Source organism: Mycolicibacterium sp. P4_G11 (assembly GCF_056555145.1).
This window is the reverse complement of sequence record NZ_JBFUJW010000002.1, coordinates 342,088-399,758: the sequence shown is the minus strand read 5'-3', so window position 1 is coordinate 399,758 and position 57,671 is coordinate 342,088. Positions and strand designations below refer to the sequence as shown.

Here is a 57,671-nt window from a genome sequence, read left to right as displayed (position 1 = left end):
GCACCAACTGGGCGCGGACATCATCTTCGCCTTCGACGAGCTGACCACCCTGGTGAATACCCGTGCCTACCAAGAACGTTCGGTGGAACGCACCCACCGGTGGGCGGTGCGTTGCCTGGCCGAACACCGTCGCTTGAGCATCGAACGCGCGGGCAAACCGGCTCAGGCGCTGTTCGGCGTGGTGCAGGGGGCGCAGTACGAGGACCTGCGCCGGCAGGCCACCAAGGGGCTCGTCGGGATTGTCGACGAGGACGGGCATGGCTTCGACGGCTACGGCATCGGTGGCGCCCTGGAGAAGCAGAATCTGGCGACGATCGTCGGCTGGGTCACCGACGAACTGCCCGACGACAAGCCCCGGCATCTGCTCGGCATCAGTGAGCCCGACGATCTGTTCGCCGCCATCGAGGCCGGTGCCGACACCTTCGACTGCGTGTCGCCGTCGCGGGTTGCCCGAAACGCCGCGATGTACTCGGCGACCGGCCGCTTCAACGTCACCAACGCCCGGTTCAAACGCGACTTCAATCCCATTGACGCCGAATGTGATTGCTATACCTGCGCCAACTACACCCGCGCGTATCTGCACCATCTGTTCAAGGCCAAGGAGATTCTGGCGTCCACGCTGGGCACGATCCACAACGAGCGGTTCATCATCCGGCTCATCGACCAGATTCGCGCCGCGATCGGTGCGGGGGAATTCGACGAGCTGCGGGACCACGTGCTGGGCCGCTATTACGGCACCAAATAGCGAGCCACCTGCACCGACGCGGACTCGTGGACAATGGCGGGATGACTGGTGCACCCGGAGTGATCGACCCGCAAACACTGCTCCTCGGGTTGATGGATCCGGGCAATCGGGCGGACCCGTACCCGCTGTACGAACGATTCCTGGACTGCGGCCCGCTGGCGATGCCCGACGCGAATCTCGTGGTGTTTCCGGGCTTCGCCGACTGCGACGAGGTGCTGCGGCACCCGGCTTCGGCCAACGACCGGTTGAAGTCGACGGTGTCGCAGAAGCAGATCGCCGCCGGCCAGCGGCAGGCCCGGCCGTTCGGCGAACCGGGCTTCCTGTTCCTCGATCCGCCGGATCACACCCGGCTGCGCGGGCTGGCGCAGAAGGCGTTCGCGCCGAAGGTGATCAAGGCACTCGAGGCCGACATCGTGACGATGGTGGACGGGCTGCTCGAGGGCGCGACGGGCACGATCGATGTGGTGGCCGACTTGGCTTATCCGCTGCCGGTCGCGGTGATATGCCGGCTGCTCGGGGTACCGATGGCGGACGAGCCACTGTTCAGCCGGGCGTCGGCGCTACTGGCGGGCGGGCTGGACCCCTTCGTTGCGGTGAACGACGAGACGGCCGACGACACCGCCGACCTGATGGAGGCCGGTCTCTGGCTGCGTGGGTATCTGCGCGACCTCATCGAGGAACGGCGTAGCTCGCCCGGGGAGGACCTGATCTCGGCGCTGATCGCCGCCGAAGAGGACGGCGACCAGCTGACCTCCGAAGAGATCGTGGCGACCTGCAATCTGCTGCTGATCGCCGGGCACGAGACGACGGTGAACCTGATCGCCAACGCGGCGCTGGCCATGCTGCGGCACCCGCAGCACTGGGCGGCGTTGGCGGCGGATTCCTCGCGGGCGTCGGCGATCGTCGAGGAGACGCTGCGTTTCGATCCTCCGGTGCAGCTGACCAGCCGCGTCGCCGTCGAGGACATTCAGATCGGCGACGTCGAGGTGCCGAAGGGCGACATCATGATGCTGCTGCTGGCTGCCGCGCAACGCGATCCGCGCATGTACGACCGGCCCGGCGAATTCGACCCGGACCGCGGGGTGATCAAGCATCTCGCCTTCGGTAAAGGTCCGCACTTCTGTCTCGGTGCGCCGTTGGCCCGGCTGGAGGCGACTGTCGCGCTGTCGGCGCTGGCGGCCCGATTCCCGCACGCGCAGTTGGCGGGTGAGCCCGTCTACAAGCCCAACCTGACCCTGCGGGGCCTGGCCACGCTGCCGGTCTCCGTCTGATCCCGGCTACCCTCGCGCGTATGCCTTCAGTTCTCGTCACCGGTGCCGGACGTGGCATCGGGCTGGCCATCACCCAGCACCTCGCCGCGACCGGATGGGACGTCATCGCCGGGGTGCGCTCCAAGTCGGACGCCGCCGCTGTCGTGGCGCTGGCCCCGCAGCGGATCTCGGCCGTGATCCTCGACGTCACTTCCGACGATGACGTCGAAGCACTGGCGGCGGCCCTGCCGGACCGGCTGGACGCGGTGGTGAACAACGCGGGCATCGTGGTCGCCGGTCCTGTGGAGACGCTGACGCCCGCGGACTGGCGGAAACAGTTGGACGTCAACGTGGTTGGTCAGTTCGCCGTGACCGCGGCGGTGCTGCCCAAATTGCGGGAGTCCCGCGGCCGGGTGGTGTTCATCTCCAGTGTCAACGGCCAGCTGTCGTCGCCGATGCTGGGTGCCTACGCAGCGTCGAAGTTCGCGTTGGAGGCGGGCGCCGAAGCACTGCGAATCGAACTGCGGCCCTGGGACGTTCCTGTGGTGGTCGTGGAACCCGCGCAGACCGATACGGACATGTGGCGCAAGGCCGACGACATGGTCGTCGAGTTGGAGGCAGCGACCTCGCCCGCGCACCGCGCCCTGTACAGCGGGCACATCGCCGGCATGAAGAAGATGGTGCCGCTGTCGCAGAAGATGGCGGTCGACCCGGCGAAAGTCGTTGCGGTGGTGGAGGAAGCGCTCACCGCTCGGCGGCCCAAGGCGCGGTACATCGTCGGATTGGGACCCAAGCTTCAGGCGGCGCTGATGACGAATATCCCCGCATCAGTGCGAGGGTTCCTGCTGGCCAAGGTCTTCGGAGTGCCGCGGCGGGTTTAGGCGCCTGGCTGTGCCGAGCTCCGAGCTTTTTGCCCGGCAAATTTTGGGGTCCAAAATTGTCGTACCCTTCTGCTTTGATGGTGTCATGTCCACCGCTGCAACGGCTTTCGATGTTGAGGCATCGCCGTGTGAGCGTATCGATGCGTTCTTCGATGAGATCGGTGAGCTGACCGGGCAGCGCAACGCGATCGACGCGCGGCTGGTGGAGATTGCGGCCGAGATCGACCGTGATGGGTTGTGGGGCGCCACCGGAGCCCGGTCGCTCACGTCACTGGTGGCGTGGAAAACGGGTGTGTCGCCGCGTAATGCGGAGGTCCTGGTGGCGGTCGCGCACCGCATCGAGGAGTTCCCGCGGTGCGCTGAGGCGATGCGCGAGGGTCGGTTGTCGTTGGATCAGGTCGGGGTGGTCGCCGAACACGCGGCGGACGGTTCTGATGAGCACTATGCCCAGTTCGCCGAAAGTGCCACCGTCACCCAGCTGCGTAAGGCCGTGAAGCTCGAGCCGCGCCCGGAGCCCGAGTCGGAGTCGAAGCCCGAACCCGAGCGGTCGATCAAGAAGACCACCCACGATGACGGGTCGACGACGTACACGATCCGGTTGCCGAAGCTGGAAGCGGCGAAGTTCGATGCCGCGCTGGCCTCGCACCAGGATGCGTTGGTCGCGGACTGGAAACGCGACCACGCGGACGCCGGGGAAGCCGACGGGGCAGTGTCGGAGGCGGCGCCGCCGTTCCCGAACCAGGTGGACGGGTTCATGAGCCTGGTCGAAGCCGGCTGGGACACCGACGTCGCACGCCGGCCGCACGGGCAGCACACCACCGTCGTGGTGCATGTGGACCTCGAACAGCGCTCGGCCGCTCTGCATGTGGGGTCGGTGCTCACCGACGAGGAACGTCGACTGTTGTTGTGCGATGCGACATGCGAGGTGTGGCTCGAGAAGCACGGGCAGCCGATCGGCGCCGGACGCAGCACCCGCACCATCAGCCGCCGGCTGCGCCGGGCCTTGGAGCATCGCGACCGCTGCTGTGTGGTTCCCGGCTGCGGAGCCACCCGCGGCTTGCATGCCCACCACGTCATTCATTGGGAGGACGGCGGCGTCACCGAAATGCACAACCTGGTGCTGGTGTGTCCCTACCATCACCGGTTGCACCACCGAGGTGGCATCACCATCACCGGGCCCGCCGACCGACTCGTCGTCAGCGACGCAGCCGGACGGCCCTTGAGCAACCGATCACTGGCCCGGCCACCCACCACACCGCCGCCCGATGTGCCGCCGTGCCCAGGCCCCACCGGGGAACGCGCCCAATGGTGGTGGTACCAACCATTCGAACCACCACCAACACCGTCAACCAACTAGGGCTGGAAAATCCACGCGTCGCGCGGTAGTTGGCTTGGATCGAACTCGGCCAGCATGCCGTCGAGAGTCGTCGCGGTGTAGCCCAGCGACGCCGCGATCTGTGCCAACGCGGATTCCGCGCCGATTTCCGAAACCGTCACCGCGCCATCGCGTTTGGCCAGCCTCTTACCGTCGGCGTTGAGTACCAAAGGGACGTGCGCGTAGACGGGCTGCGAATACCCCAGCAGCGCAGCCAGATACGCCTGCCGCGGGGACGATGGCAGCAGATCGTCGCCGCGTACCACCTGGTCGATGCCCTGGGCGGCGTCGTCGACCACGACGGCCAGGTTGTAGGCCGGTACGTTGTCGCCGCGGCGCAGCACGAAATCGTCGACCACGCCGGTGTACGAGCCGTGCAGCAGATCGGTGACGGTGTATTCGTCTGTGTCCGAACGCAATCGGATGGCCGGTGGTCGGCCTGCGGCGCGGCGCTGGGCGCGTTCGTCGTCGCTGAGATCGCGGCAGGTGCCCGGGTACGCGCCTTCGGGGGCATGCGGTGCCCGCGGCGCCTGCAGGATGTCCTTTCGGCTGCAGAAACATTCGAAGGTCAAGCCGCGTTCCGTCAGCTCGTCGACGACGGCGAGGTAGCGGGCCTCGTGCGAGGCCTGGTACTCGGGGAGCTCGTCCCACGTCAGTCCGACGGCCGCTAGATCGTCCAGTTGCCGCTGTGCCACCTCGGGGAACGTGCGGTCATCCAGGTCCTCCACCCGGACCAGGAACCGCCGACCCGTCGATCGCGCGAACAACCACGCCAACACCGCAGTGCGCACGTTGCCGATGTGCAGATCGGCGGACGGGCTGGGCGCGAAGCGGCCGGCGGAGGAATGGGGCACGACCGCAATGTAACGCGCCGCGCGATGAGATTGCTCGCCCGCGCTGGTCTACGTGAGTATGGAGACCGTGGACTTACCCGTGCAGCCACCGATAGACCCCATGCTGGCCAAGGCCGCCGTGAAAGTGCCGGACGAGGCCGGGCTGTGGTCCTACGAACCCAAATGGGACGGGTTCCGCGCCCTGGTGTTCCGTGACGGCGACGAGGTGGTGCTGCAATCGCGCAACGGAAAAGAGCTGGGCCGGTACTTCCCTGAGCTGCTGGCGGCGCTGCGGGACGAGATCGCGCCGCGCTGCGTGCTCGACGGCGAAGTGGTGGTGCCGCGGGAGATCAACGGCCGCATCCGGCTCGATTGGGAATCGTTGAGCCAGCGCATCCATCCCGCGGCCAGCCGGGTGCAGATGCTGGCCGAACAGACGCCCGCCCACTTCATCGGATTCGACGCGCTGGCTGACGGTGACCGCAGTCTGCTGGCCGAGCCGTTCCGCGTCCGCCGGGCCGCGTTGCAGGATCTGGTGAGTGAGAAGCAGTGGTGCCATGTCACGCGGACGACCGAGGATCCTGAGCAGGGCGCACATTGGCTGACCACATTCGAGGGGGCCGGGCTCGACGGTGTGATCGCCAAACGCCTCGACGGTGCTTACCTGCCGGGCAAGCGGGAGATGGTCAAGGTCAAGCACGCCCGCGATGCAGACTGTGTGGCGATCGGCTATCGCATTCACAAGAGTGGCGAGGGCATCGGGTCGATCCTGCTGGGCCTCTACAGCGACGGAAACCTCCATATGGTCGGTGGCGCAGCATCATTCAGCGTCAAAGACCGCATCGCGCTGCTGGCCGAGCTGGAGCCGCTGGCCACCGGTGACGCGCAGGACGGCGAGCCGAGCCGCTGGAATTCGGCCGCCGACAAGACCTGGATTCCGATCCGCCCAGAGAAGGTGTGCGAGGTGGCGTACGACCAGATGGAGGGAAACACCGTGCATGGCAGACGATTCCGGCACACGGTGAAGTTCCGGCGCTGGCGCCCGGACCGGGACCCGGAGAGTTGTACCTTCGACCAGCTCGACGTGCCGCTGAACTACGACCTGTACGACGTCCTGGAGAAGAACTGATGGCAAGCGCCGCAGAAGAACTCGATGTCGACGGCGTCGCCGTCCGGTTGACCAGCCCCGACAAGGTGTACTTCCCGCAGTTGGGCAGCAAGGGCACCAAGCGCACGATGGTTGACTACTACCTGGCCGTCGCCGACCGGATGGTGACGTTGCTGCGGGACCGGCCCACCCACTTGCAACGCTTCCCGGACGGCATCGAGGGTGAAGAGATCTACCAAAAGCGGGTTCCGGTAAAGCATCCCGAGTATCTCGAGACCTGCACGGTGACCTTCCCGTCAGGCCGCACCGCTGACGCGCTGAAGGTGACGCACCCGTCGGCCATCATCTGGGCCGCGCAGATGGGCACCATCACGCTGCATCCGTGGCAGGTGCGCTGTCCGGACGTCGAGCATCCCGACGAGCTGCGGATCGACCTCGATCCGCAGCCGGGCACCGGATTCAAGGAGGCGAGGGAGATCGCAACCGGTGTGCTCAAACCGATCCTCGACGAACTCGGCCTGGCCGGTTATCCCAAGACTTCAGGCGGTCGAGGCGTCCACGTCTTCGTCCGGATCAAGCCGGACTGGGACTTCATCGCGGTGCGCCGGGCCGGTATCGCGCTGGCCCGTGAAGTGGAGCGGCGCGCGCCCGACGCGGTGACGACGTCATGGTGGAAGGAAGAGCGCGGCGAGCGGCTGTTCATCGACTACAACCAGAACGCCCGGGACCGGACCTTCGCCTCGGCGTACTCGGTGCGCAAGACTCCGATCGCCACGGTATCGACGCCACTGTCCTGGGCCGAGCTCGCCGACGCCGATCCCGACGACTACACCATGGCCACCGTGCCGAGTCTGCTTGCGCAGCGCGATGATCCGTGGGCCGGCATCGACGACGTCGCGCACTCCCTGGGGCCGCTGCTCCAGATGGTGCAGGCCGACGAGGACCGGGGACTGGGTGATCTGCCGTACCCGCCGAACTACCCCAAGATGCCGGGGGAGCCGAAGCGGGTGCAGCCGAGTAAGGACCGGGACCTACGGTGAGCAGGTGTGCGCCGCGCCCTGCGGGCTGGGCAGTGCCTGCAGATCGTCGGTGCCGCAGCCGAGTGCCGTTGTCGAGATCAGAAACGCCAGCACAGCGAGGTAACGGAGTGGCTTTCCGCGCAGCGAGCGGGTATTCACCTGGTGTCCTGATGAGTCGCTGACGCAGACTGAAATATTTTGCTGTCGTCGCACGATGACACCTCCTCAGCGTGAATATCACCTAGTAACTGGCAACCTACCGGCCAGTGCCTTTTGGTAGCCAGAAATGACCGAATAAGTTCGCTGAGATCGTACATCGACGCATATTGACGATCGTGCGGGCTCGGGGGCGATCCACTGGGTAGATTGCTGCCCATGACTGGAAGCTGGGGCACCGTGTTGACCGGGCTCGTTCCGCTCGGACTGGTGGTGGCGCTGTCGCCCATCACCGTCATCCCGGCGGTGTTGGTCCTGCAGGCCCCGCGGCCCCGGCCGACGGGACTGGCGTTCCTCGCCGGCTGGACGGTCGGCTTGGCGGCGGTGATCGCGGTGTGCGTCCAGGCCTCGCACATGCTCAGCGACGTGCACAAGTCGCCACCGAGTTGGGCGTCATGGTTGCGAGTCGTGCTGGGTGCCGGGCTCATCGTCTTCGGCGTCTATCGCTGGTTCACGCGCGGCAACAGTTCCGATTCGCCGGGCTGGATGAAGAAGGTCGCGACCGTCACCCCGGCGCGGGCGGCGGCGATGGGTGTGGCGCTGGTGGTGGTGCGCCCGGATGTCGTATTGATCTGTGTGCCAGCCGGATTGGCGATCGGCACTGCAGGGCTGGGCCTCGAGGGTGACTGGTTGGCGGCGGCCTTCTTCGTGATCGTCGCCGCATCGACAGTGGCGATTCCGACCCTGGCCTACGCGATTGCCGGTGCTCGGCTCGACGACACGATGCGACGGCTCAAAGACTGGATGGAGAAGAACAACGCCGCGTTGATGGCCGTGATCATGGTCGTCATCGGCGCGATGGTGCTCCACAATGGTGCGCGTGCGCTCGGGTGGCTCTAGCCAGACAGGCACAACGTTCGGCTTGGTGCTGTCCGAGGTGATCGTGCTGCCGCGCGGGAGCATTCCGCGGACGGCCAGCGGCAAGCGGCAGCGCGCCCGGGTCAAGCAGCAGTACCTGGCCGGAGAGCTCCGCTAGGTACGCCATCGGACGGATGTCCAGGTCAGCAACCTGGACATCCGTACGACAGTGTCAAGAAAGACTTTTGAGGGCTGGTGCGAAGCGTTCCGCACCAGCCCACTGAGCGTTGCAGCTCAGTTAGACCGCGGTGACTCCGGTCGCAGCCGGGCCCTTGCTGCCCTGGCCGACCTCGAACTCGACCCGCTGGCCCTCATCGAGGGTGCGGAAACCGTTGCTCTTGATCTCCGAGTAATGGACGAACAGATCCTTGGACCCGTCGTCGGGAGTGATGAAGCCGAAGCCCTTCTCACTGTTGAACCATTTCACAGTTCCCTGTGGCATATACCAACTTCTCTCATGTAGAGCGGATGTTAGGAAGAAACATCCGCTCGGCATCGTAGCTCAGTGGGCTACCTCTCTGCACCCTGAACAGCGCATATCGCTGACCAAGTGTGAACTGGTTCGTCGGTGGGTATGGGGTACGCAGGAGTGCGCCGGCCTCCGCTGCATGCCGGCCCCGGCCCGGAAGTGACGGACATGCGACTGGTAGCGGCCGTGCTCGCCGCCGTTTGCGTCCTCGCTGGGGCGTCCTGTGCGCCCGCGCACCGCGTTGACCTGGGCCGGGACGCGGGCTACCTGATCGCTGCGATCTCCGGCGAACCCGACCAGCTCGACCCCCACAAGACCAGCGCGTACTTCTCCTTCGAGGTCCTCGAGAACGTCTTCGACACCCTGGTGGAACCGGACGCCGAGCTGATCATGCGGCCCGCTCTGGCGCAGTCGTGGATCACCTCGCCTGATCAGTTGTCGTGGACGTTCCGTTTGCGGCCCGGCGTGACGTTCCACGACGGCAGCCCGCTCACCGCGTCGGATGTCGTCTACTCGTACCGCCGGATCATCGACGGCAAGCTGGCCAACGCCGACAAGCTCAGCGCGGTCACCGACGTCACCGCGACGGATGACCACACGGTCCGGATCGTCGTGGCCCACCCGACACCGAACCTGCTGACCAATCTCGGCGGTTTCAAGGGCGTGGCCATCGTGCAGCGCCGCAACGTGGAGGACGGGCAGATCGCGAGCCACCCGATCGGCACCGGACCATTCGCCTTCGCCGGCCAGCGCAGCGGCGATGCGATCACGTTGCGCGCAAATCCGCGCTACTGGGCCGGCGCCCCGCGAATTCCGGGCGTGACGTTCCGCTTCATCAGCGAGCCGTCCACGGCGCTGGCGGCGCTGCAGGCCGGCGAGATCGACTGGACCGATGCGGTGCCCCCGCAGCGGGTCGCTCAGCTGCGGGGCGACGATTCGATCCACCTCGCGGTGACGCCGAGCAACGACTACTGGTACCTGGCGCTCAACGAGGCCCGGCCGCAATGGCAGGACGTGCGCGTGCGGCAGGCCGTCGCGTACGCCATCGACCGGGCGTCGATCGTGCAGGCCACCAGTTACGGTGCGGCGCAGGCCAATCAGCTGGCGATTCCGCGGGGCAACCCGTGGTACACGCCCTACGACCGGTATCGCTACGACATCGACCACGCCAAACAACTGCTGGCGCAGGCCGGCTCGGCGCCGACGGCCATGGACCTGCTGGTCACCAGTGAGTACCCGCAGACCGTGACCGCCGCCCAGGTGATCGCCGACAACCTTGCGCCGCTGGGTATCCGGGTCACCATCCGCACCGTGGACTTCGGCACGTGGCTCGACGAACAACACACCGGGCACTTCGACATGTTGATGATGGGCTGGCTCGGCAACATCGACCCCGACGATTTCTACTACGCGCAGCACCACACCGGCGGTGCCAGTAACGCCCAGAAATTCTCCGACCCGCGCGTCGACGCGCTGCTGGACGCCGGCCGCACCGAGGCCGACCAGCGCGCGCGGCACCAGGATTACGCGCAGGCCGCCACGCTCATCGCGGACCAGGTCAGTTACCTCTACCTGTACAACCCGGCGGTGGTGCAGGCGTGGTCACCGAAGCTCACCGGGTACGAGGCCAGGCGTGACAAGGCAATTCGGTTCCGGGACGCGGTGCTCGGCGGTGGCCGGCCATGATCATCCTGCGGTTCCTGGCCCGTCGGCTCGTCTACTCGCTGGTGGTTCTGGTGGGTGTGCTGATCGTGGTGTTCGCCCTGGCGCATCTGGTTCCCGGCGACCCGGTGCGGATTGCTCTGGGGACGAGGTACACGCCCGAGGCGTATGACGCGCTGCGCCACGCGAGCGGTCTGGACCGGCCGCTACCCGCCCAGTTCGTCAGCTACCTCGGGCACGCCGCGACGGGGAATCTCGGCGTCAGCTTCCGCAGCGGCGACCCGGTGGCTCAGGTGCTGTCCGAGCGGTTGCCGGCCACCGTGTCGCTGGCCGTCGTCGGCATCGCGGTGGCGCTGGTGATCGCGCTGCCCGCCGGTATCTACGCCGCCACGCGCGAGGGGCGGCTCAGCGATGTGATCGTCCGGGTCATCAGCCAATTCGGGGTGTCCATCCCGGACTTCTGGCTGGGCATCCTGCTCATCTCGCTGTTCTCCACGACCTTGGGCTGGCTGCCGACGTCGGGCTACCGGCCGCTGTTCGACGACCCTGCCGGCTGGTTGCGCCACGTGATCTTGCCGGGCCTGACCGTGGGTCTGGTGGCCGCTGCGATCATGACCCGCTACGTCCGCTCCGCGGTGCTGGAGGTGTCCGCGATGGGCTATGTCCGGACGGCGCGCTCGAAAGGCCTGCCGCCGCGGGTGGTCACGCTGCGGCACGTCGTGCGCAATGCCTTGGTGCCGATCCTCACCATCACCGGTATCCAGCTGGCGACGATCCTCGGCGGTGTCATCGTCGTCGAGGTGGTGTTCGCCTGGCCGGGGTTGGGCCGGTTGGTCTACCTCTCGGTGGCCGCGCGCGACTATCCCGTGATCCAGGGCGCGGTGCTGCTGATCGCGGTCCTGTTCCTGACGGTCAACCTGGTGGTGGATGCGCTGTACGCCCTTGTCGATCCGCGGATTCGGCTCTCATGAGACTGCCCGCCAATCCCGTCACGGTGCTCAGCGCCGCTGTCGTGGTCGCCGCCGTGGCCATCGCGCTGGGCGCCAACTGGCTGGTGCCGTACGGCATCAACGACGTCGACGTTCCGCACGCGCTGCGGCCACCGAGCGGCGCGCACTGGTTCGGCACGGACGAACTGGGGCGCGATGTGTTGTCCCGGGTCCTGACGGGGCTGCAGGCGTCGATGACGGTCGCGGTGGTCAGCGTGGCATGTGCGGCCGTGGTCGGCACCGCGTTGGGCGTCGCCGCCGGGTACCGCGGTGGGTGGCCCGACACCGTGGTGATGCGGGTCGTCGACGTGATGTTCGCGTTCCCGGTGCTGCTGCTGGCCATGGCGATCGTCGCGGTGCTCGGGCCGGGCCTGGCCACGACGATCGCCGCGATCAGCGTCGTCTACGTGCCGATCTTCGCGCGGGTGGCGCGGGCCAGCACGCTGGCGGTACGGGAGGAGCCGTACGTGGCGGTGTCGAGGACCATGGGCACCGGCACGGGCTACATCCTGGCCCGGCATGTGCTGCCGAACATCACCGGCCCTCTCGTCGTCCAGACCTCGCTGTCGCTGGCGTTCGCCATCTTGTCCGAAGCCGCGTTGTCCTTCCTGGGGCTGGGCATCCAGCCGCCGCAGCCGTCACTGGGCCGCATGATCTTCGATTCGCAGGGCTTCGTCACGCTGGCGTGGTGGATGGCGGTGTTCCCCGGGGCGGCCATCGTCGTCATCGTGCTGGCCTGCAACCTGCTCGGAGACGGGCTGCGCGACGTGCTCGATCCCAAGCAGCGCACCATGATCGAAGCGCGGCGGCGGTCATGAGTGTGCTGTCGGTCGACAACTTGTCCGTGCGGATCGGGCGTCGTGAGATCGTGCGCGGGGTCTCGCTGGGAGTCGAGCCCGAGCAGACTCTCGGCATCGTCGGCGAATCGGGTTCCGGGAAGTCGACGACGGTGCTGGCCGCCACCGGACTGCTCGACGCGCCGGGTGCGGTCGTCGCCGGCTCGAGTGTCCTTGCCGGACAACAGGAACTCGTCGGCGCTTCGGCGCGGACGTTGCGTCGCGTGCACGGCGGACGGATCGGTTTCGTCTTCCAGGATCCGGGCACCTCGCTGAATCCGCTGCTGACCGTCGAACGGCAGATCACCGAATCGCTCGAGACGCATCGGCAGCTGACCCGTCGCCGGGCCCGCGTGCGCGCGCTGGAACTGCTGGAAGCCGTGGGCCTACCCGACGTCCAGCACCGGTTACGCAACTATCCGCATCAACTCTCCGGAGGTCAGCGCCAGCGGGTGATGATCGCGATCGCCCTGGCCTGCGACCCGGAGCTGCTGATCGCCGACGAGCCGACGACAGCCCTGGACGTCACGACCCAGGCGCAGATCATCGCCCTGGTGCGGGACCTGCAGCGCGAGTTCGGTACCGCTGTGGTGTGGATCAGTCACGACCTCGGGGTGATCGGCGAAGTCGCGGACACCGTCACCGTGCTGCGCGGTGGCGAGGCTGTCGAACAGGCGCCGGTCGACTCGATCTTCGACGCGCCGCGGCAGTCCTATACCTGCGAATTACTCGATGCCAGACCGGTTTTGGGGCACCCCATCCGCACCGTACCGGACACCGCGACGCTGCTCGACGTCTCCGATCTGGACGTCAAGTTCTCCGTGAGCACGCCGACCGGCCCGATGGTGATCCACGCGGTCAAGGACGTGTCGTTCCAGATTCGGCGGGGGACGACGCTGGGTCTGGTGGGGGAGTCGGGTTCGGGGAAGTCGACCGTGGCAGCGGCGCTGACCGGTCTGCTCAAACCCGAAGGCGGCCGAGCGCTGCTGGACGGCACCGACGTGTTGACGGTCAAACGCCGGGACCGCAAGGCCGTACGCCGCCGCATCGGCCTGGTCTTCCAGGACTCGTTCTCGTCGCTGAATCCCCTTATCCCGGTGGGTGTTTCGATCGCCGAGCCGTTGGCGGGACCGGCCAAGGGGCGGCAGGTGCGGGTGCGTGAGCTGCTGGACTCCGTCGAGCTGCCGGCCGACTACGCGGCGCGGTATCCGCACGAGCTGTCCGGCGGCGAGCGTCAGCGCGTCAACATCGCCCGGGCGCTGGCCGCGGCGCCCGAGTTGTTGATCCTCGACGAAGCCACGGCGTCGCTCGATGTGTCGGTGCAGGCCAAGGTGCTGGATCTGCTGACCAGGCTGCAGCACGAACGTGGCCTGACCTACCTGTTCATCGGTCACGACCTGGCGGTGATCGAGCGGATGAGCCATGACGTCCTGGTGCTGCGCGGGGGTGAATCGGTCGAATATCGCGCTGCCGCAGAGCTGTTCGCGCATCCGGAACACGACTACACCCGCACGTTGCTCGCTGCCGTGCCACCGGCTCGTCCGACGCGCGGGGGTGCCTGCCCGGCGCCGTGACGGGCGGGGCACGATGGCCTGATGCGTGCGGTGATCTTCGAGCAATTCGGCGGGCCGGTGGACGTCCGGACCGTCGCGGACCCGGCGCCGTCGCCCGGTGGCGTGGTGGTGCAGGTGCATGCGACCGGGTTGTGCCGCAGCGACTGGCATGCCTGGGCCGGGCACGATGACGGCGTCGCACTCCCGCACGTACCCGGACATGAACTGGTCGGGGAAGTGGTCGCGGTGGGCGCCGACGTCCGGCGCTGGCACGTCGGTGATCGGGTCACCACGCCGTTCGTGTGTGGCTGCGGCCGCTGCGAATGGTGCGACGGTGGTCAGGCGCAGGTGTGCCCTGACCAGACCCAGCCGGGTTTCACCCATTGGGGCTCATTCGGCGAATACGTGGCCCTGCACGCGGCGGACACGAATCTCGTTGCCGTGTCGGAAGATATCGACGACGCCGCGGCAGCGGCGCTGGGGTGCCGGTTCGCCACCGCGTACCGCGCACTGCGGGCCCGTGCCGACGTCCGGCCCGGAGAGTGGGTCACGGTGATCGGCGTCGGCGGTGTGGGGCTGAGTGCCGTCCAGGTGGCAGCCGCCGCCGGCGCCAACGTCATCGCCGTCGACCGCACGCCAGCCGCGCTGGAACTGGCACGCAGTCTGGGCGCCACCGAAACCGTGCTCGCCAACGGCGCCGACGTGGCCACGGCGGTGCACGACATCACCGGTGGCGGCAGCCACGTCGCGGTCGACGCGGTGGGCACCGTGGGGACGTGTGCCGACGCGATACACAGCCTGCGCAGGCAGGGGCGCCACGTCCAGGTGGGCCTGCTACCCAACGTCGACGGGCATCCGCAGGTGCCCATGGACCGCGTAATCGCCTGGGAATTGGACGTTTTGGGCTCACACGGCATGGCGAGCGCCGACTACCCCGAGATGCTGCACCTGGTTGCCGCGGGCACGCTGCGCCCGCAGACCCTGGTCGAGCGGGTGGTGGGGCTGGCCGAAGGCGCGCGCCTGCTGCCTGAGTTCGGTGCCGCGAGCCCCGTCGGAGTCACGCTGATCGACCCGCGCCTGCCCTGACGGTCAGGGGACCGGCACGCCTTCCCGGAGGAAGTAGACGCCCGCGATGGTGCCGTCGGGGTGAATCTTGACCCGGAACTGGCCGGGCATGCGATCCATCTGCAGCGGGATGTTCACCACGGTGAGGTCGCCGCGGGGTGTGTCCTCGGGACCGCCGTGGGACTGGTATGCCCCGAACGTGCGCTGGTAGCTGTCCCACACCTGTTGTAATGCCTTGACCGACAGCTTCTTTTGCAGCTCCGGGTCGAACCGGGCGCTGACCGCGGCGTAGTTGCCGGCCGCGATGTCGTCGATGGTCGTCATCGCCACCTGATCGGGGGCGTCCGCCGCCGTGGCGGCCGGCGCCGCGCCGACTGCGACGCCGGCGCCGATTCCGAGCGCCGTGATCGCAGCTGCCAGTGTGTTCCGACCCTGATGCTTGGACTGTTCTCCCCGCCACATGAGGGCCAGCCTATGCGCTCGCATCCGTTTCGCCATTGACGAGACCCCGGGTACCGCCTACTTTTGACTACATACGTTGTCAATGATGACCAGGAGTTGAGCCCGATGTCCCTGCCGATCCCGGCACGCCATCCCGACCGGCCGCAACCGGTACCCGCGGCGATCAGTTCGTTCGCCACCATGCTGGCCATCGGGAAACCCGATTCGGCGGGGTGGCAGCGGCTGGGTGAGCGTCTCAACGCCGGCGACGAGCCCATGGATTCATTGGTCGCCTGGATGTCGGAGACGGGGACGAAGCAGCTGCGGCCGTTGTTCGACCGCGCCCTTGCCGACGGTATCGCCAGCGTGCCGGAGGCGCCGGAGCCGTTGCGTCAGTTCTTCGAATCGATCGAGGCCACGCCCGATTGGGTTGACCACGAAGCACTGCGGATCGGGCAGCGGGCGCTGCGTCGTGGCGGCGCCGACGGCATGTACATCGCGCGGGATGTGGCACTGCTGGGCGGCTACCAGTTCTCCGGGTTCAACCAGACCCTGCTGCGGACCGGAGCCCTGGAGAAGGGCTCCAACCAGCGGTTCGCCGAGACCATGCAATGGGCGCTCGACGTGATCGCTGCCGGTGGGCTGGACAAGTTCGGTTCGGGGTACCGGTCCACGATCCGTGTCCGGTTCGTCCATGCCATGGTGCGCCGGCACGTGCAGGCGCTGCCGGATTGGCGCGCCGAGCAGTGGGGACTGCCGGTCAATCAGACCGACATGGCGGCCACGCTGGTCGGTGCGCTGATCGCGCCGACCCTCGGTGGCCTGGCCATGGGCATCGTGGCCACGCCCGCCGAGTTGAGCAGCATCGCTCACCTCACCCGGTACGTGGGCTGGCTGATGGGTGTGCAGGACGAATGGCTGCCGCGGTCCTTCCGCGACAGCGTGCGCATCCTCTATCACACGTCCACGGCGCTGGCGGTCTCCGACGAGACCACCAAACAACTGTCGGTACCGATGGCGCGCGACCCGCTGAGCTGGCATTACCGCGGTGCGGCAGGCCTTCGCCGGCGGCTGGCCTGGGCGCAGCACCTGTCGGTGACGACGGCCTTCCTGGGGCCCCGGGTGATGCGCACGCTGGGGCTGCCGGCCTACATGCCGCCGTGGTATCCGTTGCTCCGCATCCCCGTCAACGGCGTCCGCAGCATCGCGGCGCTGGTCCTGCCGGGCGGTTCGGACCGCGCTGCCGACCGTGGATCGCGTGAGCAGAAAGCGCTGCTGCACACCATGACCGGCGAGGACCACGCCAGCATCGGGGCGTCCGCGTCCCACCTGCGCGGGGTGGCTTGAGCGCTACGTCAGCGGCGCGACGGTGGCGACGTAGGCCGGCTCGACAGGAGCCGGGTCGCGCCAGGCATGGCTGCCGGACATCAACGTAACGGTGAACGCTTCCAGGACGCCGACCACGACGACGGGCCACATCGCTCCGGCCAGCACGCTGGTGAGGGCTTGGTGGTCCGGCCGTTCGTCGTTGCTGAATCGGCGGCCGAGGAGATAGGTCGCCAGTGTCACAACAGCCCAAATCGCTGTGTACGCCTCCACGTAGAGGTGGACCACTTGGCTACTCCCTTTGACCGGGTAACCGCCGCGTGAACAGCTGTGACCGAAGGCTCATTCCGTCTCTGATGTCGCCAATCTAACCCTCGATGCGGCCCCCGCCAAGGGCTTCACTGGCCACCGGAACGCCATTACGGGACGCCGCGGAGCAGTGGCAAATTGTCATACGGGTAAGTACCCGGTTAACACCTGTAGCCAGCTACTTTGACGAGCTAGTCGAAATTGTTGCCAGAAAATTGCGTGTCAGGACGTCAGCGTGGTCTTGGCGGTGTGCTGCTGGCCCGCGCGGTCGATCCAGAACAGTTCGACGACGTCACCCGCGTAGTGCCGGTCCAGCACGCTGGTGAGCGCGCCGGCCGAGCTGACGGTGACGGCGTCGATGCTCACCAGCACGTCGCCCGGAACCATCCCGGCGATTTGCGCGGGCCCGCCGCTGATCACGTCGCGGATCAGCACGCCGGGCAGCTGCGAGTGCTCATCGGTGCCGCCCACCCCGACACCGAGCAGCGTCGGCTGCCCGATGTGAATGTTGTTCGACGCCGTACCCGCCCGGATCTGCGCGGCTGTCGCCAGCGCCTCGTTGATCGGGATCGCGAAGCCCTCGCCGCCCGGGCCCATGCGGAAGTTCAGCGTCGCCGCGACCGTCATCCCGACCACCCGGCCGTCGGTGGAGACCAAGGGGCCGCCCGAATCACCGGCCCGGACCGGGGCCGCGAACTGGATCAGGCCCGTCACCTGCTCAGAACTGCCTGTGAGCTCATCTCTCGCGGTGATGGTGCGGTTCAGCCCGATGATGTGGCCGGCTTCGTGAGTCAGTGAGCTGCCGCTGCCGTCGGCGTTACCCAGCGCCACGACCTCGTCGCCGACAGCCAACGTCGACGAGTCGCCCAGCGAGGCCACCGGCAGGTCGGCTGCGCCGCGCAACTGCAGCACGGCGATGTCGCGGTGCCGGTCGTAGCCGACCAGATCCGCGCGGAACGGTCGCCCGCCGACGGTCGCGGTCACCTTGTCGGCACCCTGCACGACGTGGAAATTCGTCAGCAGCGCGCCGTTGGAATCCAGCACGAAGCCGGTCCCGGCGCCGATGGCGTGCTGGTAGTTGATGACGGTGTCGACGCGTGCGGTCGCGGGTTCGACGGTGTCGGCCGCGGACGGGTCAGCGTGGGAGAGCGGGGCAAGGCTGATGGTGGCCATGGCAACAGCTGCCGCGGTGACCGCGGTGCCGAACCGACCGCAGAAGCGGAACCCGCCCATGTGCTGTCCTCCGGACTGCGAGGTGATGGCCCTGAAGGTAGGCCCTTAGGCTCCGCGCCCGAACAAGCCGGAACCCTTGCCGGAGCGACGGTTGCGCAGCTTACCGGCGGGGGCGTCATCAGTCGCCTTTTCGTCAGCCTCGTCCTCGTTGGTGTCGGCGGTCTCTTCGCCGGACGTCTTGGCGGCTTCATCGGACTCGGCTTCGTCGGCGTTACCGGCGTCGTCGCTCTCTGCTGCCTCGGCCGCGTCTTCGTCGGCCTCGGCGGTGGTCTCTTCGCCGGCCTCGTCGTCCTTGCCGCGGCCGCGGCGCGTGCCCTCTTTGACCTTCAGCGGCGCCGGGGGCGGCGGCGGCAGTTCGGCGACAAACGCCAGGTAGAACGCCAGGGCGGCGAGCAGGGCCAGGCCGGCCGCGCCGCCGTAGATACCGAACAGCCAGGTGCCGGCCTGATCCAGGGTCAGCCAGATCTCGCTGATGGCAGCGCCGATGATCAGGACGCCGGCCACGATGTGCAGGACGATCGACCAGGTGCGCAAGGACTGCGCCAACTCGGGGGTGGCGTACTCGGGCAGGGCGGTGCGCTGGCGGGTGAACAGGACCGGCAGTGCCGACAACGCGACGAGCAGGCCGCACACGATGCGCATCGAGGTGCCGAGGCTGTGCGACCAGTCGCCCGTCAGCTCATTCCAGCGAGGCAGTGCGAAGAAGAAGTACAACAGCCCGGCGAGCACCAGGAACGACGCGTGCCAAAGGATCGCTACCGGCCGCCGCATGCACCTGCTGATCAGCTGGTCGCACCCCGGACCGAGTGCGGAGGATAGGGGATTTGAACCCCTGAGGGCTGTTAACCCAACCCGCGTTCCAGGCGAGCGCCATAGGCCACTAGGCGAATCCTCCGTCGACAAGGGTACCCGACCCGAATCCGACGCCCTACCGGCGTGCCACTGGGTGGGTACTACACTCATGGCCGGACCCCGCGCGGCGTCCATCCTGTGAACTCCCCCAGGGCCGGAAGGCAGCAAGGGTCAATGGGCTCTGGCGGGTGCGCGGGGTCCCCTATGTTTTCGCGATCTGATGCGAAAGGCGCGCCGTGTCGTTTCTGTCCCTCGGCCGTGACGAATTGCAGGCTCAGCACGATCTGCAACAGCGCAATTACGCCGAACTGCAGGCCCGCAACCTGACGCTCGACCTGACCCGCGGTAAGCCGGCGGCGGAGCAGCTCGACCTGTCGAACGCGATGCTGAGCCTGCCCGGCGAGGACTACCGGTCCGCCGACGGTGTCGACACCCGCAACTACGGCGGCCTCCATGGTCTGCCCGAGCTGCGGGCCATCTTCGGTGAACTGCTCGGCCTGCCGGTGTCGAACCTGATCGCCGGCAACAACGCCAGCCTGGAGCTGATGCACGACGTCATCGTGTTCTCGCTGCTGTACGGCGGCGTCGACTCGCCGCGGCCGTGGGTCCAGGAACCCGTGCTGAAATTCCTGTGCCCGTCGCCCGGGTACGACCGGCACTTCGCGATCACCGAGAGCTTCGGCATCGAGATGATCCCCGTGCCGATGCTCGAGGACGGCCCCGACGTCGACCTCATCGAGGAACTGGTCGCGGCCGACCCGGCGATCAAGGGCATGTGGTGCGTCCCGGTCTTCGGCAACCCGACTGGCGTCACCTATTCCTGGGAGGTCACCCGGCGCCTGGTGCAGATGCAAACGGCGGCACCGGATTTCCGGCTGTTCTGGGACAACGCCTACGCCGTGCACACGCTGACACACGATTCGGTACCGAACATCGACGTCGTCGGCCTGGCCGCCACCGCGGGCAACCCGAACCGGCCGTACGTGTTCGCCTCGACGTCCAAGATCACCTTCGCCGGCGCCGGGGTCAGCTTCTTCGGCGGCTCGCTCGGCAACATCGCGTGGTACCTGCAGCACGCCGAGAAGAAGACCATCGGCCCGGACAAGATCAACCAGCTGCGGCATGTCCGGTTCTTCGGCGACGCCGACGGCGTGCGCCTGCACATGCAGCGCCACCAGGCGCTGATGGCGCCGAAGTTCGCGGCGGTCGCCGAGATTCTCGACGACCGGCTCAGCGAGTCGAAGATCGCATCGTGGACCGACCCCAAGGGCGGCTACTTCGTCAGCCTGGATGTGTGGCCGGGCACCGCGAAGCGGACCGTGGCCCTGGCCAAGGACGCCGGTATCGCGGTGACCGCGGCCGGCGCGTCGTTCCCGTACAAGAAGGACCCGGAGGACAAGAACATCCGGATCGCACCGACCTTCCCGTCACTGCCCGACCTGCGGGTCGCCATCGACGGGCTGGCGACGTGCGCGCTGCTGGCTGCGACCGAGGTGCTGCTGAAGGACTAGGTCAGCCCTTGCGTTGACCCTGCATCCAGGGCGCATTTGTGCGAGTGGGGTGCGCCACCACGTCAGGGTCAGCCGGCTATAGCCGGTCGACGACGTCCTTCGCTTCTTTCAGGCCCATCCCGGTCTCCTCGCGCAGACGTTTGATGGCCTGGATCTTCTGCCCGGAGGCCGCCAGCCGCCAGACTTCCTGGCTGACCCCCGCGCCTCCGGACGGCTGCGGTCCGGCCGGCGGAGGCGGACTCACGCTGCCGCCGTGGCCGGCACGTTCCAAGGTCGCGACCCGGCGCTCCAGATCGGCGATCCGGTTCAGCAGATCGTCGTACGAAACATCGCCAGAGCGTCCGAAGAGTGCCATGCCGGCCAGTGTGGCCGATCGCATCGGACTGTGGCATGCGGACCGTCGGACGGGCTCGGTAGCCTTCTCCCGTGGCTCTCTACCGCAAGTACCGACCGGCAAGTTTCGCTGAGGTTGTCGGGCAGGAGCATGTCACCGAGCCGCTGTGCAACGCGCTGGAATCGGGCCGGATCAACCACGCCTACCTGTTCTCCGGGCCGCGCGGCTGCGGTAAGACGTCGTCGGCGCGCATCCTGGCCCGCTCGCTGAACTGCGAGCAGGGCCCGACGGCCAACCCCTGCGGCGAGTGCCATTCGTGCGTGGCGCTGGCGCCCAACGGGCCGGGCAACATCGACGTCGTCGAGCTCGACGCGGCCAGCCACGGTGGCGTCGACGACACCCGTGAACTCCGGGACCGGGCGTTCTACGCGCCGGCGCAGTCCCGCTACCGCATCTTCATCATCGACGAAGCGCACATGGTGACCAATGCCGGTTTCAACGCGCTGCTCAAGATCGTCGAGGAGCCGCCGGAGCACCTGATCTTCGTGTTCGCCACCACGGAGCCGGAGAAGGTGCTGCCGACCATCCGGTCGCGTACCCACCACTACCCGTTCCGGCTGCTGCCGCCGAAGACCATGCGCGGCCTGCTCGAGAAGATCTGCACGCAAGAAGACGTACAGGTCGACGACGCGGTCTACCCCTTGGTCATCCGCGCGGGCGGCGGTTCGCCCCGCGACACGTTGTCGGTGCTCGACCAGCTGCTGGCCGGTGCCGAGGAGAATCGCGTCGTCTATCAGCGGGCGCTGTCGCTGCTGGGTGCCACCGACATGGCGCTGATCGACCGGGCCGTCGACGCGCTGGCCGCCGGCGACGGTGCGGCGCTCTTCGGGGCCGTGGAGTCGGTGATCGACGCCGGCCACGACCCGCGGCGGTTCGGTACCGATCTGCTGGAGCGCTTCCGGGATTTGATTGTGCTGCAAATAGTTCCGGACGCGGCGGCCCGCGGTGTGGTTGACGCCCCCGAGGACATCATGGAGCGCATGCGGGACCAGGCGGCCCAGATCGGCACCGCCACGCTGACCCGCTACGCCGAGGTGATGCACGCCGGGCTGGGGGAGATGCGGGGCGCGACGGCACCCCGGCTGCTGCTCGAAGTGGTGTGCGCCCGGCTGCTGCTGCCGTCTGCCAGCGACACCGAAGCCGCTCTGCTGCAACGGATCGAGCGCATCGAGACGCGGATGAACGTCTCGATCCCGGCGTCTGAGGGCGGGGTCGCTGCCGCGCCGCGGCAAGCGCCCGTGGCGGCACCGACCCCGGTTGCGGCGCCGGCAGCGACGCCGGTTGCCGAGTCGTTCGCGGACGCCCCGCCTGCTCCGTCGGCCGCAGCTGCCGCGGCGAGCAATCGGCAGTTCATGCGGAGAAGCCAAGCGTCGCCGTCGGTTTCGGCGCCGGAACCAGAGCCCGCTCCGGCGCCCCCCGCGCCGCCCGCTCCCCGGCCCGAGCCACGTCCGGCACCCGAACCTGCGCCGGTTCAACGTGAAACATCACCGGAACCCGTCGCTCCGCCGGCTGCCGAACCGGCAGCCCCGGCGCCCGAGCAGCCGGCCGCGGCTGCCGCGGGGACGCCTGGTGAGCCCGATGCGGCCGCGGTGCGGGCCATGTGGACGACGGTGCGCGAGAAGGTCCGTGCCCGCAGCCGCTCGCTGGAAGCCATGCTGATGGAGGCGACGGTCCGCGGCATCGAGGGCGACACCCTGGTGCTGGCACACCCGGCCCCGCCGTTGGCGAAACGACTCAGCGAGCAGCACAACGCGGACGTCATCCGCGAGGCGCTCAAAGACGCACTCGGGGTGAACTGGCGGGTGCGGTGCGACGCCGGTGCCGCGCCCGCGGGTGCGGTGGGGGCCGCCCCTGCCGCGTCGGCGCCACGCGCTGCGGCCCCGACGCCCGAGCAGCAGGCCGCCGTGGAGCGCGCCGAAGAAGAGGACATGCTGGCCGACGCCGCCAACGACCGTGGCACGGACGTGCCACGGCGCGACCCCGAAGAAGTGGCGCTGGAACTGCTCAAGAGCGAGCTGGGCGCCCGGCCGATCGGGGAGTAGTCAGGGCGTCCACCACGGCCGCAGCGGCAGCCCGCCGTCGGCGCCGTGTTCGTCGAGCTTGACGGCCAGAACCTGGTGCAGCTGAACCACATTGGTCTCGAAGCCCACGCGCGAACCGGCCATGTACATGCCCCAGACCTTGGCTGTGGCCAGGCCGACCTCGGCGACCGCGTCGTCCCAGTTCCGCACCAGGTTGGCGCACCAGTCGCGCAGCGTCAGGGCGTAGTGCTGGCGCAGGTTCTCCTCGTGCAGCACCTCCAGCCCGGCGTCCTGGGCGGTGGCGATGATGTGGCCCGAGCCGGTGAGTTCCCCGTCGGGGAAGACGTAGCGGTCGATGAATCCGCCGATGCTGCCGGCGTGGTTGTGCGGCCGGGTGATGCAGTGGTTGAGCAGCAGCCCGCCGGGGCGCAGCCGGTCGCGTAGGAACCGGAAGTACGCCGGGTAGTTGGCGACGCCGATGTGCTCGGTCAGGCCGATCGAGGACACCGCGTCGAAGCGCCCCTCCCGCACGTCGCGGTAGTCGCCGTGCAGGACGCGGGCGAGGTCGGACAGGCCCTCATCGGCGATGGCGCGCTGGGCCCAGTCGGCCTGCTCCGCGGACAGCGTCACCCCGATGGCCTGGACACCGTGGCGGGCGGCGTACCGGACCATGCCGCCCCAGCCGCAGCCGACGTCGAGCAGCCGGTCGCCGGGCTGCAACCGCAGCTTGTCGAACACCAGCCGGTACTTGTTCTCCTGGGCTTCCTCGAGCGTGGCGTCCGGGTGCGGGTAGCAGGCGCACGTGTACGTCATCGACGGACCGAGCACCCGCTCGTAGAAGGCGTTCGACACGTCGTAGTGGTGGTGGATGGCCTCGGCATCCCGGATTCGGCTGTGCCGCAGCCCTTCTGCCATCCGGCGCCATTTCGGCAGGGCCTCCTGCGGCGGTGGGGCGATGGGCAGCAGGTGTTCGAATCCGATGGACCGCACGATGTTCGCCAGCACCCGCAGCGGCGGACGCTTGAACTCCACCTTGTCGCCCAGGGCTTTGATGAGCTCGTACGGATCGCCCGGATGGACGCCGACGGCCGCGAGGTCACCCGCGACGTAGGCGCGCGCCAGGCCCAGGTCGCCGGGTGCGGTCGCCAGGTACGTGGTGCCTCGTGGCGTGAGCAGATTCAGTCCCAGTTCGGCGTCCTCGGGGCCGGCCGAACTGCCGTCGTACGCTTCGAATTTCAGGGGCAGCCGACCACTCGAGAAGCTCTCCAGCACCTCGGCCAAGGTCAGCTTCCCGTCGGCCGTACCGCGGTCGTCAGTTGTCGTCATTGCCGTTGTACCGCCTTCTCATAGAGACCTAATAGCCGCGATTCGGGGTCGTAAACGTCCTTGACCTTCTGGTACTCCGCACCGCCGTAGCGCCGGTCGAAATCCTCGGGTGAATAGAACGACTCGGAGTACAGGGATTTGTGGCCGCCGCACTCATCGACCTTGTCCTCGATCAGCCGGTTCGTCTCGCCGGCCACCCGTCCGGCCGGAACCGATGACCAGAACCCGAGGTTGACGTAGCTGCGGTGGGGCTCGATCGGATACAGCGGCCAACGAGTGTCGCCGCGTAACCGCAACGGACACAACCAGATCGGGGTGATGGGCACGTGCGCCAGGAACCACTCGAGAAAGTCGACGACGCGCTCGACCGGCACCTCGACGTCCTGCACCACCCGCTCGCGCAGGGGCTGATCCGGGGCAAGGATGCTGTGCCGCTCGATGCGGTCGGCGATGCGGAACCGCTGGTCCAGGCCGACGAGCTTCCAGTAGACGCTGCTGCGCCGGTATCGGCGGGGCCACAGCCGCCGCACGAGCGGACGTTGCGCGCCGAACGCCTCGGAGCACCAGAACCAGTCGGTGTCCCAGCGCCAGAGATAGTCGCCGGTGGTCAGCCGGTCGTGCCGCTCTCCGGAGTCGTGCTGGATGGAGCGGTAGAAGATGTGCTGGCCGGTGTAATCGCTGACCGGGCCGTCGGTTCCGGTCTTCATCCCCAGACACAGGTAGCTTTCGTCGGGACCGAACACGACGCCGTCGAGATAGTCGACCTGGACGCCGTCATATCCGCCGGTGTCGAGGATGCGCTGCAGTGCGTCGACCAGGTCGGCCACGCGGTGAAAGCGCAGGTGCCTCAGTTTGACGAACGGCCGCACCGGTTCCAGTTCGATGCGTAGCCGCACCGAATAGCCCAGCGTCCCATAGGAATTCGGGAAGGCATAGAAGAGATCCGAGTGGGTGTCCGGGGATGCGGTGACCACCTCACCGGCGCCGGTGAGGATGTCCAGCTCCAGCACGGACTCGTGCGGCAGGCCGTTGCGGAACGACGTCGACTCGATGCCCAGCCCCGTCACCGCGCCACCGAGGGTGATGGTCTTGAGTTGCGGCACGACCAACGGCGCCAGGCCGAACGGCAGCGTCGCCGCCACCAGCGTCTCGTAGGTGCACATGCCCTGGACGTCCGCGGTGCGGGACTCGGTGTCGACGGCGAGCACGCCGTCGAGCCCCGTGACGTCCAGACCCTTGGTCTTGGTGCGCGCCCGCGCCCGGAACAGGTTCGATGTCGGTTTCGCCAACCGCACCGTCTTGCCCCGCGGGATGGCGCGGTAGCTGTCCAGCAGTCGCTGAACGGCCGCCTCGTGGGCGGCCTGCGTGTCGGTCGTGACAGCTGTCACACCTATACGCTAGTCCGAGACAGCGGTCCTCGCGACCGCACAGTGATGCCATACGAACAGGAGTTTTGCCTGATGGGACAGGTCAGTGCGTCCAGCACCGTGTTGATTCTCGCCGAGCCGGAGAAGGTGCTGGCTGCGGTCTCCGACTACCAGACGGTGCGCCCGAAGATCCTCTCGTCGAACTACAGCGGGTACCAGGTACTCGAAGGCGGACAGGGTGCCGGCACCGTCGCCACCTGGAAGCTGCAGGCCACCAAGAAGCGCTCGCGTGAGGTGAAGGCCACGGTCGACGTCGCGGGCAAGAGCGTCATCGAGAAGGACGCCAACTCATCGATGGTGACCACCTGGACCGTCGCCCCGGCGGGCACCGGCTCGACCGTCACCGTCAAGACCGCGTGGCAGGGTGCCGGCGGTATCGGCGGCTTCTTCGAGAAGACCTTCGCCCCGCTGGGCCTGCGCAAGATCCAGGACGAGGTGTTGGGCAACCTGAAGAAGGTCATCGAAGGCTGAGCCTTCGGTCAGATACCGAAGGCTGATCCTTCAATCGGAAACCGAAGGCCAGTTCTTCGGCGCACGGAGATTTATTTCGCGGCCAGTCGGTCGCCCGACTTTCTGTCGGGCGACTAGGCTGGCGCGTAAACCCGATCATCGAAATCTGAGGGGATCACCATGCAACCCGGTGGCCAGCCTGATATGTCCGCGCTGCTTGCGCAGGCGCAGCAGATGCAGCAGCAGCTCATGGCGGCGCAGGAATCGCTGGCCACCTCGTCGGTGGTCGGCCAGGCCGGCGGTGGTCTGGTCAAGGTCACCATGATGGGCAGCGGTGAGATCACCGCGCTCACCATCGACCCGAAGGTCGTCGATCCCGATGACATCGAGACGCTGCAGGATCTCATCGTGGGTGCCCTTGGCGACGCCTCCGAGCAGGTGACGCTGATGGCGCAGCAGCGCCTCGGCCCGCTGGCCGGCGGCATGCAGGGCATGGGCCTGCCCGGGTTCTGATGTGTTTGAAGGACCCGTACAGGATTTGATCGACGAGCTCGGCAAGCTGCCGGGTATCGGTCCGAAGAGTGCCCAGCGCATCGCGTTCCACATGTTGTCGGTCGAGCCGCCGGAGATCGACCGGCTGACCGCAGTGCTGAACCGGGTGCGCGACGGCGTCAAGTTCTGTGCGGTGTGCGGCAACGTGTCCGATGACGACCGGTGCCGCATCTGCAGCGACCCGCGCCGCGACGGCACGTTGGTGTGCGTCGTCGAGGAGCCCAAGGACGTACAGGCGGTGGAGCGCACCCGCGAATTCCGCGGGCGTTACCACGTCCTGGGCGGGGCGCTGGATCCGCTGTCCGGGGTCGGGCCGGATCAATTGCGAATTCGTGAACTGCTCAACAGGATTGGGCAGCGCGTCGACGGTGTGGACATCGTCGAGGTGATCATCGCGACCGACCCCAACACCGAGGGCGAGGCCACTGCCACGTACCTGGTGCGCATGCTGCGGGACATTCCGGGGCTGTCGGTGACGCGCATCGCGTCGGGCCTACCGATGGGTGGCGACCTCGAGTTCGCCGATGAACTGACGCTCGGCCGGGCCCTGGCCGGCCGCCGCGCCATGGTCTGATTCGCGGCTCGGCCGCGGTGGCCTGATTCGCCGCTCGGCCGCAGTGGTTTAACTCTCCGCTCGCCGAAGCCGCGTTTCGCCAGGCGTCCACTGGCACTTTTCCTGCCGGAATACCGTTGCGACGGAATCAGCTAACTGTCGGAAATGCCAATTAGGCGGCACGGCCAGCGAAGTCGGTACGGCCATTGGTATCAGGCAAAGAATGTCGCGAAATTCGTTACGGCATCGGTGATTTCGGACGGATTGCTCGGTGGCGGCGCGCCGGGGCCAGTTTATTGACGCCCGTTTGTAGACATAGCGTGGGCATGTAGCATTCGCCCACGGGCGGAGCGGAAACGCAAAGCCCAATTATCTTGAGCGTCAATTCTTTTGGGAGCACCATGAGCACCAACCCGTTCGATGACGACAATGGATCTTTCTTCGTGCTGATCAACGACGAAGAGCAGCACAGTCTGTGGCCGACGTTTGCTGATGTTCCGGCGGGTTGGCGAGTGGTCTTTGGCGAGGCGGATCGCGCCTCATGCCTGGAGTACATCGAGCGGGAGTGGACCGACATCCGGCCGAAGAGCTTGCGCGACCGACTGGCGGTGGGGCAGCGGCTCTGATCGTTCGTCGGATCGGGGGTAATTCGGTATTTCAGGGTTAGGGATGGATCTCGGCGATTCGTCGTGGCCGGTCACGCGTGGGCAGCTGGACATCTGGCTCGCGCAGGAAACGGGTCAATCGGCTGCGGAGTGGCAACTCGGCATCTTCGCAAAAATTGACGGCCCAGTCGATTTCGGGCTGTTCGAGCAGTCGATCCGGCGCGTCGTCGGGGAAGCCGATCCGGTACTGGCGACCTTCTCGGAGACCGATGGTCAGGTCCGCCAGCGGGTCCTCGATGCCGCCGATTTCGACGTGGCCTTCGTCGATCTGACCCACGCCGACCAGCCGATGGTCGAGGCGCGCGCCATGTCCTCGGCGCTGCAGCGCACCCCCATGCCGCTCGACGGCCTGCTGCTGCGCTTCGCGTACTTCCAGGCCGGTCCGGCCGAATCGTTCTTCTTCGCGTGCTGCCACCACATCGTCGCCGACGGCATCGGACTGGCGCTGGTCCTGCAGCGGATCGCCGCCGTCTACTCGGAAACCGTTGCGGGCGTGGCGATTCAGCCGTCGTACTTCAGTTCGCTGCAGGATCTGCTCGACTGCGAAGCAGCGTACGAAGCCTCTGCGGACTACGCAGAGGACGAGGCGTACTGGACGGCGAACCTGCCGGCAGAGCCCACCCGTGAGCTCCGGCTCGGCGACGCGGCGGATGCCGAGGACGGCTCGTCGGAGCCGATCCAGCTCGCCCCTGCGCTGTTGGCTCAGGTGGAACGACTGTGCGAGGCCTGGGATGTGCGCCGGTCGACGGTGCTCATCGCCGCTTGCGCGCTGGTCCTGCGTGGCCGGTCAGCTGACGGTCACGAGGTGGTGCTGGACCTGCCGGTGACCCGGCGCGTGCAGCAGGTGTCGAAGACGTTGCCCGGCATGGTCGCCGGGGTGGTGCCGCTGGTCCTGCAGGTTTCCCCCGATGCCACGGTCGCCGAGTTCTGTGCGCATGTGCACACTCGCACCCGAGAAGCGGTGCGCCATCAGCGATTTCCGGTACAGGCCCTCGAACGCAAGATGCGCGGCGTGGGCGCCGACCGGATCGTGGTGGACTTTCTGCCGTCGGGGTTCACCGTGCCGCTGGGCGAGGCCACCGCGGCAGCGCAACTGATCTCAGGTCTTGGGCGAGGCTCCGGACTCGCGTTCTCGGGCACGGGCGACGAGCTGTCCGTCACGACGTTCGGCACCCGCCAGCTCGACGTCGTCGAATTGGCGGACCAGCTGGACCGGGTGCTGACCGCGATGACGGCAGATCCAGCTCAGCGCCTATCGTCGTTGCCGGTGCTGGGTGCACCGGCCGAGGAACGGCTGGCCGAACTCGGAAACTGGGCGACGCTCGCCACCGAGACGGACCCGCCGGCATCGATTCCGGCGCTGTTCGCCGATCAGGTGGCTCGCATGCCCGAGGCGGTCGCGCTCAGCGGTGACGGTGGGGCGCTGACCTACCGGGAACTCGACCGCGCGTCGAACCAGATGGCTCAGCTGCTTGCCGACCGCGGCGCGGGTCCGGGTCGGCGCGTGGCGGTGATGCTGCCGCGTTCCACCGAGGCCATCGTGACGATCCTGGGCGTGCTCAAGACCGGTGCGGCATATCTGCCGATCGACCCGGCGCTGCCGGCATCCCGAATCACCTTCATGCTGGGCGACTCTCAGCCGTTCGCGGCCGTCACCACCGCTGCGCTGGCAGACCGGTTCGACGGGTTCGACGGCATCGTCGTCGATGTGCGCGAGCGCGACGCGTTCGACGAGACCGGCGACTGGCCGGCGGCGGCCGGGCCCGAGCCCGACGATGTCGCCTATGTCATCTACACCTCGGGAACGACCGGCACGCCGAAAGGTGTTGCGATCGCCCATCAGAACCTGACCCAGCTGATCGCGTCGCAGGACGCCGGCCTGCCGTCCGAGCAGGCCTGGTCGCATTGGCATTCGTACGCCTTCGATTTCTCGGTGTGGGAGATCTTCTCCGCGCTGCTGCGCGGCGGCCGACTGGTGGTGGTGCCCGAGTCGGTGTCCGCTGATCCGGCCGAGTTCCATGACTTCCTGATCGCCGAAAAGGTCACGGTACTCACCCAAACCCCTTCTGCCATCGGCATGTTGGACATGACGGGCCTCGAGTCGTGCGCTCTGGTGATGGGCGGCGAGGCGTGCCCGGCCGAGGTGGTCGACCAGTGGGCCCCCGCGCGCGTGATGGTCAACGGCTACGGCCCGACCGAGACCACCATCTACGCGGCGATCAGTGCGCCGCTGGCGGCCGGCGGCGGCGCGGCGCCGATCGGATCGCCACCGAGCGGCGCGGCACTGTTCGTGTTGGACGGCTGGATGCAGCCGGTGCAGCCCGGCGTGGTCGGCGAACTGTATGTGGCCGGCGGCGGCGTCGGTGTCGGGTACCTGCACCGGACCGCATTGACCGGATCCCGCTTTGTGCCATGCCCGTTCGGTAAGCCCGGCGAGCGCATGTACCGCACCGGGGACCTGGTGTACTGGGGCGACGACGGCCAGCTGCGGTACGTCGGCCGTGCTGATGCGCAGGTCAAGATTCGCGGCTACCGCATCGAATTGGGCGAGGTACAAACAGCTTTGGCGGTGCTCGACGGCGTCGTGCAGGCGGCAGTGATCGTCCGGGAGGATCGTCCCGGCGACAAGCGCCTCGTCGGCTACGTCACCGGCGCCGTCGATCCGGTCGAAGTGCGGGCCGCCCTGGCGGATCGGCTGCCGGCATACCTGGTGCCCGCCGCGGTGGTGGCGCTGCCCGAACTGCCGCTGACCACCAGCGGCAAGCTCGACACCCGCAGCCTGCCGGCCCCCGAGTACACGGGCGACGACTACCGTGCGCCCGACAGCCCCGTCGAGGAGATCCTGGCCGCCATCTACGCCGAGATCCTCGGCTTGGAATCGGCGGCCGTCAGCGTCGACGACTCGTTCTTCGAGCTGGGCGGCGACAGCATCCTCGCGATGCAGGTGGCGGCGCGCGCCCGGGCCGCCGGTCTGGCGTGCCGCCCGCGTGACGTGTTCGTCGAGCAGACGGTGGCGCGCCTGGCGCAGACGGTGACCGTCACCGATGGCGCGGATGATGTGGTCGACGAAGGTATCGGACGGGTACAGACCGCCCCGATCATGCGGTGGCTCGCTGGTATCGAGGGCCCGGTCGACCAGTTCAACCAGACCTTGGTGTTGCAGGCGCCGCATGGTGCCACCGCGGCCGACGCGGTGATGTTGTTGCAGGCATTGCTGAATCGGCACGCGATGCTGCGGCTGTGCGTCGGCGCCGATGGGACCCTGGAGGTACCCGAAGCCGGTTCGGTCGCAGCCCACGAGTGCGTCGTCGAGGTCGATGAGCTGTCCGAAGCAGCGGTGGCCGCGGCGCGGACCCGGCTGAACCCGAATGCCGGGCTGATGGTCAGCGGCTTGTGGGTCGGCGCCACCGGACAGCTGGTCCTGATCGTGCACCACCTCGCGGTCGACGGGGTGTCGTGGCGAATCCTGTTGGAAGACCTCAACATCGCGTGGGCTCAGCACCGCGCCGGCCAGCCGGTGGAGTTGGCGACGACCGGAACGTCATTCCAGAAGTGGGCCGCGCTGCTCACCGAGCACGCGCACCAGCCGGACGTGCTGGCACAGGCGGCGGCCTGGCGCCACGTCGCTTCGGTACCCGCGGCCCTACCGGCGGCGGACCCTGCTGCGGACACCTACGCCACCGCGGGCCAGTTGTCGGTCACCCTGGACGCCGACCACACGCATGCGCTCCTCGGCGAGGTCCCGGCGGCATTTCACGCTGGGGTGCAAGATATTCTGCTGATCGGGTTCGCCCTCGCGGTCGCGGAATTCCTGGGCAGCACCGGCGCCCCCATCGGCATCGACGTCGAAAGCCACGGGCGTGACGAAGACATCGCGGCCGACGTCGACCTGTCGCGGACCGTGGGCTGGTTCACCGCCAAGTACCCGGTGGCGCTTTCGACGGGTCAGCTGACCTGGACGCAGATCATCGCGGGTGACGAAGCGCTCGGCGCAGTCGTCAAAGCGGCCAAAGAACAGCTCCGGGCCCAGCCCGCCGGTCTGACCTACGGCGTGCTGCGGTACCTGAACGACGACGTCGATCTGGACGGCGCCGAACCGAGCATCGGGTTCAATTATCTGGGGCGCCTTGGCTTCCCGCAGATCGCCGGGATCGACGAGCTGTGGCGGCTGGGGCGGGACGAACTGTCCCTGGCCGGCGCCGCGGCACCGCTGCCGCTGTTCCACACCGTCGAGCTGAACGCCGGAACCGTCGACACCGATGCCGGTCCGCAACTGCAGGCCGACTGGACGTGGGCGACGTCCGTCCTCGACGACGCCAAGCTGAACCGGTTGAGCCGGTTGTGGTTCGAGGCGCTGGCGGGCATCTGCGCGCACGTGCGGGCCGGTGGTGGCGGGCTGACGCCGTCGGATATCGCACCTGCGCGCCTGGGCCAGCAGCAGATCGACCAGTTGCAGCAGCAGTACCGCGTCGCCGACATCCTGCCGCTGACGCCGTTGCAGCAGGGCCTGTTGTTCCACAGCAGCACCGCGCATGAGCGGGCTGACGTCGCGGCCGAGATGTATTCGGTACAGCTCGATTTCACGTTGACCGGCGCGCTGGATCCACTGCGACTCCGCGATGCGGTGCAACGCACGGTCAACCGGCATCCGCACCTGGCGGCCACGTTCTGCCAGCAGTTCGACGAGCCGGTTCAGGTGATCCTGGCCGAACCCGAAATCTCTTGGAAGTTCATCGATTTCGGCGTGACGGGGGCGTTCGAGGAAGATGAGATTCAGCGGCTGTGTGCCGCCGAACGCATCGCCGTCGGCGATCTCGCCGGTGAGCCGCCGTTCCGGGCCCTACTGATCCGCATCGCCGAGGACCGGCACCGTTTCGTGCTGACCAATCACCACATCGTGCTCGACGGCTGGTCGCTGCCGATCCTGCTGCGTGAGATCTTCGCCGGTTATGCCGGGCACCGGTTGCCGCCGGCGGCGTCGTACCGGAAGTTCATCACCTGGCTCGCCGATCGGGACCTCGATGCGGCACGCGCGGCGTGGGGTGCCGTGCTGGCGGGCTTCGATACGCCGACGCTGGTGGGCCCACAGGACCGGCTGCAGGACCGGCTGGGGCGGGGCGGGCGCGGCTTTGCGTCGTTCGAGATTCCGGCAGAGACCACCCGTGCACTCGGGGAGTTGGCGCGTTCCTGCCAGACCACTGTCAGCACTGTGCTGCAAGGGGCCTGGGCCGTGCTGTTGACGTCGCTGACGGGCAAGCAGGACGTGGCATTCGGCACCGCGCGGTCCAGGCTCGGTCAGCTGGACATGGGCGACACCGAATCGATGGTGGGCCTGCTGATCAACACCGTGCCGGTGCGTGCCAACCTCGCCGCGGGTACCACGGTGACCGGCCTGCTCGATCAGCTGCAGACCGCGCACAACGAGACCCTCGATCATCAGCACCTGGCGCTGGGCGAGATTCACCGCGTCGCCGGTCACGACCAACTCTTCGACACGTTGTTCGTGTACGAGAACTATCCGGTCGAAGCCGGGGTGTCGGTCGGCGGTGACGATGGTGCCGATCTGACGATTTCGTCGTTCGCGAACCGGGAGTTCAACCACTACCCGCTGACGGTCGAGGCGTTCCCGGGCGATGAGCTCGCGCTGCACATCGAATATGACACCGAGGTGTTCACCGAGGCCGCCATCGAGGCGATGATCGGCAGGTTGCGCCGGCTGTTGGTCGCGATGACCGAGGATCCGACGCGGAAGCTGTTGTCCATCAACCTGCTCGACACGGCCGAGCAGGACCGGTTGCTGCACTGGTCCGGGGCCGGGACCCGCGCGCCGGTCGGACTCGGACCCGAGCTGCTGGCCGCTGCCGTCGCTGTCGATCCGGCTGCCGTCGCCATCGTCGACGGGGCGCGCGAGATGTCGTACCGCGAACTCGACGAAGCCTCGAATCGCCTGGCGCGCTTGCTCATCGACCACGGCGTCGGTCCGGAGCGCGCGGTGGGCGTGGCCATGGACCGCTGCGCCGACCTGGTGGTGGCGTGGTGGGCCGTGCTCAAGGCCGGCGGCGTATACGTGCCGGTGGACCGCACCCATCCCGTCGAACGCATTGCCACGGTGCTGGATTCGGTGGCCGCCACCTGCGTTCTCACGCGAGACGTCGACCAGGTCGGTGGCGCGGGCGCGCGCCCGGTGATCCGGGCGGACGTCGACCTGTCCGGCTACCGCGCCGAACCGATCACCGACGCCGACCGCGCACTGCCGCTGACGGTCGACAACACCGCCTACGTCATCTTCACGTCGGGCTCCACAGGCGAGCCCAAGGGCGTCGCGGTCAGCCACGCCGGTCTGCTGGGAGCCGCTGCGGCACAACGTGACTCGTACGGCTTGGCCGCCGACGACCGCGTGCTGATGGTCGCGGCGCCGACCTTCGACGCGTCCCTGTTCGAGATGCTGATGGCGACGGGCGCGGCAGGTGCGCTGGTGGTGGCACCGCGGGACGTGTACGCCGGCGAGGCGCTCGTCGACCTGATGCAACGGCAGCGGGTCAGCGCGACACTGCTCACCCCGACGGTGGTGGCGTCCCTGGATCGCACGCGGCTCGACGGCCTGACGACGCTGATCACCGGCGGTGAGGCCTGCCCCGACGAACTGGTGCACGCCTGGGCGCCAGGTCGCAGCATGTTCAACGCCTACGGGCCCAGCGAGTCCACCATCTGGGCCACCGGCACCCCGCTGCTGCCGGGCCGGCAGGTGAACATCGGGACGCCGATCGCGGGTACCCGGACCCTGGTGCTCGACGCCCAGCTCAACCCCGTGCCGCCGGGTGTCACCGGCGAGCTGTACCTCGCCGGCCCGGCGGTGGCGCTCGGCTACGTCGGCCGACCCACCCTGAGCGCCGAACGGTTCGTCGCGAATCCCCATGGTGGGCAGGACGATTCCGGCAACCGGATGTACCGCACCGGCGACCTGGCGCGCTGGAACGTCGACGGCACACTGGACTACCTGGGCCGGGCCGACACCCAGATCAAGCTGCGCGGTCAGCGCATCGAACTGGGCGAGATCGAAAGTGCGCTGCTGGCCTGCCCGCAGGTCAGTCAGGCCGCTGCCACCGTGCACCACGGCACCGGCGGCGCCCAACTGGTCGGCTACCTCACCTTCGAACACGCCACCGACGGCAAACGCGACACCGAACATGACGCCGAGATCGTCGGGGAATGGCAGGACATCTACGACGAGCTGTACGCCGCTGCCGACGCGGAAGGTGAAGCGCCCGAGTTCGGTTCGGATTTCCGGGGCTGGAACAGCAGCTACACCGGCGAGCCGATTCCGCTGGCCGAGATGCAGCAATGGCGGGCCGCCACGATCGACCGGATCATGGCGCTGCATCCGCGGCGGGTGCTCGAGATTGGTGCCGGCTCCGGCCTGATCCTGTCCCAGATCGCGCCGCACTGCGAGCAGTATGTCGCCACCGATGTCTCGTCGGCGGCGGTCGACAAACTGGCACATTCGTTGCAGCAGTTGCAGATTCCGTGGCGCGACCGGGTCGAGTTCATGGCCCGGGCAGCACACGTCACCGACGGGCTGCCCCGTGGTCATTTCGACACCATCATCGTGAACTCGGTGGTCCAGTACTTCCCCAATGCGGCCTACCTGACCGAGGTCATCGACAAAGCGGTGGAACTGTTGGCGCCCGGCGGCACCCTGTTCCTCGGCGACATCCGTAATCACAGTCTGCAGAACGCTTTCCAGACCGCCATCGTGGTGGCCCGTAGTGAGGGCGAGACCGATGCCGCGGTCCTGCGCCAGCGCGTCGAGCATGCCGTGCTCGGTGAAGCCGAACTGCTCCTCGCACCGGAATTCTTCACGACCTGGGCTGCGCGTCGGGAATCGGCTGTCGGGCTTGGTATTCGGATCAAGCGCGGCACCGCGGACAACGAGCTCAACCGATACCGCTACGACGTCACCATCCACAAGGCGCCCGCCGCCGGCCGTTCGGTCGCCGATGTCCCCACCTGGACGTGGGGTGAATGCGCCGACCTGGCCGGGCTGCAGCAGCGGTTGGCCGGCCTGCGGCCGGAGGCGATCCGCGTCGCCGGCATTCCTCGCGCGGGAGTGCGCATCGACGTCCGGCTGGAGCAGGAACTCGCCGGCATCCGGGTGGACGCGGAAACTCCTGAAGCGCCCGAGACCACAACGGAAGAACTGCACCGCGTCGGTGAGGACGCGGGATACCAGGTCGCCGTCACCTGGGGTGCTGAATCCGGCTGTGTCGACGCCGTCTTCGTCAGCTCGGGCGATGCTGGTTCGGCAGGGGTGCCGCTGACGGACTTGTATCGTCCGCACGCACACCCCGGGGTCCACGCCAACGAGCCGCACAGCAGCACGAAGATCAGCGCCGTCCGGAACCGGCTGAGCGCGTGGCTGCCCGACTACATGGTGCCGCAGCACATCGTGGTGCTCGACGAGATGCCGCTGACGACGTCGGGCAAGCTCGACCGCAAGGCGCTGCCGGCGCCCGAGTACACGGACACCGACGGCTACCGGGCTCCGGCCGGCGTGGTGGAAGAGATCCTCGCCGACATCTACGCCCAGGTGCTGGGTGTGCAGCGGGTCGGCGTGGACGACTCGTTCTTCGACCTGGGTGGCGACTCGCTGTCGGCGATGCGGCTGATCGGTGCCGTCAATTCGAGCTTGGCCGTGGACCTTTCGGTGCGCGCGCTCTTCGAGGCACCCACCGTGGCGCAGCTGGCGCCGCGGATCGGCGGGGACGCGACGCGGCTGGCGCCGCTGGTGGCTGTCCCGGCCGATGCGCGGCCGACCGCACTTCCGTTGTCGTTCGCCCAGAACCGGCTGTGGTTCTTCGACCAGTTGCAGGGGCCGTCGGCCATCTACAACCTGGCCGTGGCCCTGCGGCTGCGCGGCCGCCTCGACACCGACGCGCTGGGCCGGGCCCTGGCCGATGTGGTGGCCCGCCACGAAAGCCTGCGAACGTTGTTCGTGGCCCCGGAGGGCACCGCCGAACAGGTGATCATTCCGGCGGGCCAGGCCGATATCGGGTGGCAGACCATCGACGCCGGCGGCTGGCCGGCACGCAAGCTGGACGACGCGGTGACCGCGGCGGCCCGCCACACTTTCGACCTGTCCACACAGATCCCGTTCCACGCCAAGCTCTTCCGCGCCACCGACGACAACCACATCCTCGTCATCGTGGTGCATCACATCGCTGCGGACGGCTCGTCGGTGACCCCGCTGGTGCGCGATCTCGGGTTGGCCTATGCCAGCCGGTGTGCGGGTCGCGCCCCGGACTGGTCGCCGTTGCCGGTGCAGTACATCGACTACACGCTGTGGCAGCGTGCGCAATTCGGCGAACTCGACGATGCCGACGGCCCGATCGCCGCGCAGCTGGACTTCTGGCAGGAGACCCTGACCGGACTGCCCGAGCGCCTCGACTTGCCCACCGACCGCCCGTATCCGCCGACGGCCGACCACCACGGCGCCCGGGTGACCGTGCAGTGGCCGGTCGCCCTGCAGCAGCAGATCCGTCGCGTCGCCCGTGAGCACAACGCCACCAGCTTCATGGTGATCCAGGCGGCGTTCGCCGCGCTGCTGGCGCGGATCAGCTCGACTTCTGATGTGGCGGTGGGCTTCCCGATCGCGGGCCGGCGTGACGCCGCCCTCGACGAACTGGTCGGCTTCTTCGTCAACACCCTGGTGCTGCGGGTCGACCTGGGCGAGTTCGCCGGCGGCGACCCGACGTTCGCCGATCTCCTGGCGCAGGTGCGCCGGCGGAGCCTGGCGGCGTACGAGCACCAGGACGTCCCGTTCGAGATGCTCGTCGAGCGGTTGAACCCGACCCGGAGCCTGACACACCATCCAGTGGTCCAGGTGCTGCTGGGCTGGCAGAACTTCTCCTGGCAGGCGGGGGATGCGGCAGGGCTGGCCCTCGGCGATCTGCAGGTGACCCCGCTGACGGTGGACACCCAGACGGCCCGCATGGATCTGGCGTTCTCGCTCGGCGAGCGCTGGGACGGCGACGGGGAGCCCGACGGACTCGACGTGATGGTGGAGTTCCGCACCGACATCTTCGACGCGGAGAGCATCCAGGCGCTCGTCGGCCGGTTCGAGCGAATGGTGTTGGCGTTCAGCACCGATCCGGAGCAGCGGTTGTCGTCGGTGGATCTGCTCGACGAGGTCGAGCAGGCCCGGCTGGACCGCTGGGGGAACCGTGCCGTGCTGGGTCAGCCGACGGCGGTAACCACCGTGCCCGAGGTGTTCGCCGCGCAGGTTGCTCGCACGCCCGGCGCGGTCGCGGTGGTCTGCGGCGACCGATCCCTGACGTACCGGGAACTCGACGAGGCGTCGAACCGATTGGCGCACCTGCTGACCGCGCAGGGTGCCGGACCGGGACAGATTGTCGCGCTGCTGTTTTCGCGATCGGCTGAAGCGATCGTCGCAATACTGGCGGTGCTCAAGTCCGGCGCGGCGTATCTGCCGTTCGATCCGGCACTGCCGGCGGCCCGCATCGAGTTCATGCTCGGCGACGCAGCACCGGTCGCGGTCGTGACCACCGGCGACCTGGCGGACCGGTTCGACGGATTCGGCGTCACGGTCATCGACGTGGCCGACCCAGCGGTGGCGGCGCAGCCGAGCACACCGCCGCACGGGCCCGCGCCCGATGACGTGGCTCACCTGATCTACACCTCGGGCACCACCGGTATGCCCAAAGGCGTTGCGGTTACGCAGTACAACGTCGTGCAGTTGTTCCAGGGCCTGGAGATCGGCATCGAGCTGTCGGCGGAACAGGTGTGGACGCAGTTCCACTCCTATGCGTTCGACTTCTCGGTGTGGGAGATCTGGGGCGCGCTGCTGCACGGCGGACGGCTCGTGGTGGTGCCCGACGCCGTGGCCCGCTCCGCTGACGACTTCCACGACCTGCTGGTTCGCGAGCGAGTCACGGTACTGACCCAAACGCCCTCTGCCGCAGCGGTGTTGTCCACCGAGGGGCTGGACGCGGCCGCCCTGGTCATCGGCGCCGAGGCCTGCCCGCCCGAGATGGTCGACCGCTGGGCACCGGGCCGCACGATGGTCAACGTCTACGGGCCGACCGAGACGACCATGTGGCTGTGCAAGAGCCTGCCCCTGACCGCGGGCTCCGGCGCACCACCGATCGGTTCGCCCACTGCGGGTGCGGCGTTCTTCGTGCTCGACGAGTCGCTGCGCCCCGTCCCGCCGGGAGTGGTCGGCGAGCTGTACCTCGCTGGGCGTGGCGTCGGTATCGGCTACTGGCGCCGATCTGGCCTGACCGCAACACGTTTCATGGCCTGCCCGTTCGGTGAACCGGGCACCCGCATGTACCGCACCGGAGATCTGGTGTCGTGGCGCCCCGATGGGCAGCTGGACTACTTCGGCCGCGCCGACGAGCAGGTCAAGGTCCGCGGCTACCGCATCGAATTGGGCGATGTCCGTTCGGCATTGGCCGAGCTGCCCGGCGTCGAGCATGCGGCGGTGATCGCCCGCGAAGACCGTCCCGGGGACAAGCGCCTGGTCGGTTACATCGTCGGCACGGCAGACCCGGCCGAGGCGCGCACCGCGCTGGCGCACCGGCTGCCGGGCTACATGGTCCCGGCCGCCGTCATCGGCGTGCCGGCGCTGCCGGTCACCGTCAACGGCAAGCTGGACACCCGGGCGCTGCCGGCTCCGGACTACCAGGACGCCACGCGGTACCGGGCCCCGTCGGGCGCGATCGAGGAAACCCTGACGGCCATCTACGCCGAACTTCTCGGTGTCGAGCGGGTCGGTGTTGACGACTCGTTCTTCGACCTGGGTGGAGACTCGTTGTCCACCATGCGGTTGATCGCCGGGATCAACGCGGCGCTCGACGCAGAGCTGCCGGTGCGGACCGTCTTCGAGGCACCCACTGTGGCTCAGCTCGCTGCGCGGATCGGCGATGGCGCGACGCGGCGCGAGCCGCTGGTGGCGGTCGAGAGGCCGGCCGTCATCCCACTGTCGTTCGCCCAGAACCGGCTGTGGTTCGTCGACCAATTGCAGGGCGCGTCAGCGCTTTACAACATGCCGGTGATGCTGCGGCTGCAGGGTCAGCTCGATCCCGAGGCGCTGCGCGCGGCGCTGGCCGACGTGGTCGACCGGCACGAGAGTCTGCGCACCGTGTTCACCGCGACGGACGGCACGCCGCAGCAGGTGATCGTGCCCGCCGACGAACTCGAGCTCGGCTGGGACGTCATCGATGCCGGTGCCTGGACCGACGCACAACGAGCGGACGCGGTACGCGCCGCCGCGCAGTACGCGTTCGACCTGGCCACCGAAATCCCCGTGCGCGCCAGCCTGTTCCGCCTCGCCGACGATGAACACCTGTTGGTGGCAGTGGTCCATCACATCGCAGCGGACGGCTGGTCGCTGCAGCCACTGGTGACCGACCTGGGCGCGGCATACGTCAGCCGCTGCGCAGGAGAAGCGCCCGGCTGGGCGCCGCTGGCTGTGCAGTACGTCGACTACACGCTGTGGCAGCGCAGGCAACTCGGCGAACTCGACGCTCCCGACAGTGAGGTCGCGGCCCAGCTCGGCTACTGGGCTGACGCCCTGGCCGGCATTCCCGACCGGATCGACCTGCCGACCGACCGCCCGTACCCGGCGGTCGCCGACCTGCACGGTGCCACGATCGAAGTGGACTGGCCCGCCGAGTTGCAGCAGCAGATCGCGCGGGTGGCGCGCGAACACAACGCGACCAGCTTCATGGTGGTGCAGGCCGCGCTGGCGGTCATGCTGGCCAAGCTCAGCGCCAGTTCCGATGTCGCCATCGGCTTTCCGATCGCCGGGCGGCGTGACCCTGCCCTCGACGACCTGGTGGGCTTCTTCGTCAACACCCTGGTGCTGCGTGTCGATCTGACCGGAAACCCGACTGTCGAAGAGCTTTTGGCGCAGGTGCGGGCGCGCAGCCTCGCGGCCTACGAGCACCAGGATGTGCCGTTCGAGGTACTGGTCGAACGCCTGAACCCGGCTCGCTCCCTGTCCCATCATCCACTGGTCCAGGTGATGCTCGGCTGGCAGAACCTGCCGTGGCAGCACGTGGGCAGCACGGGCAACCTCACACTCGGCGACCTGACGGTCACTCCGCTGCCGGTGGAAACCCAGGCGGCGCGCATGGACCTGGCGTTCTCGCTGTCCGAACGATGGAGCGCCACAGGCGAACCCGCCGGCATCGGCGGCATCGTCGAATTCCGCACCGACGTTTTCGATGCGGCGAGCGTCGAAGCGCTGGTGCGCCGGATGCAGGCGGTGCTGGCGGCCATGACCGCCGACCCCAGCCGAGCCCTGTCCACGGTCGATCTGCTGACGCCGCACGAGCGCGCCCGGATCGAGGCGATCGGTCATCGGGATGTCTTGACGCGGACGGTGGTCCAGCCGTCCGTTCCGGAGTTGTTCGCCACCCACGTCCGGCGCGCTCCCGACGCAGTCGCGATCACCGACGCCGGCGCGGCAGTCGCAACTGACGCTCGCACGTCGATGACGTACGCGGAACTGGATGCGGCGTCGAACCGGATGGCCCACCTGCTGACCAGCCACGGTGTCGGACCGGGTTCGGTTGTCGCGCTGCTGCTTTCCCGCTCGACCGACGCCATCGTCGCGATACTGGGCGTGCTCAAGACGGGCGCGGCGTACCTGCCGGTCGACGTGGCGTGGCCGTCGGCGCGGATCGAGTTCGTCCTGGACGACGCCGCCCCGGTCGCGGCGATCACCACCGACCCGGCACTGTTGTCGGGCTTCAGCGGAGCGGTCGTCACCGTCGCCGACGCTGCGGCACAGCCTGATTCAGCGCTGCCGATGCCGAACGCCGACGCGCTGGCCTACGTCATCTACACCTCGGGCACCACCGGTGTGCCCAAGGGCGTCGGGCTCACCCACGCCAATGTGACGCAGCTGCTCGGCACTCTCGATGCGGGCCTGCCGGCCGCCGGGGTGTGGAGCCATGCGCATTCGCTGGCGTTCGACGTGTCGGTGTGGGAGCTCTTCGGCGCGCTGCTGCGCGGTGGCCGGGTAGTGGTGATCGGCGACGATGTGGCCCGTTCGTCGGCGGAGCTGCACCGCACCTTGGTGGCCGAAGGCGTCACCGTCCTGACCCAGACCCCAACAGCGGCAGCGGTGTTGTCTCCAGCGGGACTGGAGTCTGCGGCGCTCGTCGCGGTCGGCGAGGCGTGCTCACCGGAAGTGGTGCAGCGCTGGGCGACCGACGACCGCGTGATGGTCAACGCCTACGGGCCGACCGAGACGACGATGTGCGTCGCGATCAGTGCACCGCTGACGGCCGAGTCGGCGGCGGAATCCGCAGCGGTGCCAATCGGTTCGCCGGTGGGCGGCGCCGCGCTGTTCGTGCTCGATGATTCGTTGCGGCCGGTGCCGCCCGGGGTGATCGGCGAACTGTATGTCGCCGGTACCGGGCTGGGCGTCGGCTATCTGCGCCGTGCCGGACTGAGTGCCTCGCGGTTCGTGGCCTGCCCGTTCGGGGCGCCGGGCCAGCGGATGTACCGCACCGGCGACCTGGTGCGCTGGGGTGCCGACGGACAGCTGACCTATCTCGGCCGCGCTGATGAGCAGGTCAAGATCCGTGGCTACCGCATCGAACTCGGCGATATCCAAACGGCTTTGGCCGTGCTGGACGGTGTGCAGCAGGCCGCGGTGATCGCCCGCGAGGACCGACCCGGGGACAAGCGCCTCGTCGGGTACGTGACCGGGACCGCTGATCCGGCCGCGGTGCGAGCCGAGCTGGCCGGGCGACTCCCGGGTTACATGGTGCCCGCGGCGATTGTGCCGCTGGACCGTTTGCCGTTGACCGCCAACGGCAAGCTGGATACCCGTGCCCTGCCCGCACCCGACTATGCGGTGGGCGAATACCGGGCGCCGGCGACGGCTGTCGAGGAAATCCTGGCCGGCATCTTCTCGAATCTGTTGGGACACAGCCGCGTCGGCGTCGACGAATCGTTCTTCGACCTCGGTGGCGACAGCATCGCCGCGATGCGTCTGATCGCGGCGATCAATGCCGCGCTGGATACCGACCTGGCAGTGCGCACGGTGTTCGAGGCGCCCACCATCGCCGAGCTGGCGCCGCGAATCGGGACGTCCACGCCGCGCCGGGATCCGCTGGTCGCAGGAGAACGGCCCGCGGTCATCCCGTTGTCGTTCGCGCAGAACCGCTTGTGGTTCCTCGAGCAGCTGCAGGGCCCGTCCGCGACGTACAACCTCTCGACGGTGCTGAAGCTCGCCGGGCGATTGGACGCCGAGGCGCTGCGCGCCGCGTTGGTCGACGTGGTGGCCCGGCACGAAGCGCTGCGTACCGTGTTCGTCGCACCGGACGGTGTGCCGCAGCAGGTGGTGCTGCCGGTGTCCCAGGCCGACATCGGTTGGGAGAGCACCGATGCGACCGGTTGGTCGACCGCTCGCCTGGACGACGCCGTGGACACCGCGGCGCGCCACGCCTTCGACGTGTCCGCTGAGATTCCGTTGCGTGCCAGCCTGTTCCGGGTATCCGCGGACGAGCACGTGCTGGTGGCCGCGGTGCACCACATCGCGGCCGATGGCTGGTCGATCACGCCGCTGGCGCGCGACCTCGGCGTTGCCTACGCGAGCCGTTGTGCCGGACAGGCACCGCAGTGGTCCGACCTGCCGGTGCAGTATGTCGACTACACGCTGTGGCAGCGTGCGCAATTCGGCGATCTGCACGACGGCGACAGCCCGATCGCGACGCAGCTCGCCTACTGGCAGGATGCGTTGGCCGGGCTGCCCGAGCGGCTGCAACTGCCGACCGACCGCCCCTACCCGCTTGTGGCCGATCAGCACGGCGCGACCGTCGCCATCGACTGGCCGGCCGAATTGCAGCAGCAGATCGCGCGGGTGGCGCGCGAGCACAACGCCACCGGATTCATGGTGGTGCAGGCCGCGCTCGCCCTGCTGTTGTCCACGGTCAGCGCGAGTTCCGATGTCGCCGTGGGCTTCCCGATCGCGGGCCGCACCGACCCGGCGCTCGACGACCTGGTCGGCTTCTTCGTCAACACCCTGGTGCTGCGCGTCGACCTTACCGGCGATCCGACTTTCACCGACCTGCTCGCGCAGGTACAGCAGCGCAGTCTCGCGGCGTACGAGAACCAGGACGTGCCGTTCGAGGTGCTGGTCGAGCGGCTCAACCCCACGCGCAGCCTGACGCACCACCCGCTGGTGCAGGTCTTGCTGGCGTGGCAGAACCTGCCCGGCCAAGGACAGCACGGTGCCGGCCTGACCCTCGGCGACCTGGAGGTGACGCCGCTCCCGGTGGACACCCAGACCGCCCGCATGGACCTGACGTTCTCGCTCGGCGAGCGCTGGACCGACGACGGTGCGGCGGCCGGCATCGCGGGAACCGTCGAATATCGCACCGACGTCTTCGACGCCGGCAGTATCGAGACGCTCATCGAACGACTGCAGCGGGTACTGGCCGCCGTCAGCGCCGATCCCACAGCGCCGGTGTCCACGGTCGAGATGCTCGACGACGCCGAGCGTGCGCGTATCGATGCCATCGGCAACCGGGCCGCACTGACCCGGCCGGCTGGCGATGCCACGATTCCGGGACTGTTCGCGGCGGTGGTCGCTCGGACCCCGGACGCCGTGGCACTGAGCTGCGACGGCCGCACGCTGACCTACGCGGAACTCGACAATCGCGCCAACCGCTATGCGCACCTGCTCGCTCAACACGGAGCCGGTCCGGGACAGACTGTGGCACTTCTGCTTCCGCGGTCCGCGGAAGCGATCGTGGCGATCCTGGCGGTGCTCAAGACCGGGGCGGCGTACCTGCCGCTCGATCCGGCGCTGCCGGCGTCCCGCGTCGAATTCGTGCTCACGGATGCCATGCCGGTCGCGGTGGTCACCACGGGTGATCTGGCGGACCGGGTCTCCGGCCTGGACGTGGCCGTTGTCGATGTGGATGACCCCGCCGACGCGCAGCCCGACACCGCACTGGCCGGGCCCGCCGCAGACGACGTCGCGTACCTGATCTATACCTCCGGCACCACCGGTGTCCCCAAAGGCGTTGCGGTGACGCACCGTAACGTCACCCAGCTGATCGGCGCCCCGGACTCCGGCCTGCCGGCCGTGGGCGTCTGGAGCCAGTGGCACTCGCTGGCGTTCGACGTCTCGGTGTGGGAGATCTTCGGCGCGCTGCTTCAGGGTGGCCGACTGGTCGTCGTACCCGAGTCCGTCGCGCGGGCACCGGAAGATCTGCACGCGCTGGTGGTGGCCGAGCAGGTCACCGTGCTGAGCCTGACTCCTTCTGCGGCAGGCGCACTTTCGCCCACGGGTCTGGACGGGGTCACGCTCGTCGTCGCAGGCGAGGCATGCCCGACCGAACTGGTCGAGCGCTGGTCTCCGGGCCGCGTCATGATCAACGCGTACGGTCCCACCGAAGCCACCATCTACGCCGCGATCAGCGCGCCCCTGACGCCGGAACAGCCGACGGTGCCGATCGGCTCACCGGTACCGAACGGCTCGACGTTCGTGCTGGACAGCCATTTACAGCCGGTGCCGATCGGCGTCGTCGGTGAGCTGTACCTGGCCGGCGGCGGCATCGCCGCGGGATATCTGCGCCGCGGCGGGCTGACCGGCTCGCGCTTTGTCGCCTGCCCGTTCGGCGGGCCCGGCGCCCGCATGTACCGCACCGGTGACCTCGTGCGCTGGCGCGCCGACGGTCAGCTGGATTACCTGGGCCGAGCCGATGATCAGGTCAAGATTCGCGGCTACCGCATCGAATTGGGCGATATCCAAGCAGCTTTGGCGGACCTCGACGGAGTCGAGCAGGCAGCCGTCGTCGCCCGCGAAGACCGGCCGGGAGACAAGCGGCTGGTCGGCTACCTCACCGGACCGGCCGACCCGGCAGCAGTCCGTACCGCGCTGGCAGATCGGTTGCCGGCGTACATGATTCCGGCCGCCGTGGTCGTAGTGCCGGAGCTGCCGTTGACGGCCAACGGCAAGCTCGACATCCGTGCTCTGCCGGCGCCCGAGTACGCCGCGGGCGACTACCGAGCGCCCGGCAACGCGATCGAAGAGATCCTTGCCGGCATCTACGCCGCGGTGCTCGGCGTCGAGCGCGTGGGCATCGACGACTCGTTCTTCGACCTTGGCGGCGACAGCATTTCGTCGATGCAGGTGATCACGCGGGCGCGCGCGGCAGGACTGACCTGCCGGACCAAGGACCTGTTCGTCGAGCAGACCGTCGCCCGGCTGGCCCGGGTGGTCGAGGTCAGCGAGACCTCAGGCGGGGAATCGGACTCGGGCATCGGGCCACTGCCTGCCACCCCGATCATCGAATGGCTGCGCAGCGTCGACGGCCCCACCGGCGAGTTCAACCAGACCGTGGTGGTGCAGGCACCGGCGGCTGCCACCGAGGCCGACGCGGCATTCCTGTTGCAAGCCTTGCTGGATCGCCACGCCACGCTGCGGATGCGTGTCGAGGAAGACGAAGCCGGTGGCTGGTCGCTGACCACGGCTGAACCAGGCACCGTAGATGCGCGGGAGTGCTTGCACATCGCGGACACCTGGTCCGACGACGCACTGGCCGCGGCTCGCGCGCAGCTGAACCCAACTGCGGGGACGATGCTCGCCGCGCTGTGGGTGGCCGACACCCGGCAGCTCGCGGTGATCATCCACCACCTGGCCGTTGACGCGGTGTCGTGGCGAATCTTGTTGGAAGACCTGAACATCGCGTGGATGCAGCACCGGGCCGGTCAGCCAGTGGCGTTGCCGGCGGGCGGCACGTCCTTCCAGCGCTGGGCGGAAGTCCTCGTCGAGCGTGCCCAGGATCCGAGCGTCGTCGAACACGTCGCCACGTGGCAACAGGTGGCGCAGGCTCCGGCCGTATTGCCGGCTGTGCAGCCCGCGGTCGACACCTTCGCCACCGCGGGACACCTGGCGGCCGAACTGGATGCCGAGACCACCGCGACGCTGCTCGGCGCCGCCCCCGTGGCGTTCCACGCCGGCATCAACGACATCCTGGTGATCGGATTCGCCTTGGCGCTGGCCGAATTCGCCGGTACGCACGGCACGCCGATCGGCATCGACGTCGAGGGACACGGGCGTCAGGAAGAACTCGGCTCCGACGTCGACCTGACCCGGACCGTCGGCTGGTTCACCGCGAAGTCCCCGGTGTCAATCACGCTCGGGGACGTCACCTGGGCGCAGGTGATCACCGGTGACACCGCGCTGGGCGCTCTCATCAAGGACGCCAAGGAGCAGCTCCGCGCGCTGCCGGACCCGCTCACCTACGGGCTGCTGCGCTACCTGAACTCGGATGCGGTTGTGACGGGACCGGATCCGGCCATCGGCTTCAACTACCTCGGGCGCCAGGGCGGTACCGCCGAACTCTCCGAGGAGCTCTGGCGCATCGGGGAAGGCGCGTCCGCCGTGGCAGCGATGGCCATCCCCATGCCGCTCATGCACACCCTGGAACTGGGTGCCGGAACCATCGAAACCCCGGATGGACCACGGCTGCACGCCAATTGGACCTGGGCTCCGTCAGCACTCGATGAGGAACAGGTGACCCGCCTGAGCCGGCTGTGGTTCGAGGCACTGTCCGGCATCTGCGCCCATGTGTCCGACGGTGGGGGAGGACTCACCCCGTCGGACATCGCGCCGGCGCGCCTCAGCCAGCAGCAGCTCGATGAGCTGGAGCAGCATCACGGCGTCGCCGACGTGCTGCCACTCACCCCGGTTCAGCAGGGCCTGCTCTTCCACGCCACCACCGCCCAGGGCGGCGAGGACCTCTATGCCGGACAGCTGGACATCGGGATCACCGGGCAAATCGACGTCGACCGGCTGCACGATGCCGTGCGCGGCGTCATCGCCCGGCACCCGCACCTGGTGGCGAGCTTCCACCCGCGGTTCGGGCAGCCGGTGCAGGTCATCCCGGCCGATCCCGTAACCGCTTGGCACTACCTGGAACTCGATTCCGAAGCCGAGCTGGCAGACATCCGCGCGGCCGAGCGGGCCGCGGTGTGCGACCTGACCACGGGCCCGGTCTTCCGTGCCGCACTGATCCGAGTCGCACCTCACCGCTACCGATTCGTCCTGACGAACCACCACATCGTGCTCGACGGCTGGTCGATGCCGATCCTGCTGGCAGAGATCTTCGCGGGCTATCACGGCCACCGGCTGCCGCCGGCCGCGCCGTACCGCAACTACGTCAGCTGGCTGTCCGACCGGGACCACGACGCGGCCACCGCCGCCTGGGGCGAACTGCTCCGCGGTATCGATACGCCGACGCTGGTCGGACCGACCGGCCGCACGGAGTCGGGACCCCGGTCCGTCGAGACCGTCACGCTGCCCGCGGAAATAGCCACGGCCGTCGGTGAATTGGCACGGTCACAGCACACCACCATCAACACCGTGCTGCAGGCGGCGTACGCGCAGCTGCTGTGCTGGCTGACCGGCAGCCACGACGTGGTGTTCGGCACCACGGTGTCGGGGCGGCCCGCGGAAGTCTCCGGCGTCGAGTCGATGGTCGGCCTGTTCATCAACACCGTGCCGGTCCGCGCCCACCTCACCGCGACGACCACCTCTGCGGCGCTGCTCGATCAACTGCAGGCCGGCTACAACGACACGCTCGACCATCAGCACCTGGCGCTCAATGAGATTCATCGCATCACCGGTCAGGACCAGCTGTTCGACACGCTGTTCGCGTTCGAGAACTACCCAGTCGACACCGCGGCGCTGTCGAGCGACGCCGAGCTGTCCGTCACCGATGTCGCGACTCACGAATCCACGCACTATCCGCTGACCGTGCAGGCGCAGCCCGGTCGTGAACTGACCATCCGTATCGAGTACGACACCACGGTGTTCGGCGCGGCCGACATCGCGGCGATGATCCAGCGGCTGCAGACGGTGCTGGTGGCCATGACCACCGAACCGGGACAACCGGTCTCGGCCATCGCTGCCCTCGAGCCGGACGAGCAGACCACGGTGGATCAGTGGAGTGGGCGGCGTGTGCTGGCGGAACCCGTTGCCGGCGAGACGGTTCCGGGGCTGTTCGCCGAGCAGGTGGCGCGGACACCCGATACCGTGGCACTGACCTACGACGCGTCAGCGTGGACCTATCGGGAACTGGACGAGGCGTCAGACCGGTTGGCGCAGGCGTTGGCCGCCCAGGGCGCGGGCCCGGGACGGGCTGTGGCCCTGGTGTTCCCGCGCTCGGCCGACGCGGTCATGGCGATCCTGGCGGTGCTCAAGACCGGGGCGGCGTACCTGCCGATCGACCCGGCGCTGCCCGCGGACCGCGTCGAGTTCATGTTCGCCGACGCGGCACCGGTGGCAATCGTCACCACCGCGGAACTGGTCGACGAGATCGCCGGCCTCGGCGTGCCAGTGCTGGACGTCGCCGCCGCCGGAGATGGCGAAAACCACGTCACGGCACCACTTTCGGGACCGCGACCCGACGACATCGCGCACATCATCTACACCTCCGGAACCACCGGGCTGCCCAAGGGTGTCGCGGTCACGCACCGCAACGTGACCCAGCTCTTCGCGGGGCTGGACCTCGGATTCGAGCTCGGTCCCGATCAGGTGTGGGCGCAGTTCCACTCCTATTCGTTCGACTTCTCGGTGTGGGAGATCTGGGCAGCCCTGCTGCACGGCGGGCGCCTGGTGGTGGTGCCCGACGCGGTGGTCCGCTCGGCAGATGAGTTCCATGCCTTGCTCGTTCGCGAGCAAGTGACGGTGCTCGCACAGACACCGTCCGCGGTGAGTGTGTTGTCGCCGGAAGGCCTGGAATCGATGGCGCTGCTGATCGGTGCCGAGGCCTGTCCGCCGGAACTGGTGGACCGGTGGGCGCCTGGTCGCGTGATGCGCAATGTCTACGGTCCGACCGAGACGACCATGTGGGTGACCAAGAGCACGCCACTGGCGGCGGGTTCCGGTGCGCCACCGATCGGTTCGCCGGTTCCGGGCGCCGCGCTGTTCGTGCTCGACGCCTGGCTGCGTCCCGTACGCCCCGGCGCGATCGGCGAACTGTACGTCGCGGGCCGCGGCGTCGGCGTCGGCTACTGGGGCCGATCGGAGCTGACCGCAACGCGTTTCATGGCGTGCCCGTTCGGTGCACCGGGGACCCGGATGTACCGGACCGGCGACCTGGCGAGCTGGGGCCCCGACGGGCAGCTGCGGTACCTCGGCCGCGCCGACGAGCAGGTCAAGATTCGCGGGCATCGCATCGAATTGGGCGAAGTGCGTTCGGCGCTGGCCGCCGTCGCCGGCGTCGAGCAGGCGGTGGTGATCACCCGCGAGGACGAGGCCGGCAGCAAGCGCCTGGTGGGTTACGTCGTCGGGTCGGTGGATCCGGCGCAGGTGCGGGCGACGCTGGCTCAGCGCCTGCCCGGCTACATGGTCCCGGCCGCGGTCGTCGGCCTGCCGGAACTGCCGGTCACGGTCAACGGCAAGCTCGACACCCGCGCGCTGCCGGAACCGGAATACGTTGCGGGCGTGTACCGGGCCCCGGGCAGTCTCACCGAGGAGATCCTCGCCGGTGTGTACGCGCAGGTGCTCGGCATCGAGCGGGTCGGTGTCGATGATTCGTTCTTCGATCTCGGCGGAGACTCACTGTCGACGATGCGGCTGGTCGCGGCGATCAATTCCGCATTGGACGTTGATCTTCCGGTCCGCGCGGTGTTCGAGGCACCGACCATCGCGCAGCTGGCTCCGCGCATCGTCGCGGGTGAGCGCGGCCTACAGCCGCTGACCGCGGGCGAACGTCCGGACGTGGTGCCGTTGTCGTTCGCGCAGAACCGGCTGTGGCTGGTCGACCAGGTGCAGGGACCCTCGCCGGTCTACAACATGGCGACGGCGCTGCGGCTGGGCGGAACGCTGGACGTCGATGCGCTCGGCGCCGCGCTGGCCGACGTCGTCGGCCGGCACGAGAGCCTGCGCACGCTGCTCACCGCACCTGACGGCACCCCGCAGCAGGTGGTGATCCCCGCGGCACGTGCCGATTTCGGTTGGGACGTGGTCGACGCGACGGAGTGGTCGACCGGCCGACTGCAGGATGCCCTCGAGGCCACCGCACGCGGCACCTTCGACCTGGCCGTCGATATCCCGTTGCGGGCGCGCCTGTTCCGCGTCGCCGATGACGAGCACGTGTTGGTGGCCGTGGTGCACCACATCGCTGCCGATGGTTGGTCGCTGCGGCCGCTGGTCGCCGATCTGGGTCTGGCCTACGCCAGCCGGTGCGCCGGTCAGGCACCGGACTGGGCGCCGTTGCCGGTGCAGTACATCGACTACACGCTGTGGCAGCGTGCACAATTCGGCCGGCTCGACGACAGCGGTAGCCGGGTGGCCGCGCAGCTGGCGTACTGGGAGGACGCGCTGGCCGGGCTGCCCGAGCGCGTGCAGCTGCCCACGGATCGGCCCTACCCGCTGGTCGCCGACATGGCCGGTGCGACGGTGGCCGTCCAATGGCCGGCCGAGTTGCAGGAGCAGGTGGCCCGGCTGGCCCGGGAGCACAACGCGACGCCCTTCATGGTCGTCCAGGCCGCACTGCTGGCGACGCTCGCGAATGTCAGTACGAATGCTGATGTCGCCGTGGGCTTCCCGATCGCCGGACGGCGTGATCCCGCTCTCGACGATCTCGTCGGCTTCTTCGTCAACACCCTGGTGCTGCGTGCCGACCTGACCGGCGACCCGACGGTCACCGACCTGCTGAACCAGGTCCGGACCCGCAGTCTGGAGGCCTTCGAGCACCAAGACGTGCCGTTCGAGGTGTTGGTGGAGCGGCTCAACCCCGCCCGTAGCCTCACCCACCATCCGCTGGTGCAGGTCATGCTGTCCTGGCAGAACTTCACCGGGCTGACCGATCCGGCCGCCGGTTCGGGGCTGAAGGGTGTCGACGTCACGTCGATCCCCTTGGGTACCCAGTCCGCCCGCATGGATCTGACCTTCTCGTTGTCCGAACGCTGGACTGCGACAGGGCAACCCGCCGGTATCGGCGGCGAGGTCGAGTTCCGGACCGACGTGTTCGACGCCGAAACCGTTGCGGCCCTGATCAACCGGATGGAGTTGCTGCTGGCGGCGATGACCGCCGACCCGCAGCGGCCGCTGTCGTCGGTGAGTCTGGTCGACGACGCCGAACAGGCGCACCTCGACACGCTCGGCCACCGCGCGGTGCTCACCGCGCCGGCCGCAGCATCCGGGTCCATCCCGGATTTGTTCGCCGCTCAGGTCGCCCGCACCCCGAACGCCGGGGCGCTCACCTGGCAGGGCCGGACCCTGACGTACGCGGAGCTGGATGCGGCGGCAAATCGGTTGGCGCACCGGTTGATCGGGCATGGCGCGGGCCCCGGCCAGACCGTGGCATTGCTGTGCCACCGGTCGGCCGAAGCCATCGTCTCGATCCTGGCGGTGCTCAAGGCCGGGGCGGCCTACCTGCCGATCGACCCTGCGCTGCCGTCGGCGCGCATCGATTTCATGCTCGACGACGCCATGCCGGTCGCCGCCGTCACCACCGGTGATCTGGCCGCGCGGCTGGCCGGGTTCGGCCGACCGGTCATCGACATGGCCGACGCCGACATCGAAAACCTGCCCACCACAACGCCTCCCGCGCCCGATTCGAATGACGTCGCTTACCTGATCTACACCTCCGGCACCACCGGCGTGCCGAAGGGCGTCGCCATCACGCACCGCAACGTCGTCGGACTGCTGGGGCAGCTGCGCGACCAACTACCGACGTCCCGCGTCTGGAGCCAGTGGCACTCGCTGGCCTTCGACGTCTCGGTGTGGGAGATCTTCGGAGCCCTCCTGCACGGCGGACGCCTGGTCGTGGTGTCCGAGACGGTGGCCCGGTCGCCCGAGGAACTGCACGATCTCCTGGTGGCCGAGGGCGTCACGATGCTGACCCAAACTCCCTCCGCCGCAATGATGTTGTCTGCGCACGGGCTGGAGTCGACGTCGTTGGTGGTGGCGGGCGAGGCGTGCCCACCCGAACTCGTCGACCGCTGGGCGACCGACAGCAACAACACGGGCCGCGTCATGATCAACGCCTACGGCCCGACCGAGGCCACGATCTACGCGGCAGTCAGTGCGCCGCTCACGTCGGGGTCGCCCACCGTGCCGATCGGCACCCCGGCCTCGGGTGCGGCAGCTTTCGTCCTGGACGAGCGGTTGCGCCCGGTGCCGGTCGGTGTGGTCGGTGAGCTGTACGTGGCCGGCTCGGGTGTCGCCGTGGGCTACGTGCGGCGCGGAGGATTGACCGCCTCACGCTTCCTGGCGTGCCCGTTCGGCGCACCGGGACAACGCATGTACCGGACCGGTGACCTGGTCCGGTGGGGCAGCGATGGTCAGCTGCAGTACCTGGGCCGTGCCGACGAGCAGGTCAAGATTCGCGGCTACCGCATCGAATTGGGCGACGTGCAAACGGCATTGGCCGGCCTGGACGGCGTCCGGCAGGCCGCGGTGATCGTGCGCGAGGACCGCCCCGGAGACAAGCGATTGGTCGGCTACATCACCGGCACCGCGGACCCGGCCGAGGCGCGGACTGCGGTGGCCAAACACCTTCCGCCGTACATGGTTCCGGCCGCCGTGGTGGCACTGGCGACGCTGCCGCTGACCCCCAACGGCAAGTTGGACCGGCGGGCACTGCCCGCTCCGACCTACGGCAACGTCGACCAGTACCGAGCGCCGGGCACGCCGGTCGAGGAGACGCTGGCCGCGGTCTACGCCGACGTCCTCGGCGTCGAGCGGGTCGGTGTGGACGATTCGTTCTTCGAGCTGGGCGGCGACAGCATCATGTCGATGCAGGTGGTGGCCCGGGCGCGGGCTGCCGGCCTGACCTGCCGGCCGCGCGACGTCTTCGTCGAGCAGACGGTGGCCCGGCTGGCGTTGGTCGTCGGGACCGTCAGCGACACAGCCGATGTCATCGACGACGGCGTGGGGCCGGTGGTGGCGACGCCGATCATGCGGTGGCTGGCCGGCGTGGACGGCCCGACCGGCCAGTTCAACCAGACCATGGTGGTGCAGGCCCCGGCGGGCGTCACCGAGACCGACGTCGCGATGCTGTTGCAGGCCTTGATGGATCGGCACGCGATGCTGCGCCTGCAGGCCGACGCGAGCTGGACGCTGCAGGTGCCCGAAGTGGGAGCGGTCGATGCCACGGATTACCTGCGCACGGTCGACGAGCTGACCGAGGACGCCGTGGTCGCAGCGCGGTCGCGGTTGAACCCGGCGGCCGGCGTGATGCTGAGCGCGCTGTGGGTGGCGCCGGCGCGTCAGCTGGTGCTGATCATCCACCACCTGGCGGTCGACGGGGTGTCGTGGCGAATCCTGTTGGAGGACTTGAACGTCGCCTGGCTGCAGTCTCGTGCGGGCCAGCCGATCGAGATTCCGGCGAACGGCACCTCGTTCCAGCGCTGGGCGCAGGTGCTTGTCGAACACGCCGCCGCGCCTGAGGTGGTTGCCCAGGCGGAGGCCTGGCGACAGGTGGCGGCGACGCCGGCGCTACTGCCGGCCGTTCAGCCGGAGCGGGATACGTTCGCCACGGCCGGGCAGTTGTCGGTCACGCTGGACGATGTCGACACCGTGCAGACGCTGCTGCGCGAGGCCCCGGCGGCGTTCCATACCGGCATCAACGACGTGCTGCTGATCGGATTCGCCTTGGCCGTGGCCGAATTCGTGGGCGGCGGCCGCACCATCGGCATCGACGTGGAGGGTCACGGACGCCACGACGACATCGCCGATCAGCTGGACCTGTCACGCACCGTCGGCTGGTTCACCACCAAGTACCCGGTGGCCGTCACAGTCGGTGACGTGTCATGGGCGCAGGTGACATCCGGTGACGCCGCGCTGGCCGCGGTGCTCAAGAACGCCAAGGAGCAACTGCGGGCCCTGCCCGATGGGCTGACCTACGGTCTGCTGCGATACCTCAACGACGCCGTCGATCTCGAAACAGCCGATCCGGCAATCGGATTCAACTACCTCGGCCGACTCGGCGGTGGGTCCGAGCTGTCCGACGAGCTGTGGCAGGTCGGCCGGGACAGCTCGGCAGCAGCCGAGGTCACCGGCACGGCGACCGCGGTACCGATGCCACTGATGCACACCGTGGAGCTCAACGCGGGCACCGTGGACACCGAAGCCGGCCCGCAGCTGCATGCCAATTGGACGTGGGCGCCATCGGCGCTGGACGGCGAGCAGGTCGAGCGGCTGAGCCGGTTGTGGTTCGACGCGCTGAGAGGTATCTGCGCACTGGTCCGCTCCGGTGGCGGTGGTCTGACGCCGTCGGATATCGCACCGGCGCTGCTGGACCAGCGGCAGATCGACGAGCTCGAGCGTGAGTACCCGGTTGCCGACATCCTGCCGGTGACCCCGCTGCAACAGGGATTGCTGTTCCACGCCGCGCAGTCCGGTGCGGACGCCGATCTGTATGCGGTGCAGCTGGACCTGACCCTGGCCGGACCGCTCGACCCCGACCGGCTGCGGGATGCCGTGCAGATGGTGGCCGAACGGCACCCGAACCTCGCCGCCCGCTTCCACCCCGGACTCGATGTGCAGGTCATCCCGACGTCGCCGGAAATCGCCTGGCAGGTCATCGATCTGACCGCGGCGGTCGGTGCAGATGCCGAGGTGACGCGTGTCCGCGCCACCGAACGTACGGCCGTCTGCGAGCTGGTCGACCAGCCGGCGTTCCGGGTGGCGTTGATCCGCACCGGAGAACACCGGCACCGGCTGGTGCTGACCAACCACCATGTCGTGATGGATGGCTGGTCGTTGCCGATCCTGCTGCGCGAGATCTTCGCCGGCTATCACGGGTACCGACTGCCCGCCGCAGTGCCGTACCGCCGCTTCGTCACGTGGCTGGCCGAGCGGGACCTCGATGCCGCACGCACCGCCTGGGCCGAGGTGCTGGCCGGCGTCGACGACCCGACGCTGGTCGCGCCACGCACCGCAGCAGGTGCCCGCGGCGTGAAATCCGTTGCGCTGTCGGCCCAAACCACCCAGGCCGTCGGAGAGCTGGCACGCTCGCGTCACACCACCGTCAACGTCGTCTTGCAGGGCGCCTACGCACAACTGCTCATGCAGCTGACGGGCCGGCACGACGTGGTGTTCGGCACCGCCGTCTCCGGTCGTCCCACCGACGTGGCCGGGGCGGACGCGATGGTCGGTCTGATGATCAACACCGTGCCCGTGCGGGCCGCGGCCACCGCGACCACCACCGCCGCGGACCTGCTCGACCAGTTGCAGGGTGCGCACAACCGGACCCTCGATCATCAGCATCTGGCGCTGGCCGAGATGCACCGAATCACCGGTCAGGACAGGCTCTTCGACACTTTGTTCGCGTACGAGAACTACCCGCTGGGCGCCGCTGCGTCAGGCGGCGTCGGCGAGCTGACCATCACCGAATTCAGCAGCCATGAGCAGAATCACTACCCGCTGACCGTGCAGGCCATGCCGGGCGAGGAACTGGGCCTGCGCGTCGAGTACGACACCGAGGTGTTCGACGCGGCCGCCATCGACGCGCTGGTCGAACGATTCGAGCGGGTGCTCGTGGCCATGGCCACTGAGCCCACCCAACGCCTGTCGTCGGTCGATCTGCTTGCTGCCGAAGAGCACTCACAGCTGGATCAGGTTGGCAACCGTGCCGCCGCGGTCGATTCGGTTGCACCGGCTTCGATCCCGGAGCTGTTCGCCGCCCAGGTCGACCGGACACCGGACGCTGTCGCGGTCACCTCCGCAGGGCGCTCGCTGACCTACCGCGACCTCGACGAGGCCTCGAACCGGTTGGCGCACCGGCTGATCGGCCACGGCGCGGGCGCCGGCCAGTCGGTGGCGGTGCTGTTCGGCCGGTCGATCGACGCGGTCGTGGCGATCGTCGCGGTCCTCAAGACCGGGGCGGCCTACCTGCCGATCGATCCGGCGCTGCCCGCGGAGCGCCTCGCGTTCCTGCTGTCCGACGCGGCACCGAGCGTTGCCGTGACCACGGCGGACCTGGCCGGCCGATTTGACGGCTTCGACGGTCCCGTCCTCGTCGACGACGCGGCCGAAAATCTTTCCGCCACACGACTTCCGCTGCCGGACGCCGACAGTGTCGCGTACCTGATCTACACCTCCGGCACGACCGGCGTGCCGAAGGGTGTCGCGGTGGCGCACGGGAACGTGGTCCGGCAGTTCGGGGTTCCGCTCGCGGGCCTGCCCGCCGACCCGGTGTGGACGCAGTGCCACTCCTACGCGTTCGACTTCTCGGTGTGGGAGCTCTGGGGCGCGCTGCTGCACGGCGGCCGCCTGGTGATCGTGCCGGAGTCGGTGACTGCCGCAGCGGATGAGTTCCAGCAACTGCTCGTGGCTGAACACGTCAATGTGCTCACCCAAACCCCCTCCGCGGCAGGTGCGTTGGTGCCCGAGGAGTTTGCGCCGCTGGCGTTGCTACTCGGCGGCGAGGCGTGCCCGGTCGAGTTGATCAACCGGTGGGCAGCGTGCGGGCACTCAGTCGTCAACGCCTACGGTCCCACCGAGACCACGGTGTACGCGGCGATGACGGGAATCCTCACGCCGGGAACAGGTTCGGTGCCCATCGGTGCGCCGGTGCCCGGCACGGCGTTGTTCGTGCTGGACGGCTGGTTGCGCCCCGTACCCGCGGGCGTCGTCGGTGAGTTGTACGTCGCGGGCGACGGCGTCAGCGTCGGCTACGCCGGCCGATCGGCGCTGACCGCCGGCCGCTTCGTGGCCTGCCCGTTCAGCGGCGCGGGCGAGCGGATG

Annotated in this window: 31 protein-coding genes, 1 tRNA gene and 1 other RNA gene (2 of these 33 only partly in view); 22 read left to right on the top strand and 11 right to left on the bottom strand. The window is 68.5% G+C overall.

Translation table 11 applies throughout. The features are described from left to right. The 4 genes from tgt to AC1U2B_RS05560 form a co-directional block, all read left to right on the top strand. Positions 1–745, top strand: partial view of a tRNA guanosine(34) transglycosylase Tgt gene (gene tgt, locus AC1U2B_RS05575; protein ID WP_043402852.1) — the 3' portion only. 482 nt of this gene lie to the left of the window's left edge; only the last 745 of its 1,227 coding nucleotides appear in the window; its start codon lies off the left edge, out of view; it ends in the stop codon at positions 743–745. A 41-nt stretch (positions 746–786) separates the two neighbouring features. Beyond that, positions 787–2,016 (top strand): cytochrome P450, encoded by a 1,230-nt coding sequence (locus AC1U2B_RS05570; RefSeq protein WP_480215987.1) that lies wholly within the window; start codon positions 787–789, stop codon positions 2,014–2,016. Between the two features lie 20 nt (positions 2,017–2,036). Further along, a complete protein-coding gene (locus AC1U2B_RS05565) occupies positions 2,037–2,876 on the top strand; it encodes an SDR family NAD(P)-dependent oxidoreductase (protein ID WP_480215986.1) in 840 nt (279 codons plus the stop codon). Positions 2,877–2,961: 85 nt separating this feature from the next. Continuing rightward, positions 2,962–4,233, top strand: a complete 1,272-nt coding sequence (locus AC1U2B_RS05560; protein ID WP_480215985.1) for an HNH endonuclease signature motif containing protein — start codon at positions 2,962–2,964, stop codon at positions 4,231–4,233. Here the strand turns inward: AC1U2B_RS05560 and gluQRS are convergent. Then, a complete protein-coding gene (gluQRS, locus tag AC1U2B_RS05555; protein WP_480215984.1) occupies positions 4,230–5,105 on the bottom strand; it encodes a tRNA glutamyl-Q(34) synthetase GluQRS in 876 nt (291 codons plus the stop codon). The genes AC1U2B_RS05560 and gluQRS overlap by 4 nt on opposite strands. Before the next feature lie 58 nt (positions 5,106–5,163). Between gluQRS and AC1U2B_RS05550 the strand changes: the two genes are divergently transcribed. Then, positions 5,164–6,213, top strand: coding sequence for an ATP-dependent DNA ligase (locus tag AC1U2B_RS05550; protein ID WP_480216073.1), 1,050 nt, complete (start codon positions 5,164–5,166; stop codon positions 6,211–6,213). Further along, positions 6,213–7,232: a non-homologous end-joining DNA ligase gene (gene ligD / locus AC1U2B_RS05545; protein ID WP_480215983.1), complete on the top strand. Its 1,020-nt coding sequence runs from the start codon at positions 6,213–6,215 to the stop codon at positions 7,230–7,232. Before AC1U2B_RS05550 ends, ligD begins: the two co-directional genes overlap by 1 nt. Here ligD and AC1U2B_RS05540 read toward each other — a convergent pair. Further along, positions 7,224–7,370 (bottom strand): hypothetical protein, encoded by a 147-nt coding sequence (locus tag AC1U2B_RS05540; RefSeq protein WP_260935637.1) that lies wholly within the window; start codon positions 7,368–7,370, stop codon positions 7,224–7,226. The two genes, ligD and AC1U2B_RS05540, sit on opposite strands and share 9 nt — an antisense overlap. Positions 7,371–7,586: 216 nt before the next feature. Between AC1U2B_RS05540 and AC1U2B_RS05535 the strand changes: the two genes are divergently transcribed. Both AC1U2B_RS05535 and AC1U2B_RS05530 read left to right on the top strand, forming a co-directional pair. Beyond that, entirely contained in the window at positions 7,587–8,267 is a 681-nt protein-coding gene (locus AC1U2B_RS05535) for a GAP family protein (RefSeq protein WP_480215982.1), read from the top strand. After that, entirely contained in the window at positions 8,239–8,403 is a 165-nt protein-coding gene (locus AC1U2B_RS05530; protein ID WP_480215981.1) for a hypothetical protein, read from the top strand. The genes AC1U2B_RS05535 and AC1U2B_RS05530 overlap by 29 nt, the downstream gene beginning before the upstream one ends. A gap of 120 nt (positions 8,404–8,523) precedes the next feature. Here the strand turns inward: AC1U2B_RS05530 and cspE are convergent, their stop codons facing one another. Then, the gene (gene cspE / locus AC1U2B_RS05525; protein ID WP_043402873.1) at positions 8,524–8,727 is read right to left on the bottom strand and encodes a transcription antiterminator/RNA stability regulator CspE; all 204 of its coding nucleotides are present in this window, start codon (positions 8,725–8,727) and stop codon (positions 8,524–8,526) included. Between the two features lie 195 nt (positions 8,728–8,922). Between cspE and AC1U2B_RS05520 the strand changes: the two genes are divergently transcribed. Genes AC1U2B_RS05520 through AC1U2B_RS05500 form a run of 5 tightly spaced genes read left to right on the top strand, consistent with a single transcriptional unit; the run spans position 8,923 to position 14,880 of the window. Further along, on the top strand, positions 8,923–10,440 hold the full coding sequence (locus AC1U2B_RS05520) for an ABC transporter substrate-binding protein (protein WP_480215980.1): 1,518 nt from the start codon (positions 8,923–8,925) through the stop codon (positions 10,438–10,440). Further along, a complete protein-coding gene (locus AC1U2B_RS05515; RefSeq protein ID WP_480215979.1) occupies positions 10,437–11,387 on the top strand; it encodes an ABC transporter permease in 951 nt (316 codons plus the stop codon). The genes AC1U2B_RS05520 and AC1U2B_RS05515 overlap by 4 nt, the downstream gene beginning before the upstream one ends. Further along, positions 11,384–12,223, top strand: a complete 840-nt coding sequence (locus tag AC1U2B_RS05510; protein ID WP_480215978.1) for an ABC transporter permease — start codon at positions 11,384–11,386, stop codon at positions 12,221–12,223. The genes AC1U2B_RS05515 and AC1U2B_RS05510 overlap by 4 nt, the downstream gene beginning before the upstream one ends. Continuing rightward, the gene (locus tag AC1U2B_RS05505) at positions 12,220–13,815 is read left to right on the top strand and encodes a dipeptide ABC transporter ATP-binding protein (RefSeq protein WP_480215977.1); all 1,596 of its coding nucleotides are present in this window, start codon (positions 12,220–12,222) and stop codon (positions 13,813–13,815) included. The genes AC1U2B_RS05510 and AC1U2B_RS05505 overlap by 4 nt, the downstream gene beginning before the upstream one ends. Before the next feature lie 21 nt (positions 13,816–13,836). Continuing rightward, positions 13,837–14,880: a zinc-binding dehydrogenase gene (locus AC1U2B_RS05500; RefSeq protein ID WP_480215976.1), complete on the top strand. Its 1,044-nt coding sequence runs from the start codon at positions 13,837–13,839 to the stop codon at positions 14,878–14,880. A 3-nt stretch (positions 14,881–14,883) separates the two neighbouring features. Here the strand turns inward: AC1U2B_RS05500 and AC1U2B_RS05495 are convergent, their stop codons facing one another. Further along, on the bottom strand, positions 14,884–15,321 hold the full coding sequence (locus AC1U2B_RS05495) for a DUF3887 domain-containing protein (protein WP_480215975.1): 438 nt from the start codon (positions 15,319–15,321) through the stop codon (positions 14,884–14,886). A gap of 105 nt (positions 15,322–15,426) precedes the next feature. Here AC1U2B_RS05495 and AC1U2B_RS05490 point away from each other — a divergent pair, with 105 nt between their 5' ends. Then, the gene (locus tag AC1U2B_RS05490; protein ID WP_480215974.1) at positions 15,427–16,647 is read left to right on the top strand and encodes an oxygenase MpaB family protein; all 1,221 of its coding nucleotides are present in this window, start codon (positions 15,427–15,429) and stop codon (positions 16,645–16,647) included. Between the two features lie 3 nt (positions 16,648–16,650). Here AC1U2B_RS05490 and AC1U2B_RS05485 read toward each other — a convergent pair whose 3' ends face one another. The 4 genes from AC1U2B_RS05485 to AC1U2B_RS05470 form a co-directional block, all read right to left on the bottom strand. Beyond that, a complete protein-coding gene (locus tag AC1U2B_RS05485; protein ID WP_480215973.1) occupies positions 16,651–16,914 on the bottom strand; it encodes a hypothetical protein in 264 nt (87 codons plus the stop codon). Positions 16,915–17,157: 243 nt separating this feature from the next. Beyond that, positions 17,158–18,168: a S1C family serine protease gene (locus AC1U2B_RS05480; RefSeq protein WP_260935689.1), complete on the bottom strand. Its 1,011-nt coding sequence runs from the start codon at positions 18,166–18,168 to the stop codon at positions 17,158–17,160. Between the two features lie 45 nt (positions 18,169–18,213). Further along, on the bottom strand, positions 18,214–18,939 hold the full coding sequence (lucA, locus tag AC1U2B_RS05475; protein WP_480215972.1) for a lipid uptake coordinator LucA: 726 nt from the start codon (positions 18,937–18,939) through the stop codon (positions 18,214–18,216). A 38-nt stretch (positions 18,940–18,977) separates the two neighbouring features. Next, positions 18,978–19,063 (bottom strand) — tRNA-Ser (locus tag AC1U2B_RS05470). 68 nt (positions 19,064–19,131) lie between these two features. Here AC1U2B_RS05470 and ffs point away from each other — a divergent pair. After that, an RNA gene (gene ffs / locus AC1U2B_RS05465) (signal recognition particle sRNA small type) lies at positions 19,132–19,228 on the top strand. Between the two features lie 28 nt (positions 19,229–19,256). Then, positions 19,257–20,531, top strand: a complete 1,275-nt coding sequence (locus tag AC1U2B_RS05460; RefSeq protein ID WP_480215971.1) for an aspartate aminotransferase type Ic — start codon at positions 19,257–19,259, stop codon at positions 20,529–20,531. 76 nt (positions 20,532–20,607) lie between these two features. Here AC1U2B_RS05460 and AC1U2B_RS05455 read toward each other — a convergent pair whose 3' ends face one another. Further along, complete coding sequence (locus AC1U2B_RS05455; protein WP_260935698.1) at positions 20,608–20,886, bottom strand: ribosomal protein L7/L12; 279 nt, start codon at positions 20,884–20,886, stop codon at positions 20,608–20,610. A 71-nt stretch (positions 20,887–20,957) separates the two neighbouring features. Here AC1U2B_RS05455 and AC1U2B_RS05450 point away from each other — a divergent pair, with 71 nt between their 5' ends. Next, the gene (locus tag AC1U2B_RS05450) at positions 20,958–22,967 is read left to right on the top strand and encodes a DNA polymerase III subunits gamma/tau (RefSeq protein ID WP_480215970.1); all 2,010 of its coding nucleotides are present in this window, start codon (positions 20,958–20,960) and stop codon (positions 22,965–22,967) included. Here AC1U2B_RS05450 and AC1U2B_RS05445 read toward each other — a convergent pair whose 3' ends face one another. Together AC1U2B_RS05445 and AC1U2B_RS05440 are read right to left on the bottom strand one after the other, a co-directional pair. After that, on the bottom strand, positions 22,968–24,272 hold the full coding sequence (locus AC1U2B_RS05445) for a class I SAM-dependent methyltransferase (protein WP_480215969.1): 1,305 nt from the start codon (positions 24,270–24,272) through the stop codon (positions 22,968–22,970). Continuing rightward, positions 24,269–25,660: an FAD-binding oxidoreductase gene (locus AC1U2B_RS05440; RefSeq protein WP_071286521.1), complete on the bottom strand. Its 1,392-nt coding sequence runs from the start codon at positions 25,658–25,660 to the stop codon at positions 24,269–24,271. Before AC1U2B_RS05440 ends, AC1U2B_RS05445 begins: the two co-directional genes overlap by 4 nt. A gap of 72 nt (positions 25,661–25,732) precedes the next feature. Between AC1U2B_RS05440 and AC1U2B_RS05435 the strand changes: the two genes are divergently transcribed. From AC1U2B_RS05435 to AC1U2B_RS05415, 5 genes are all read left to right on the top strand, one after another. Then, the gene (locus tag AC1U2B_RS05435; RefSeq protein WP_043399530.1) at positions 25,733–26,170 is read left to right on the top strand and encodes an SRPBCC family protein; all 438 of its coding nucleotides are present in this window, start codon (positions 25,733–25,735) and stop codon (positions 26,168–26,170) included. A gap of 159 nt (positions 26,171–26,329) precedes the next feature. Next, positions 26,330–26,662, top strand: coding sequence for a YbaB/EbfC family nucleoid-associated protein (locus AC1U2B_RS05430; protein WP_029119043.1), 333 nt, complete (start codon positions 26,330–26,332; stop codon positions 26,660–26,662). Position 26,663: 1 nt separating this feature from the next. Continuing rightward, positions 26,664–27,275, top strand: coding sequence for a recombination mediator RecR (recR, locus tag AC1U2B_RS05425; protein WP_043399537.1), 612 nt, complete (start codon positions 26,664–26,666; stop codon positions 27,273–27,275). Between the two features lie 380 nt (positions 27,276–27,655). Beyond that, positions 27,656–27,880: an MbtH family protein gene (locus AC1U2B_RS05420; protein WP_071286520.1), complete on the top strand. Its 225-nt coding sequence runs from the start codon at positions 27,656–27,658 to the stop codon at positions 27,878–27,880. A 43-nt stretch (positions 27,881–27,923) separates the two neighbouring features. Then, positions 27,924–57,671, top strand: the 5' portion of a protein-coding gene (locus AC1U2B_RS05415) for a non-ribosomal peptide synthase/polyketide synthase (RefSeq protein ID WP_480215968.1). It continues 1,275 nt past the right edge of the window; the window shows 29,748 of its 31,023 coding nt (coding positions 1–29,748); the start codon lies at positions 27,924–27,926; its stop codon lies off the right edge, out of view.

Coding starts and splice junctions, on each gene's coding strand:
- AC1U2B_RS05490 (WP_480215974.1), top strand. CDS start 15,427: ATGTCCCTGCCGATCCCGGCACGCCATCCCGACCGGCCGCAACCGGTA.
- cspE (WP_043402873.1), bottom strand. CDS start 8,727: ATGCCACAGGGAACTGTGAAATGGTTCAACAGTGAGAAGGGCTTCGGC.
- AC1U2B_RS05520 (WP_480215980.1), top strand. CDS start 8,923: ATGCGACTGGTAGCGGCCGTGCTCGCCGCCGTTTGCGTCCTCGCTGGG.
- AC1U2B_RS05530 (WP_480215981.1), top strand. CDS start 8,239: ATGGTGCGCGTGCGCTCGGGTGGCTCTAGCCAGACAGGCACAACGTTC.
- AC1U2B_RS05455 (WP_260935698.1), bottom strand. CDS start 20,886: ATGGCACTCTTCGGACGCTCTGGCGATGTTTCGTACGACGATCTGCTG.
- AC1U2B_RS05500 (WP_480215976.1), top strand. CDS start 13,837: ATGCGTGCGGTGATCTTCGAGCAATTCGGCGGGCCGGTGGACGTCCGG.
- AC1U2B_RS05480 (WP_260935689.1), bottom strand. CDS start 18,168: ATGGGCGGGTTCCGCTTCTGCGGTCGGTTCGGCACCGCGGTCACCGCG.
- AC1U2B_RS05560 (WP_480215985.1), top strand. CDS start 2,962: ATGTCCACCGCTGCAACGGCTTTCGATGTTGAGGCATCGCCGTGTGAG.
- AC1U2B_RS05445 (WP_480215969.1), bottom strand. CDS start 24,272: ATGACGACAACTGACGACCGCGGTACGGCCGACGGGAAGCTGACCTTG.
- AC1U2B_RS05505 (WP_480215977.1), top strand. CDS start 12,220: ATGAGTGTGCTGTCGGTCGACAACTTGTCCGTGCGGATCGGGCGTCGT.
- AC1U2B_RS05420 (WP_071286520.1), top strand. CDS start 27,656: ATGAGCACCAACCCGTTCGATGACGACAATGGATCTTTCTTCGTGCTG.
- AC1U2B_RS05550 (WP_480216073.1), top strand. CDS start 5,164: ATGGAGACCGTGGACTTACCCGTGCAGCCACCGATAGACCCCATGCTG.
- AC1U2B_RS05570 (WP_480215987.1), top strand. CDS start 787: ATGACTGGTGCACCCGGAGTGATCGACCCGCAAACACTGCTCCTCGGG.
- AC1U2B_RS05515 (WP_480215979.1), top strand. CDS start 10,437: ATGATCATCCTGCGGTTCCTGGCCCGTCGGCTCGTCTACTCGCTGGTG.
- AC1U2B_RS05495 (WP_480215975.1), bottom strand. CDS start 15,321: ATGTGGCGGGGAGAACAGTCCAAGCATCAGGGTCGGAACACACTGGCA.
- lucA (WP_480215972.1), bottom strand. CDS start 18,939: ATGCGGCGGCCGGTAGCGATCCTTTGGCACGCGTCGTTCCTGGTGCTC.
- ligD (WP_480215983.1), top strand. CDS start 6,213: ATGGCAAGCGCCGCAGAAGAACTCGATGTCGACGGCGTCGCCGTCCGG.
- AC1U2B_RS05565 (WP_480215986.1), top strand. CDS start 2,037: ATGCCTTCAGTTCTCGTCACCGGTGCCGGACGTGGCATCGGGCTGGCC.
- AC1U2B_RS05430 (WP_029119043.1), top strand. CDS start 26,330: ATGCAACCCGGTGGCCAGCCTGATATGTCCGCGCTGCTTGCGCAGGCG.
- AC1U2B_RS05435 (WP_043399530.1), top strand. CDS start 25,733: ATGGGACAGGTCAGTGCGTCCAGCACCGTGTTGATTCTCGCCGAGCCG.
- AC1U2B_RS05535 (WP_480215982.1), top strand. CDS start 7,587: ATGACTGGAAGCTGGGGCACCGTGTTGACCGGGCTCGTTCCGCTCGGA.
- AC1U2B_RS05510 (WP_480215978.1), top strand. CDS start 11,384: ATGAGACTGCCCGCCAATCCCGTCACGGTGCTCAGCGCCGCTGTCGTG.